At 66.9% G+C, this 57,671-nt stretch carries 49 protein-coding genes and 3 tRNA genes (2 of these 52 running past the window's edge); 45 read left to right on the top strand and 7 right to left on the bottom strand.

Features of this window, described 5'->3' with window-relative positions:
* A protein-coding gene (locus ACUVWL_RS02650; RefSeq protein ID WP_046431840.1) for a helicase HerA-like domain-containing protein crosses the window boundary here: on the bottom strand, window positions 1-546 show its 5' end (the start). It extends 960 nt beyond the left edge of the window; only the first 546 of its 1,506 coding nucleotides appear in the window; its start codon is at window positions 544-546; the stop codon falls past the left edge of the window.
* 122 nt (window positions 547-668) lie between these two features.
* Here ACUVWL_RS02650 and ACUVWL_RS02655 point away from each other — a divergent pair, with 122 nt between their 5' ends.
* Together ACUVWL_RS02655 and ACUVWL_RS02660 are read left to right on the top strand one after the other, a co-directional pair.
* Window positions 669-2,279, top strand: coding sequence for a transglycosylase SLT domain-containing protein (locus tag ACUVWL_RS02655; RefSeq protein WP_014647898.1), 1,611 nt, complete (start codon window positions 669-671; stop codon window positions 2,277-2,279).
* 23 nt (window positions 2,280-2,302) lie between these two features.
* Window positions 2,303-2,650, top strand: a complete 348-nt coding sequence (locus tag ACUVWL_RS02660; protein WP_046431838.1) for a ribonuclease E inhibitor RraB — start codon at window positions 2,303-2,305, stop codon at window positions 2,648-2,650.
* Window positions 2,651-2,761: 111 nt separating this feature from the next.
* Here ACUVWL_RS02660 and asd read toward each other — a convergent pair whose 3' ends face one another.
* Together asd and ACUVWL_RS02670 are read right to left on the bottom strand one after the other, a co-directional pair.
* Window positions 2,762-3,604 carry an archaetidylserine decarboxylase gene (asd, locus tag ACUVWL_RS02665; protein WP_126411216.1) on the bottom strand — a complete coding sequence of 281 codons (843 nt, stop codon included), beginning with the start codon at window positions 3,602-3,604 and terminating at the stop codon, window positions 2,762-2,764.
* Window positions 3,601-4,251, bottom strand: a complete 651-nt coding sequence (locus ACUVWL_RS02670; protein WP_014647895.1) for an SCO family protein — start codon at window positions 4,249-4,251, stop codon at window positions 3,601-3,603. Before ACUVWL_RS02670 ends, asd begins: the two co-directional genes overlap by 4 nt.
* Before the next feature lie 123 nt (window positions 4,252-4,374).
* On the opposite strand from ACUVWL_RS02670, the gene prmB reads away from it, so the two are divergent.
* The 13 genes from prmB (at window position 4,375) to ACUVWL_RS02735 (ending at window position 22,745) form a co-directional block, all read left to right on the top strand.
* Window positions 4,375-5,304, top strand: coding sequence for a 50S ribosomal protein L3 N(5)-glutamine methyltransferase (gene prmB, locus ACUVWL_RS02675; RefSeq protein WP_014647894.1), 930 nt, complete (start codon window positions 4,375-4,377; stop codon window positions 5,302-5,304).
* Complete coding sequence (gene aroC, locus ACUVWL_RS02680) at window positions 5,301-6,404, top strand: chorismate synthase (RefSeq protein WP_014647893.1); 1,104 nt, start codon at window positions 5,301-5,303, stop codon at window positions 6,402-6,404. Before prmB ends, aroC begins: the two co-directional genes overlap by 4 nt.
* Window positions 6,397-7,434, top strand: coding sequence for a 2-hydroxyacid dehydrogenase (locus ACUVWL_RS02685; RefSeq protein WP_445978793.1), 1,038 nt, complete (start codon window positions 6,397-6,399; stop codon window positions 7,432-7,434). Before aroC ends, ACUVWL_RS02685 begins: the two co-directional genes overlap by 8 nt.
* Window positions 7,435-7,524: 90 nt before the next feature.
* Window positions 7,525-8,553: an aspartate-semialdehyde dehydrogenase gene (locus tag ACUVWL_RS02690; protein WP_014647891.1), complete on the top strand. Its 1,029-nt coding sequence runs from the start codon at window positions 7,525-7,527 to the stop codon at window positions 8,551-8,553.
* Window positions 8,554-8,698: 145 nt separating this feature from the next.
* Entirely contained in the window at window positions 8,699-10,711 is a 2,013-nt protein-coding gene (locus ACUVWL_RS02695) for a FimV/HubP family polar landmark protein (RefSeq protein ID WP_445978794.1), read from the top strand.
* A gap of 26 nt (window positions 10,712-10,737) precedes the next feature.
* On the top strand, window positions 10,738-11,100 hold the full coding sequence (locus tag ACUVWL_RS02700) for a VOC family protein (RefSeq protein ID WP_014647889.1): 363 nt from the start codon (window positions 10,738-10,740) through the stop codon (window positions 11,098-11,100).
* 32 nt (window positions 11,101-11,132) lie between these two features.
* A complete protein-coding gene (truA, locus tag ACUVWL_RS02705; protein ID WP_014647888.1) occupies window positions 11,133-11,903 on the top strand; it encodes a tRNA pseudouridine(38-40) synthase TruA in 771 nt (256 codons plus the stop codon).
* Window positions 11,900-12,556, top strand: a complete 657-nt coding sequence (locus ACUVWL_RS02710; protein ID WP_014647887.1) for a phosphoribosylanthranilate isomerase — start codon at window positions 11,900-11,902, stop codon at window positions 12,554-12,556. The genes truA and ACUVWL_RS02710 overlap by 4 nt, the downstream gene beginning before the upstream one ends.
* A 168-nt stretch (window positions 12,557-12,724) precedes the next feature.
* On the top strand, window positions 12,725-13,399 hold the full coding sequence (locus ACUVWL_RS02715; protein WP_014647886.1) for a hypothetical protein: 675 nt from the start codon (window positions 12,725-12,727) through the stop codon (window positions 13,397-13,399).
* On the top strand, window positions 13,396-15,414 hold the full coding sequence (locus tag ACUVWL_RS02720) for a hypothetical protein (protein WP_014647885.1): 2,019 nt from the start codon (window positions 13,396-13,398) through the stop codon (window positions 15,412-15,414). The genes ACUVWL_RS02715 and ACUVWL_RS02720 overlap by 4 nt, the downstream gene beginning before the upstream one ends.
* An 85-nt stretch (window positions 15,415-15,499) precedes the next feature.
* Window positions 15,500-20,887, top strand: a complete 5,388-nt coding sequence (locus ACUVWL_RS02725; RefSeq protein ID WP_445978795.1) for a DNA repair ATPase — start codon at window positions 15,500-15,502, stop codon at window positions 20,885-20,887.
* 2 nt (window positions 20,888-20,889) lie between these two features.
* Window positions 20,890-21,591 carry a hypothetical protein gene (locus tag ACUVWL_RS02730; RefSeq protein ID WP_232017584.1) on the top strand — a complete coding sequence of 234 codons (702 nt, stop codon included), beginning with the start codon at window positions 20,890-20,892 and terminating at the stop codon, window positions 21,589-21,591.
* Window positions 21,592-21,635: 44 nt separating this feature from the next.
* Window positions 21,636-22,745: a toxic anion resistance protein gene (locus ACUVWL_RS02735; protein WP_014647882.1), complete on the top strand. Its 1,110-nt coding sequence runs from the start codon at window positions 21,636-21,638 to the stop codon at window positions 22,743-22,745.
* A gap of 71 nt (window positions 22,746-22,816) precedes the next feature.
* Here ACUVWL_RS02735 and ACUVWL_RS02740 read toward each other — a convergent pair whose 3' ends face one another.
* Entirely contained in the window at window positions 22,817-23,704 is an 888-nt protein-coding gene (locus ACUVWL_RS02740; protein ID WP_241887542.1) for a LysR substrate-binding domain-containing protein, read from the bottom strand.
* A 97-nt stretch (window positions 23,705-23,801) separates the two neighbouring features.
* Between ACUVWL_RS02740 and trpB the strand changes: the two genes are divergently transcribed.
* From trpB to glmM, 5 genes are all read left to right on the top strand, one after another.
* Window positions 23,802-25,019: a tryptophan synthase subunit beta gene (gene trpB / locus ACUVWL_RS02745; protein ID WP_032957499.1), complete on the top strand. Its 1,218-nt coding sequence runs from the start codon at window positions 23,802-23,804 to the stop codon at window positions 25,017-25,019.
* Window positions 25,016-25,696 carry a hypothetical protein gene (locus ACUVWL_RS02750; RefSeq protein ID WP_049407824.1) on the top strand — a complete coding sequence of 227 codons (681 nt, stop codon included), beginning with the start codon at window positions 25,016-25,018 and terminating at the stop codon, window positions 25,694-25,696. The genes trpB and ACUVWL_RS02750 overlap by 4 nt, the downstream gene beginning before the upstream one ends.
* 1 nt (window position 25,697) lies before the next feature.
* Window positions 25,698-26,507, top strand: a complete 810-nt coding sequence (gene trpA / locus ACUVWL_RS02755) for a tryptophan synthase subunit alpha (protein ID WP_445978796.1) — start codon at window positions 25,698-25,700, stop codon at window positions 26,505-26,507.
* Between the two features lie 261 nt (window positions 26,508-26,768).
* Window positions 26,769-27,644: an acetyl-CoA carboxylase, carboxyltransferase subunit beta gene (gene accD, locus ACUVWL_RS02760; RefSeq protein WP_005410473.1), complete on the top strand. Its 876-nt coding sequence runs from the start codon at window positions 26,769-26,771 to the stop codon at window positions 27,642-27,644.
* Window positions 27,644-29,005 (top strand): phosphoglucosamine mutase, encoded by a 1,362-nt coding sequence (glmM, locus tag ACUVWL_RS02765; protein ID WP_046431825.1) that lies wholly within the window; start codon window positions 27,644-27,646, stop codon window positions 29,003-29,005. Before accD ends, glmM begins: the two co-directional genes overlap by 1 nt.
* Before the next feature lie 78 nt (window positions 29,006-29,083).
* Here glmM and ACUVWL_RS02770 read toward each other — a convergent pair whose 3' ends face one another.
* The 3 genes from ACUVWL_RS02770 to ACUVWL_RS02780 are packed head-to-tail and all read right to left on the bottom strand — an operon-like array spanning window position 29,084 to window position 32,980.
* Window positions 29,084-29,944 (bottom strand): polysaccharide deacetylase family protein, encoded by an 861-nt coding sequence (locus ACUVWL_RS02770; RefSeq protein WP_445978797.1) that lies wholly within the window; start codon window positions 29,942-29,944, stop codon window positions 29,084-29,086.
* A complete protein-coding gene (locus ACUVWL_RS02775; RefSeq protein ID WP_014647875.1) occupies window positions 29,937-31,082 on the bottom strand; it encodes a glycosyltransferase family 4 protein in 1,146 nt (381 codons plus the stop codon). Before ACUVWL_RS02775 ends, ACUVWL_RS02770 begins: the two co-directional genes overlap by 8 nt.
* Window positions 31,083-31,102: 20 nt before the next feature.
* A complete protein-coding gene (locus ACUVWL_RS02780; RefSeq protein WP_445978798.1) occupies window positions 31,103-32,980 on the bottom strand; it encodes a sulfatase-like hydrolase/transferase in 1,878 nt (625 codons plus the stop codon).
* A gap of 194 nt (window positions 32,981-33,174) precedes the next feature.
* Here ACUVWL_RS02780 and ACUVWL_RS02785 point away from each other — a divergent pair, with 194 nt between their 5' ends.
* The 25 genes from ACUVWL_RS02785 to truB form a co-directional block, all read left to right on the top strand.
* Window positions 33,175-34,110 (top strand): isopenicillin N synthase family dioxygenase, encoded by a 936-nt coding sequence (locus tag ACUVWL_RS02785; RefSeq protein WP_032956201.1) that lies wholly within the window; start codon window positions 33,175-33,177, stop codon window positions 34,108-34,110.
* A 668-nt stretch (window positions 34,111-34,778) separates the two neighbouring features.
* The gene (gene tpiA / locus ACUVWL_RS02790) at window positions 34,779-35,534 is read left to right on the top strand and encodes a triose-phosphate isomerase (protein ID WP_014647872.1); all 756 of its coding nucleotides are present in this window, start codon (window positions 34,779-34,781) and stop codon (window positions 35,532-35,534) included.
* A 31-nt stretch (window positions 35,535-35,565) separates the two neighbouring features.
* Window positions 35,566-36,003: a preprotein translocase subunit SecG gene (secG, locus tag ACUVWL_RS02795; protein ID WP_014647871.1), complete on the top strand. Its 438-nt coding sequence runs from the start codon at window positions 35,566-35,568 to the stop codon at window positions 36,001-36,003.
* 51 nt (window positions 36,004-36,054) lie between these two features.
* Window positions 36,055-36,139 (top strand) — tRNA-Leu (locus ACUVWL_RS02800).
* 111 nt (window positions 36,140-36,250) lie between these two features.
* Window positions 36,251-36,607, top strand: a complete 357-nt coding sequence (locus tag ACUVWL_RS02805; RefSeq protein WP_008265012.1) for an NADH-quinone oxidoreductase subunit A — start codon at window positions 36,251-36,253, stop codon at window positions 36,605-36,607.
* On the top strand, window positions 36,598-37,152 hold the full coding sequence (locus ACUVWL_RS02810; RefSeq protein WP_005417936.1) for a NuoB/complex I 20 kDa subunit family protein: 555 nt from the start codon (window positions 36,598-36,600) through the stop codon (window positions 37,150-37,152). The genes ACUVWL_RS02805 and ACUVWL_RS02810 overlap by 10 nt, the downstream gene beginning before the upstream one ends.
* 33 nt (window positions 37,153-37,185) lie before the next feature.
* Window positions 37,186-37,935 (top strand): NADH-quinone oxidoreductase subunit C, encoded by a 750-nt coding sequence (locus ACUVWL_RS02815; RefSeq protein WP_014647869.1) that lies wholly within the window; start codon window positions 37,186-37,188, stop codon window positions 37,933-37,935.
* Window positions 37,932-39,239, top strand: a complete 1,308-nt coding sequence (locus ACUVWL_RS02820; protein WP_445978799.1) for an NADH-quinone oxidoreductase subunit D — start codon at window positions 37,932-37,934, stop codon at window positions 39,237-39,239. Before ACUVWL_RS02815 ends, ACUVWL_RS02820 begins: the two co-directional genes overlap by 4 nt.
* Window positions 39,240-39,336: 97 nt before the next feature.
* Window positions 39,337-39,864: an NADH-quinone oxidoreductase subunit NuoE gene (gene nuoE / locus ACUVWL_RS02825; protein ID WP_014647867.1), complete on the top strand. Its 528-nt coding sequence runs from the start codon at window positions 39,337-39,339 to the stop codon at window positions 39,862-39,864.
* A 4-nt stretch (window positions 39,865-39,868) separates the two neighbouring features.
* Window positions 39,869-41,209 (top strand): NADH-quinone oxidoreductase subunit NuoF, encoded by a 1,341-nt coding sequence (nuoF, locus tag ACUVWL_RS02830; RefSeq protein ID WP_014647866.1) that lies wholly within the window; start codon window positions 39,869-39,871, stop codon window positions 41,207-41,209.
* Window positions 41,206-43,440 carry an NADH-quinone oxidoreductase subunit NuoG gene (nuoG, locus tag ACUVWL_RS02835; protein WP_445978800.1) on the top strand — a complete coding sequence of 745 codons (2,235 nt, stop codon included), beginning with the start codon at window positions 41,206-41,208 and terminating at the stop codon, window positions 43,438-43,440. Before nuoF ends, nuoG begins: the two co-directional genes overlap by 4 nt.
* Window positions 43,437-44,531 carry an NADH-quinone oxidoreductase subunit NuoH gene (nuoH, locus tag ACUVWL_RS02840; protein ID WP_014037948.1) on the top strand — a complete coding sequence of 365 codons (1,095 nt, stop codon included), beginning with the start codon at window positions 43,437-43,439 and terminating at the stop codon, window positions 44,529-44,531. Before nuoG ends, nuoH begins: the two co-directional genes overlap by 4 nt.
* A gap of 4 nt (window positions 44,532-44,535) precedes the next feature.
* Window positions 44,536-45,024 (top strand): NADH-quinone oxidoreductase subunit NuoI, encoded by a 489-nt coding sequence (gene nuoI, locus ACUVWL_RS02845; protein WP_005410456.1) that lies wholly within the window; start codon window positions 44,536-44,538, stop codon window positions 45,022-45,024.
* Between the two features lie 9 nt (window positions 45,025-45,033).
* Window positions 45,034-45,690 carry an NADH-quinone oxidoreductase subunit J gene (locus ACUVWL_RS02850; RefSeq protein ID WP_014647864.1) on the top strand — a complete coding sequence of 219 codons (657 nt, stop codon included), beginning with the start codon at window positions 45,034-45,036 and terminating at the stop codon, window positions 45,688-45,690.
* Window positions 45,687-45,992: an NADH-quinone oxidoreductase subunit NuoK gene (gene nuoK, locus ACUVWL_RS02855; protein ID WP_005417921.1), complete on the top strand. Its 306-nt coding sequence runs from the start codon at window positions 45,687-45,689 to the stop codon at window positions 45,990-45,992. Before ACUVWL_RS02850 ends, nuoK begins: the two co-directional genes overlap by 4 nt.
* A gap of 7 nt (window positions 45,993-45,999) precedes the next feature.
* Window positions 46,000-48,174, top strand: a complete 2,175-nt coding sequence (gene nuoL / locus ACUVWL_RS02860) for an NADH-quinone oxidoreductase subunit L (protein ID WP_046431809.1) — start codon at window positions 46,000-46,002, stop codon at window positions 48,172-48,174.
* A gap of 23 nt (window positions 48,175-48,197) precedes the next feature.
* Window positions 48,198-49,706 (top strand): NADH-quinone oxidoreductase subunit M, encoded by a 1,509-nt coding sequence (locus ACUVWL_RS02865; RefSeq protein WP_019660580.1) that lies wholly within the window; start codon window positions 48,198-48,200, stop codon window positions 49,704-49,706.
* Between the two features lie 15 nt (window positions 49,707-49,721).
* Window positions 49,722-51,182 (top strand): NADH-quinone oxidoreductase subunit NuoN, encoded by a 1,461-nt coding sequence (gene nuoN / locus ACUVWL_RS02870; RefSeq protein WP_032957446.1) that lies wholly within the window; start codon window positions 49,722-49,724, stop codon window positions 51,180-51,182.
* Between the two features lie 127 nt (window positions 51,183-51,309).
* Window positions 51,310-51,386 (top strand) — tRNA-Met (locus ACUVWL_RS02875).
* Window positions 51,387-51,468: 82 nt separating this feature from the next.
* Window positions 51,469-51,545: transfer RNA gene (locus tag ACUVWL_RS02880), tRNA-Met, on the top strand.
* 366 nt (window positions 51,546-51,911) lie between these two features.
* Complete coding sequence (gene rimP, locus ACUVWL_RS02885; protein ID WP_014647860.1) at window positions 51,912-52,502, top strand: ribosome maturation factor RimP; 591 nt, start codon at window positions 51,912-51,914, stop codon at window positions 52,500-52,502.
* A 4-nt stretch (window positions 52,503-52,506) separates the two neighbouring features.
* Complete coding sequence (nusA, locus tag ACUVWL_RS02890; protein WP_014647859.1) at window positions 52,507-54,018, top strand: transcription termination factor NusA; 1,512 nt, start codon at window positions 52,507-52,509, stop codon at window positions 54,016-54,018.
* Between the two features lie 92 nt (window positions 54,019-54,110).
* On the top strand, window positions 54,111-56,756 hold the full coding sequence (infB, locus tag ACUVWL_RS02895; protein WP_014647858.1) for a translation initiation factor IF-2: 2,646 nt from the start codon (window positions 54,111-54,113) through the stop codon (window positions 56,754-56,756).
* Between the two features lie 132 nt (window positions 56,757-56,888).
* On the top strand, window positions 56,889-57,272 hold the full coding sequence (gene rbfA, locus ACUVWL_RS02900; RefSeq protein WP_005410447.1) for a 30S ribosome-binding factor RbfA: 384 nt from the start codon (window positions 56,889-56,891) through the stop codon (window positions 57,270-57,272).
* 107 nt (window positions 57,273-57,379) lie between these two features.
* A protein-coding gene (truB, locus tag ACUVWL_RS02905) for a tRNA pseudouridine(55) synthase TruB (RefSeq protein WP_445978801.1) crosses the window boundary here: on the top strand, window positions 57,380-57,671 show its 5' end (the start). 617 nt of this gene lie beyond the right edge of the window; the window shows 292 of its 909 coding nt (coding positions 1-292); its start codon is at window positions 57,380-57,382; its stop codon lies off the right edge, out of view.

Genomic DNA, 57,671 nt, shown 5'->3' on the forward strand with positions numbered 1-57,671 from the left:
GGCGATCGACTGCGCGCTGACCAGGCCGTACTCGGTGGAGATGTCCTTGCGCTCCTCGGCGACGAGGCCGAGCAGGGCGCGCAGGTCGTCCATGTCCAGCAGCAGCAGGCCGCGGTCGTCGGCCAGCTTGAACACGATGTCGAGCACGCCGGACTGGGTGTCGTTCAACTCGAGGATGCGCGCCAGCAGGGTCGGGCCCATTTCGCTGACGGTGGTGCGCACCGGGTGGCCCAGCTTGCCGTACAGGTCCCAGAAGAGGGTGGGGCTGGCGGCCGGCGCATAGTCGGCCACGCCGATCTCGGCGGCACGCTGGAGCAGGTTCTCGGCGCCGCTGCCGGGCACGGCCAGGCCGGAGACATCGCCCTTCACATCGGCCAGGAACACCGGCACGCCCAGTCGCGAGAAGCCCTCGGCCAGCGTCATCAGGGTCACGGTCTTGCCGGTACCGGTGGCGCCGGCCACCAGGCCGTGGCGGTTGCCGAGTTTCGGCAGCAGGGTGACGGCAATATCGTCGGTAATGCCTTTGCCGAGCAGAATCGGATCCATGGTCCAGCCCTTGTGATGAATAGCCCAATGTTAACCGCCGGCAGTGACGGTCCGAAGGTCGGCTTGCCCGGACCTTGGCGGCGCCGCTACTCTGCCTGCCTGTTTCGCACACAGTGCCATCAATGCCCGTTCCTGTCCTGATTTCCCGCGGTTGGCCGCTGCTGGCCCTGGCCGGCCTGGTTTCCCTGGCGCCCGACGCCCATGCGCAGCGGGTTTCGGCCCGGGACAAGGTGAAGGTGGATGCGCTGCAGCAGCGCATGACCGTCGCCGAAAAGCGCTACAGCGACGCCCTGCTGCTGGTCGCCAATGCCGACCCCAAGGGCAGCAACGAGGCCGACGCCGCGCTGGAGGACATGGAAGATGTCCTCAACGACTGCGTGAAGCAGAAGGGCTGCCAGATGGGCACCCTGCTGGCCAGCTACAAGCGCCTGCTCAAGCACGACGCCGATGCCGCTGCCAGCGATGACGTGGCCGACGAGGGGGGTGACCGCCTGGAAGCCGACCCGGATCACATCGGCCCGCTGACCGCGGATGTGCCCGAGGCCGCGCGCGCTGCCGCGCTGCTGAACGACAAGCGGCACGCCTTCGACAGCATGGTCGAGTACAACCCGGCGGTGCAGGCCGGCATCCGTCGCTGGCTGACCGACATGCGTCCTGCGCTGCTGACCAGCTACGAGAACTACCAGAACCTGCGCGCGGTGATGTGGCCGGAGTGGGAGAAGCGTGGCCTGCCCGAGGCGCTGCTGTTCGGCATCATGGCCAAGGAATCCAACGGCCGCGTGCACGCCTCCTCGCGTGCCGGCGCCGCCGGCCTGATGCAGTTCATGCCGGCCACTGGCCGTCGCTTCGGCCTCGGCCCGGATGGCACCGGCTTCGACACGCGCTTCGATGCGCGCAGCGCCGCCGAGGCCAGCGCCAGCTACCTCAACGAACGCCTGCGCGAACTGAACAACAACGTGGAAATGTCGGTGGCCGCCTACAACGGTGGCGAAGGCCGTGCCGCACGCGTGTTCAAGCAGAGCGCCGGCCAGAGCTTCTGGACCGACAGTGTCTACAACCAGTTCCCGGGCGAGACCAAGGACTATGTGCCGATGGTGATTGCCGCGGCCTGGATCTTCCTGCACCCGCAGCAGTATGGCGTCGAGTTCCCGAAGATCAGCGCGCAGCCGGCCACGCTGCGCCTGGCCAAGTCCACCACCATCTATGAACTGACCATCTGTCTGGGCAGCCACGGCACCCGTGATGGCTACATGCGCGCGCTGCGCAACCTCAACCCGCGCTATGAAGCCGATGGCTGGATTCCGGCCGGCACCCTGATCAACGCCACCACCCGCATCGCCGGGCTGTACCAGCGCAACTGCGTCAGTGGCCCGCGTGCCGACCTGGCCCGCACCCTGATCACCGCCGATCTGAACGCGGCGATCAAGCGCCCGACCGCGGCCAGCTACACCGGCAGCGTCGCCGTGGGCGGCGTGGTGCCGGTGGCCGACGCTGCGGCCTCTACCAGTGTGCCGACCACGCCGGTGGCGGCGGTGGCGACGCCTCGCCCGGCGCCGGCCGCGCGCCCGAAGCCGGTGCGCAGCCACAAGGTGGGCAAGGGCGAGACCCTGGGCGCCATCGCGGCGAAGTTCCAGTGCGACGTGCCGACCCTGGCCCGCGCCAACGGCCTGAAGGCCCCGGCCTACAGCCTGCGTCACGGCCAGACGCTGAAGCTGCAGGGCTGCGACAAGTAATTCCCCCGACCCCTGGAACCCGCATGGATCTCGAAGACACCCGCAACCTGTTCGCCAACCTCCGCGAAAACACCGACTGGGACATCAACGGCCCGTTGCTGTGGGGGTACTTCTTCGTGCACTCCACTGCTGAGCCGTTGCAGGCACTGGCAGAGCACCTGCAGGCGCAGGGCTACACCTTCGTGGAACTGTTCGAACAAGATCCGGAAGAGGGTGACGCGCCGTTCCACGTGCTGCATGTGGAGCGCGTGGAGATCCACGACGAAGCCTCGCTGGACCGTCGCAACCAGGAATTCGCAGCCCTGGCCGCGGAGAAGGGCGTGGAAGACTACGACGGCATGGACGTCGGCCCGGCCCCGGCCCTGCAGTAACGCGCGTACCGGTAGTGCCGGCCGCTGGCCGGCATCCCGTTGTGGAAAAGGGGACGGAGGGGATTAAGTCGTTTATGCATAAACGACTTAATCCCCTCCGTCCCCTTTTTATCAGCGCAGCTTCGCCAGGGCCTGGCCCAGCTGTACCGGGCTTTCGGCGCCCAGCTGCGGGGCGAATTCGGCCACGCCCGGCGGCAGCAGCACGATCACGGTCGAGCCATAGTTGAAGCGTGCCATCTCGGCAAAACGCTCCAGCCTGATGCCCTGGCCGCGGTAGTCCTTGCGGGTGATGCGGTCGCCGTAGTGCGGAATCTCCTCGCCGCTCCACACGGTTTCCACGCCGGACACCAGCAGTGCACCGACCATCACGCTGACCATCGGGCCGAAGCTGGTATCGAAATGGCAGACCAGGCGTTCGTTGCGTGCGAACAGGCGCGGTACGCCGTTGACGGCCGCCGGGCCGACACTGAACAGGCGCCCTGGCACGTGCACGGTTTCACGCAGGGTGCCGGTCCAGGGCATGTGCACGCGGTGGTAGTCGCGCGGGGACAGGTACACGGTGGCGTACAGGCCGTCGTTGTACGGCTTGGCATCCTCGTCGCCGCCCAGCAGTTCGGCGGCGGTGAACGACTGGCCCTTGGCCTGGAAAATGCGGCCGGCCTCGATCCTGCCGAGCTGGCTGATGCGGCCGTCGGCCGGCATCACCAGGCTGCGCGGATCGGCATCGGCCACGCGTGCGCCCGGCTTCAGCGCACGGGTGAAGAACTGGTTGAAGGTCGCATAGCTGCGCGGGTCCGGGTTGGCCGCTTCGTCCAGGTTGACGTTGAACTTGCGGGTGACCGTGTCGATCAGCCAGCGCGACACGCGCGGATCGTCCGAGTACGCCAGCGAACGCGCCATCGAGGACAGCAGGCGGTGGGGCAGGGCATACGTCAGGGCGGTGGTGAGGCTCATGGGGCGGTTTTCTCGGTCAGCTTCTGCAGGTCGCGGGCGATCGCCGGCGCGTTGAACGGGGGGCGTACCAGGCCGGCGAGGCGGCCCTGCGGGTCGAGCACGGCCAGGCTGGCCGAATGCTCGACGGTGTAATCCTCGGGGTTCTCGTCGAAATGCTTGCCCGGCACCTTCTGGAACACGAAGCCCAACGAGGTGGCGAAGCGCTCCAGCGAGGGAACGTCAGCGGTGGCGGCCAGGGTGTCCTTGTGGAAGCCGTGCACGTACTCGCCCAGCCGGGTGGCGCTGTCGCGGTCGGGGTCGACCGAGATGAACAGCACGCGTGGGCGCAGGCTGTCGGGCAGGGCTTCCCACTGGTTCTGCGCGCCGGCCAGCGCGGCCAGCGTGGTCGGGCAGACGTCCGGGCAGAAGGTGAAGCCCAGGAACACCAGGGTCCAGTGGCCCTTCAGTTCGCCCGGGATCAGGCGGGTGCCGTCGGACTGGGCCAGGTTGAAGTCGGGCAGTTCGCGCGGCTGCGGGTACAGCGTGATCGCTTCGGTGGCCGGGGCATTGGCCGGCGGCTTCGGCGCGAACACCTGCTGGGCGGCCAGCAGGCCGAGACCCGCCGCCAGGGCGATCAGCAGGATGATGCCGGCGTTGCGATTGAACATGGGGGCTCCCGCGCGAAGTGGGCCCCATCATACCGGCTGTGGCCCGAATCGTTTCCGCCGCAACGGATGCCGCCACGGGCGCCAGCCCCTATAATCGGGGGCCACTTTGCCCGCAGTACCGCCATGACCGCTGAAACGGCCGCCGAACTCCACACGATCATCGATCTGATCCGCTACGGCACCAGCCGTTTCAACGAAGCCGGGCTGACCTTCGGGCACAGCTACGACAACGCGCTGGACGAGGCCACCCAGCTGGTGCTGCACAGCCTGCACCTGCCGCACGACCTCGGCCCGGCCTACGGCCAGGCGCGCCTGCTGCAGGCCGAAAAGCTGCGCGTGCTGGAGCTGTTCCAGCGCCGCATCGATGAACGCATCCCGGCCGCCTACCTGACCGGTGAGGCCTGGTTTGCAGGATTGAGCTTCAAGAGCGACAAGCGCGCCCTGGTACCGCGCTCGCCGATCGCCGAACTGATCGAATGCGGCTTCGAGCCGTGGCTGGCCGGCCGCGACGTGTACCGTGCACTGGACCTGTGCACCGGTTCGGGCTGCATCGCCATCGCCATGGGCCACTACTACCCGAACTGGCAGGTGGACGGCGTCGACCTGAGCGACGATGCACTGTCGCTGGCCGAAGAAAACAAGGAGCGCCTGCAGGCGCACAACGTCACCCTGATCAAGTCGGACCTGTTCAACGGCCTGTCCGGCCGCCACTACGACCTGATCGTCACCAATCCGCCATACGTCACCAACGACGAGACCGATGCCCTGCCGCAGGAATACTCCTACGAGCCGGAGATGGGCCTGCGTGCCGGCGACGACGGCCTGGACCTGGTGCTGAAGATCCTGCGCGATGCCCCGCTGCACCTGAGCGAGGACGGCCTGCTGATCTGTGAAGTGGGCGAATCCGAGCAGCATCTGGTCAAGCTGCTGCCGGAAGTCGATTTCGCCTGGATCGAATTCAAGGTCGGCCAGATGGGTATCTTCGCGGTTGAATGCCGCGAGCTGATCGCCCACAGCGCACGCATCACCGAACTGGCGGCGCAGCGCCCGTGAGCTCCAATTCGTTCGGCAAGCTGTTCACCGTCACCACGTTCGGCGAGTCGCACGGGCCGGCCATCGGCTGCGTGATCGATGGCTGCCCGCCGGGGCTGGCGCTGGACGCGGCCGAATTCGCCCACGACCTGCAGCGCCGCGCCACCGGCAAGAGCCGGCATACTTCGGCGCGGCGCGAGGCCGACGAGGTCGAGATCCTGTCCGGCGTGTACGAGGGCCTGACCACCGGCACCCCGATCGCGCTGCTGATCCGCAACACCGACCAGCGCAGCAAGGATTACGCCAACATCGGCCAGCAGTTCCGGCCGGGCCATGCCGACTACAGCTACTGGCACAAGTACGGCATCCGCGACCCGCGCGGTGGCGGCCGTTCCTCGGCACGCGAGACCACCATGCGCGTGGCCGCTGGCGTGGTCGCCAAGAAGTGGCTGGCCGAGCGCTTCGGCGTCACCGTGCGTGGCTACCTGTCGCAGCTGGGCGACATCACCCCGGCCGGTTTCGACTGGTCGGCGGTGGAAGACAACCCGTTCTTCTGGCCGCACGCTGCACAGGTGCCCGAACTGGAGGCGTACATGGACGCGCTGCGCAAGTCCGGAGATTCGGTCGGCGCGCGCGTGGACGTGGTCGCCGACAATGTGCCGCCGGGCTGGGGTGAGCCGATCTACGGCAAACTCGACGGTGAACTGGCTGCCGCGCTGATGAGCATCAACGCGGTGAAGGGCGTGGAGATCGGCGACGGTTTCGCCAGCGCCGCGCAGAAGGGCACCGAACACCGCGACCTGCTGACCCCGCAGGGCTTCGCCAGCAATCATGCGGGTGGCATCCTCGGTGGCATTTCCACCGGCCAGCCGGTGGTCGCCTCGATCGCGTTGAAGCCGACCTCCAGCCTGCGCCTGCCGGGCCCGTCGCTGGATACGTCCGGCAACGTGGTCGAGGTGGTCACCACCGGCCGCCACGACCCCTGCGTCGGCATCCGCGCCACCCCGATCGCCGAGGCGATGGTAGCGATGGTGCTGATGGACCAGGCGCTGCGCCACCGCGCGCAGTGCGGCGATGTCGGCACGATCACCCCGCGCATTCCCGGGCAGATCGATGGCTGACACGCGGCCGACCGTGTGGGTGAGCCAGCCGCTGATCGACGCGGCCATCGCGCCGCTGCGCGATCGCGTGCAGCTGCGCAGCACCGACACCGTCACCGCCTGGGCGCCGGACCAGATCGCCGAACAACTGGCCAGCGCCGACGGCGCGATCATCACGCTCAACGAGCGCATCGGCGCGGCCCAGGTGGCCGGCGCCGCGCAGCTGCGGGTGATCGCCAATGTCGGGGTGGGCTACAACAACCTGGACGTCGACGCGCTCAGCGCGGCCGGCATCCTGGCCAGCAACACACCGGACGTACTGACCGAAACCACCGCCGATCTCGGTTTCGCCCTGCTGATGGCCACCGCGCGCCGCATCACCGAGTCCGAGCGCTGGCTGCGCGAAGGGCAGTGGCAGCAGTGGTCGTTCCAGACCATGCTCGGTGCCGATATCCACGGCAGCACGCTGGGCATCCTTGGCATGGGCCGCATCGGCCAGGGCATCGCCCGTCGCGGCGCGCACGGTTTCGGCATGAAGGTGCTGTACCACAACCGGTCGCAGCTGCCGGCGGCGACCGAGGCGGAAGTGGGCGCGACCTATGTGGACCTGGATACGCTGCTGGCACAGTCCGATCACCTGCTGCTGGTGCTGCCGTACACGCCGGCCTCGCATCATCTGATCGATGCCGCCGCACTGGCGAAGATGAAGCCGTCGGCGACGCTGGTGAATATCGCCCGCGGTGGCCTGGTCGATGAGATCGCGCTGGCCGATGCGCTGGCCAACGGTCGCCTGGCTGCGGCGGGTCTGGATGTGTACGAAGGCGAGCCAACGGTACGCCCGGAACTGCTGGCGCTGCGCAACGTCGTGCTCACTCCGCATATCGGCAGCGCCTCGCTGGCCACGCGCACGGCGATGGTACAGCTGGCCGTGGATAATCTGCTTGCCGGGCTCGGCCTGGACGGCGGCCCGTCGCGGATGCCGAGCGCGATCAACGCTGACGCGGCGATGGCCGCGCGCGTGACGCTGGGCAAAAAAACCGGGAAACGATAGGGAACCTCCGCGCGCCCCGCTTGAGGAGGTTCCCCGAACCCAGCTGTCGTGCGTGTTTTTCCCCATTCCCGTTTTCGTGAGAGTTCCCCCATGAGCAATGCACAGCGCAGTTTCCACGTCGCCGTCGTCGGTGCCACCGGCGCCGTCGGCGAGACCATGTTGTCGATCCTGGCCGAGCGTGATTTCCCGGTCGGTACCCTGAGCGTCCTGGCCTCCGAGCGTTCGGCCGGTGGCGAGATCGAGTTCAACGGCCAGAAGGTCACGGTCCAGGACCTGGCCACCTTCGATCCGGCCGGCGTCGAGATCGCGCTGTTCTCGGCCGGTGGCAGCGTGTCCAAGGAATACGCACCGAAGTTCGCCGCCGCAGGTGCGGTGGTGATCGACAACTCCTCGGCCTTCCGTTACGACGATGACGTGCCGCTGGTGGTGTCCGAAGTCAACCCGGAACAGGTCGCCAACCGTCCGCGCGGCATCATCGCCAATCCGAACTGCTCGACCATGCAGATGCTGGTGGCGCTGGCGCCGCTGCACCGCAAGTACGGCATCGAGCGCATCAACGTCTCCACCTACCAGTCGGTGTCCGGCGGTGGTCGTTCGGCCACCGAGGAGCTGGGCAAGCAGACCGGCCAGCTGCTGAGCTTCCAGGAGATCGATCCGCAGCGCTTCCCGGTGCAGATCGCCTTCAACCTGATCCCGCACATCGACGACTTCCAGGACAACGGCTTCACCAAGGAAGAAATGAAGCTGATCTGGGAGACCCGCAAGATCCTCGGCGACGACAGCATCCTGGTGAACCCGACTGCAGTGCGCGTGCCGGTGTTCTACGGCCATTCCGAGTCGGTGGCGATCGAAACCCGCGACAAGGTCACCGTGGCCGAAGCACGTGCGCTGCTGGAGCAGTCGCCGGGCATCGAAGTGGTGGACCGTCACGAGGCCGGTGGCTACCCGACCCCGGTCACCCACGCCTCGGGCACCGACGCGGTGTACGTCGGCCGCATCCGTGAGGACCTGTCGCACCCGCGCGGCCTGAACCTGTGGATCGTATCGGACAACGTGCGCAAGGGCGCCGCCCTGAATGCCGTGCAGCTGGCCGAGCTGGTCGCCGCCGAGCAGCGCTGATCACAGCGGTTGCCTCACCGGTAGTGCCGGCCGCTGGCCGGCATTGCCGTGATGGCACGTGCGTGTCTGCCGGCCAGCGGCCGGCACTACCGAAGGTCCCCATGGGTGGGTGCGGACCGCGGTCCGCACGCTTTATAGTGTCGCCATGAATAAACGGGCCAGGGGCGCAAAGCGCCCCCTCCTCTATCTTTCCACCGCGCTGCTGGCCCTGGCCAGCAGTTCGGCGCTTGCCCTGGGCTTGGGCGACATCCGTGTCCTGTCCAAGCCGGGCCAGCCCCTGCTGGCCGAAATCCCGGTGGTCTCGGCCGATCCGTCCGAGCTGGAGAACCTGCGTGTCGCGTTGGCCTCACCGGTCACCTTCGAGCGCGTCGGCCTGCAGCGGCCGACCGGGCTGGTCGGCGAACTGCAGTTCGAACTGACCCGCAATGCGCAGGGCAGGGCAGTGGTGCGGGTGACCTCGCAGACGCCGGTCGAGACCCCGTCGCTGAGCTTCCTGATCGAGGCGGACTGGGGCCAGGGCCGCCTGGTGCGCGAGTACTCGGCGCTGGTCGATGCACCGTCCAGCGCACTGGCCGTGGCCGAGCCGGAAATCGTTGCACCCTCAGGTACGCTCTCCAACACCATCGCCCGTGAGGCCGCCCCGGCGCCCGCCGCCGCGGAGAGCGTGAGCGCGCCTGCGCCGTCCACCGCCACCACGCCGGCACCCGCACCGGCTCGCCCGCGTGCAGTGGCTGCACCCGCTGCCGCACCGGCAGCCGATGGCAGCGTTACCGTCCAGCGTGGGCAGACCTTGTCGCAGATCGCCAGCGTGGTGGCCCGCGGCAACCAGGTCAGCCGCGACCGCGCAATGATTGCGCTGCTGCGGGCCAACCCGGAGGCCTTCATCCGTGGCAACGTCAACCTGCTCAGGCAGGGCGCCGTGCTGCGCATGCCCGGCAGCGATGCACTGGCGGCGGTCGATGCCGCCGAGGCCGCCGCGCTGGTGCGCGAGCATGCCGCACAGTGGCGTCAGGCGCGCACCGTGCCGCAACCGGCGGGTACTGTCGCCCCGGTCGCCACGGCGGGAACCACGAAGGCTTCTTCCCCGGCTGCGGCCACTGGGGCACGACTTGAAATCGCTCCGGCGCTGGCCTCCGACGCCGCGCACGCGGGCACAACCACCGGCACTGCAGCCGGCAGCGAGGGTGACATGCTGGGCAACGAACAACTGCGCCAGGCACGCGAGGACATCGCGACCCGCGATGCCGAGATCGGCGAGCTGAAGCAGCGGGTGGCCGACCTGGAAAAACTCAAGGAACAGCAGCAGTCGCTGATCGCGATGAAGGACAACGACCTGGCCGCGGCGCAGCAGCGCCTGGCGCAGGCACCGGCTGCCCGCGATGCGGCAACGCCGTGGTACTGGCTGGGTCTGCCGGTGCTGTTGCTGGCGGCCGGCGCGGCCTGGCTGCTGCGTCGTCGCAAGCCGTCGCCACTGCCGCCGCTGCGCGAGGAAGGCGACGCCGCCGGCCTGGCCGCTGCGGTACCGGCCGGCGCGGCGCTGGATACGCTGGCCGAGCAGTCTTCGTGGTCGACGGCGGTGTCCGACAGTGGCCGCCAGGAACCGGCGATGCCTGCCTGGGCGACCGAAGCCGAGGTGCAGGATGACGTGGCTGCCGAAGCGGTCGCCGACGTCGCCGCCCAGGCTGACTGGCAGGCGCAGACGCTGCGCGATGACGAAGTGGTGGAGCTGCCCGGGGCCGTGACCGACCTGCCGCGCTGGGACGAGCCGGTGGCCATGCAGGACACCCCCGTGCAGGATGAGCCGCCCGCGCAGGCGGTCCCTGACGAGATCGCAGTACCGGACTACGCGCTGCACGCCGAACAGCAGCCGCAGTTCCGCGGCGTGTTCGACCTGCCGGCCGAGCATCATGACGGCGGGGATTCGAGCGCGGCGCCGCACGACGCGCTGGCCGCGGCCGCGCATGAAGACGGTACTGCCGCGCCGGCCAGCGATGCCGGCTGGGCGCCGCGCGCCGGGCAGGAACGCCTGGAACTGGCCATCGCCTACCTCGACCTGGGCGATGCGCAGACCGCACGGACGTTGCTGCTGGAAGTGGCCGAGGGCGGCGACCTGCACTGCCAGGCCCAGGCTCGCGAACTGCTGGCCCGCCTGCCGTGACCGAACCCGCCGACAAGGACCGTGCCATGAGCCGCGAGCGCCGTATCGACTACGTTGAATTCGCCTCCAGTGACCCGGCCGACAGCCGCGCCTTCTTCGAAAAGGTGTTCGGGTGGTCGTTCGTCGACTATGGCAGCGATTACACCGCCTTCGACGATGGCCGCCTGCAGGGTGGCTTCTTCCGCGGCCAGCCGCAACGAGCCAGTGACAGCGGCGCGCCGCTGCTGGTGCTGTATGCCGACCAGCTGGCGCCCATCGAGGCAGCGGTGCGCGACGCTGGCGGTGAGATCGTACGGCCGGTGTTTTCTTTCCCCGGTGGCAGCCGCTTCCAGTTCGTCGAGCCCGGTGGCAACGAACTGGCGGTCTGGTCCGAACGCGATCCGGCCTGAGCGCCGCCCCTCCCGCAACATCGAGGTAGCACATGCGTTACGCGCTTGGCGTCGAGTATGACGGCAGCGATTTCAGGGGCTGGCAGAACCTGGGCGAGGGTGGTCCCAGCGTGCAGGCCAGCCTTGAGCAGGCCCTGTCGTCGGTGGCCGATGCGCCGCTGCAGGTGGTCTGTGCCGGCCGCACCGATGCCGGCGTGCACGGCCAGTGCCAGGTCGTGCATTTCGACACCGACGTGGTGCGCGATCCGCGCGCCTGGATGCTGGGCACCACCACCCGCCTGCCGCGCTCGATCGCGGTGCGCTGGTGCGTGCCCGTGGCCGATGATTTCCACGCCCGCTTCTCGGCGCGGGCACGCCGTTACCGTTATCGCCTGCTCAACCGCGAAGTGCGGCCGGCGCTGCAGCGGCAGACCCTCAGCTGGGAGCGCCGTGCGCTGGACGCGGGCCTGATGCATGCCGCCGGCCAGGCCCTGCTAGGCGAGAACGACTTCAGCGCGTTCCGCTCGGTGCAGTGCCAGGCGCTGCATGCACGGCGTGAACTGCAGTCGCTGCAGGTCAGCCGCCAGGGCGAGGTGATCGAGGTCGCCGTGCAGGGCAATGCATTCCTTCATCACATGGTCCGCAATATCGTCGGATCGCTGATCCTGGTGGGCAGTGGCGAGAAGCCGGTGGAATGGATCGCCGAACTGCTGGCCGGGCGCGATCGCACCGTAGCCGGTCCCACCGCACCGCCGCAGGGCCTGGTGTTCCTCGGGCCCCTGTACCCCGACAACTGGCATCTGCCCGCCGAGGTCACGCTATGAGCCGCTCCTACTACCGCACGCGCATCAAGTTCTGTGGCATGACCCGGGCCGGCGACGTCCGCCTGGCCGGTGAGCTGGGCGTGGACGCGGTGGGTTTCATCTTCGCCCGTGAAAGCAGCCGCCGGGTCGCTCCAGCCGAGGCACGCGCGATGCGCCAGGCGATCGCGCCCATGGTCGACGTGGTGGCGTTGTTCCGCAACAACAGCAAGGAAGAAGTGCGCGAGGTGCTGCGCACGGTACGACCGACCCTGCTGCAGTTCCACGGCGAGGAAGACGAGAGCTTCTGCCGCAGCTTCAACATGCCGTACCTGAAGGCGATCGCCATGGGCGGCCGTGAAGAGATCAACGCCCGCACCCTGCAGCTGCGCTATCCCAGCGCCGCCGGCTTCCTGTTCGACAGCCACGCGCCGGGCGGCGGTGGCGGCACCGGCGTGGCCTTTGACTGGGGCCGGATCCCGACCGGCCTGCATCGCCCGTTCCTGCTGGCCGGCGGCCTGAACCCGGAAAACGTCTACGACGCGGTGCTGGGTACCCTGCCGTGGGGCGTGGATGTCTCCAGTGGCATCGAACTGGAGCCGGGCATCAAGGACGGCTACAAGATGCGCACCTTCGTCGAGGAAGTGCGCCGCGCCGATTGCACGGTTCTCGAGTGATTGGCGTCACTATTTGCCGTGATTTGGACCTGGATTTGAGCCTGCACGCATTCTTCACATAGGATGGTCCCAAGCGCGCCTGCCATGAGGACTGGCGCGGGGATCGACGGGACGCGCGCGGCGCGCCCCGAACGGGTGGCCGCCGCCCACAGCCCAGGAAGGCAAGCGATGCAGGAGTTTCTCACCGTCGTACTCGGTTACCCGACGCTGCCGTACAGCATTCTGCTGTTGGTGTCGGTGATGTATTGGGCGGTTGCGGCGTTCGGCCTGGTCGATGACGGTTTTGGCAATCTCGGCGCCGATGGCGCGCTCGAGGCGGGGACCGACCTCAGTGGCCTGTCAGCCATGCTGGCGCGCTGGGGCCTGGGTGGCGTCCCGATCATGGTGGTGGTCACCCTGCTGAGCCTGTTCGGCTGGCTCATCACCTATTTCATCCATCTGTTCGTACTGCTGCCGCTGCCGGACCTGCTGCGCTGGGGCCTGGGTACGCTCGTGGCGGTGCTGGCACCGCTGCCAGCGGTACCGCTCATCGCGCTGATCCTGCGCCCGGTCCGGCGCTTCCTGCTGCGCCTGCGGCCGGTGCCGCAGGCATCGCTGCTCGGCCGGGCCGGCGTGGTCGCGTCGCCGAAGGTGGACGCACGCAGCGGTCATGCCACGGTCGATGATGGCGGCGCCGGGCTGGTGCTGCAGATCCGCAGCGACATCGAACTGCAGCGTGGCGAGCGCATCGTGCTGGTTGAGCACATGGCCGAACAACACTATTACCGGGTGGTCCGCGCCGATGCGATCGCCCTCGATTTCCAGGACAACCTGCTTCCGGGCAACAAGGAGACTCATCAATGACGTTGGCATCCCTCTTACCGTTCCTGGCCGTCGCCGGCGGCCTGCTTGTCCTGCTGCTGGGCGTGGCCGGGCTGTTCAAGGCCTTCTACCGCAAGGTCGACCAGGGCGTGGCCCTGATCGTCAACGACATGAGCTCCACGCCCAAGGTGCACTTCACCGGTGCGCTGATCATCCCGGTGCTGTACCGCGCCGAGCTGATGCGGATCAGCCTGATTACCCTGCAGATCGACCGCCGTGGCAAGGAAGGCCTGATCTGCCGCGACAACATGCGTGCCGACATCGCCGTGGCCTTCTACCTGCGGGTGAACGAGACCCAGGCCGACGTGCTGCGCGTGGCCAAGGCCATCGGTGCCGACCGTGCGTCGGACAAGCATGCCGTCGATGAGCTGTTCAACGCCAAGTTCTCCGAAGCGTTGAAGACGGTCGGCAAGAAGTTCGACTTCACCGAACTGTTCGAGAAGCGCCAGGAGTTCCGCGACGAGATCATCGCGGTGATCGGCAACGACCTCAACGGCTATGTGCTGGAAGACGTGGCGATCGATTACCTGGAGCAGACCCCGAAGGCGCTGCTGGACCAGTTCAACATCCTTGACGCGCAGGGTATCCGCAAGATCACCGAGCTGACCGCCGCGCAGAACGTGGTGACCAACGAGCTGGAGCAGAACGAGAAGCTCGCCATCACCAAGAAGAACGTGGAAGCGCGTGAAGCGCTGCTGGCGCTGGAACGCCAGCAGGCCGAAGCCGAAGCACGCCAGAAGCGCGAGATCGAGACCATCCGCGCGCGCGAGGAGGCCGAGACCGCCAAGGTGCAGGAAGAGCAGCGCCAGCTGTCCGAGAACGCCCGCATCGAAGCACAGCAGCTGATCGAGATCCGCGACCAGAACCGCCTGCGCGAAGTGGAAGTGGCCGAGCAGAACCGCCAGCGCGCCGTGGCCATCGAGGCCGAGCGCGTCGAGCGCGCACGCCAGCTTGAGCAGGTCACCACCGACCGCGAAGTGCAGCTGCAGGGCGTGGAGCGCGACAAGGTGGTCGAGCAGGGCAAGATGGACGTGGCCAACATCACCCGCGAACGCATCTCCATCGACAAGACCGTGGCGCAGGAGGAAGAGCGCATCAAGGAAGTGCGCGAGGTCTCCGAGGCCGACCGCCAGAAGCAGGTGCTGATCCTGGAAGCCGAGGCCAAGGCACAGGAATCGCTGGTGCGCGAGGTAAAGGAAGCGCAGGCACGCGAGACCGCTTCCAAGCACCGCGCAGTGGAACTGACCACGCTGGCCCAGGCCGAACACGAAGCAGCCGGCAAGCAGGCCGAAGCCAAGCGCCTGCTGGCCGACGCGCTGCGCGCCGAGCAGGCCGCACCGGGCCTGGCCGAAGCGCAGGTGCGTGAAGCTTCGGCACTGGCCATCGAGAAGGTCGGCATCGCCGAGGCCCGCGTGATCGAAGCCAAGGCCGAAGCCAGCCTGAAGCAGGGCAGCAACGAAGCCCGCGTGCTGGCCGAGACCCTGCAGGCGCAGGCGCAGGGTGAGGAGAAGATGGGCCTGGCCCGTGCCACCGCCACCGAATCGCTGGGCAACGCCGAAGCCGGCGTGGTGCAGAAGAAGCTGCTGGCCGAAGCCGAAGGCCTGGTGCGCAAGTTCGAAGCGATCGCTTCGCTGAGCGACCAGGCACGTGGCCACGAAGAGTTCCGCATGATGCTGGACAACAGCCTGAAGCAGGCGCTGGCCTCGATCGAAGCCGGCAAGGAAGTCTCGCGCGAGAACGCCAACGTCATCGCCAGCGCGTTGCGCAACGCCGATATCGACCTGGTCGGTGGCGACGGCGGCATGTTCGAGAACCTGGTCAAGGCGGTGTCGCTGGGCAAGTCGATCGAAGGCTTTGCCGGCAAGAGCCCGATCGTGCAGGAGCTGATGCAGCGCTACCTGGGCGTGGCCGTGGCCGAACCGGCGCCGCGCCAGATCGCCGAGGATGCCGAAGCGGTGCCGACCGTGTCGGCCACCGTGGTCGACAGCGCCCGTTGATGCATCGGGCGATGGCTGCTGCGGCCATCGCCCGCCCGCGCCGGCCGCAACCGCGGCCGTCCGCCCGTGAGCCGGAAGCCTGCTGATGTCTGATACCCATCCGTCCGCCGAATCCACCGCACCGGAGGCCGGCGGCACTACCGTCGACCAGGCCGTTGCCCAGGGCGGTGCCTATGAAGTCCTGCGCCGCCGCCTGGCCGAGCAGGGCCAGCGCCTGCAGGGCCTGGCCGAAACGCTCAACCGCCAGCGCCTGGCCGAGTTCGGCGACAGCCGCCTGGAGGTGGTCGGGCGCTTCCGCATCCGCAGCGAAAACAACTGCGTCGGCCGTGACATCGTGCAGGTCGGGCCGGACCGCCTGCTGTTCGGCTACAACGTGTTCATCGGGCTGAAGACCCAGACCCGCATCGAGGACGTGTTCGGCCTGTACCGGCTGGTGCAGGGCAGCGACGGCTACGACGTGGCGGCGCTGGAGCTGAAGGGCAGCTTCCTCGACCAGCCCGGCTTCGTGCACGACTTCAACGAACTGTACGCCTACTACAAGCACGCGCGCCTGCTGCAGCTGATCGTGGTGGGCGACAAGCTGCTGGCGTCGTTCCAGATCGGTGAGCGCAGCAGCGACGTGCGCGTGTTCCGCTGGGCGCTGTCGCGCGATGGCGAACTGACCTATCTGGATGCGCGCGGTGAGCGCGATATCGCACTGCCGCCGCCGTTCGACTTCGAATGGACCCGGGCGACCCGCGACCTGGCGGTCAATGGCCGCCATTCGCACCTGAACATCCTCGATACCCTGTTCGTGGAGACCACCGGCGGCGACCTCACGATCAAGGTCGAGAACAACACCGAGACAGGGCAGGGCATCTACAGCGAACCGGTGGAGGACAGCACGCAGTCGCTGGACGACGCCCAGTTCGAGTTCGCCCGGGTCGGCTCGCTGGTGCTGCTGAAGGTGCTGCCGTACCGCGAGACGGAGTGGCGCGGGCTGATCTACAACACGCTGACCGGCGGCATCGTGCGCAACGATGCGATCGTGCAGGCCTGCGTGCAGCTGCCCGAAGACCACGGCGTGATCTTCCCGGGTGGCTATTACCTGCAGGGCGGCGAGCACAAGGCGTTCGACGCCTCGATGGCCGGCATGCAGTTCAAGCGCAGCATCCGTTCGCCCAACGGCGAGGACGTGCTGTACATCTTCTACGAGCGCGAAGGCGGGCGCTCGGCGCTGTTCGTCTACAACACCATCCAGCGCGTGCTGCAGAACCCGGTGTTCGGCCATGGCTACGCCTTGATGCAGGACGGGCGCATGGTGCTGTTCCATGCCGAAGGCAGCGAACCGACCCGCATCCATCCGATGCAGGTCTGGCAGACCCCGTTCAGCAGTGACGAGTTTGCTGCAAGCCGGCCACCCGGCAACACCTTCATGGGACGCATCGGCAACGCCGAACTGGTGCGGGGCATCTCCAACCTGTTCAACCTGGCGCGCGAGATCGATGGCCAGGACGTGTCGGTGCAGCGCTACCAGCGCCTGGTGGCCGACACCCGGCGCCTGTTCGATGCCCACCACTGGCTGGGCGACGCGGCCTGCGATGGCGCCGAGGCGCTGCTGCGGCAGATCAGCGCCACCGGCGAATCGGTGCTGGACGAGTACGAGAAGGTGCAGTCGATCCGCCAGCAGTCGGCGCAGGCGATGGTCGAGGCAGAGGCCGCGCACAAGGCGCTGCTGGGCCGGCTGCAGCCGCAGAACTGGAGCGAGGTGCAGGCCTTCGTCGAGGCCCTCAATGCGATCACCGCATTGCGCGGACGGCTGCTGACCATCCGCGAGCTGCGCTACATCGACACCGCGCGCATCGAGACGATGACGGCCGAGCTGGTGGAGGCGCAGGATCATGTCGGCGCCGCCACGGGTGACTTCCTCGCCGGCGATGCCGCGCTGGTGCCGCTGACCACGCGCCTGCAGGCGCTGGATGAGGCTGCGCAGCAGGCGCAGAGTGCCCGCCAGCTGGATGAGCAGCTGGAGGGGCTGCGCGGGATGGCGGCCGATCTGGATATGCTGTCTGAACTGATGGCCGGCCTGAAGGTGGACGATGCCACCGCCCGCACCCGCGTGGTCGAGTCCATTTCGGTGCTGTACGGCCGCCTCAACCAGGCCCGCGCGCGTGCCGATCAGCGCCGCAGGTCGCTCGGCTCAGCCGAGGCCGTGGCGCAGTTCGCCGCGCAGTTCGCGCTGTTCTCGCAGTCGATCACCAGCGCGCTGGCGCTGGCCACGGACCCGGAGCGTGCCGACGAGCAGCTGTCGCGCCTGCTGGTGCAGCTGGAGGAGCTGGAGAGCCAGTTCGGCGAACACGAGCAGTTCCTCGGCGACATCCTGAGCAAGCGCGAAGAGCTGGTTGAAGCCTTCGAAACGCACAAGCAGGCGCTGCTGGATGACCGCCAGCGCAAGGCACGTTCGGTGCTGGATGCGGCCAGCCGCATCCTCGATGGCCTGGCCAAGCGCACCGAGCGCTTCGCCACCGCCGATGAGCTCAATGCGTTCTTTGCCGGCGATCCGCTGATCCTCAAGCTGCGTGAGCTGGCCGAACGCCTGCGCGCGTTGCATGACAACGTCAAGGCCGACGACATCGAAGCGCGCCTGAAGGGCGTGCGTGACCAGGCGGTGCGCCAGCTGCGTGACCGCAGTGATCTGTACGAGGCGGGCGGCAACGTGGTGCGGCTGGGGCCGCGCCATCGCTTCAGCGTCAACACCCAGGCGCTGGACCTGACCCTGCTGCCGCGTGGTGACACGCTGGCGATCCATCTGACCGGCACCGACTTCCTGGAGACGCTGCACGATCCGGAGCTGGATGCGCTGAAGCCGTTCTGGCCGGTCACCCTGGACTCCGAATCACCTGCACTGTATCGCGGCGAGTATCTTGCCGGCAGCCTGTTGATGGCCGCGCAGGAGGGGAGCGACGGGCTTGACCTGGCCACGCTGCAGCACGACGTCGCCACGCCCGAAGCACTGGACCAGCGCGTGCGTGCGTTTGCCGCACCGCGCTACCGCGAAGGCTACGAGCGCGGCATCCATGACCATGATGCCGCGCTGATCCTGCGTGCGTTGCTGCCCTTGCAGCAGGCGGCCGGCAGCCTGCGGCATGCACCGCGGGTGCGTGCGCTGGCGGTGCTGTTCTGGGCTGCCGAGCAGCGGCGCGAAGCGGTGGCGCAATGGCCGGCCCGCCAGATGGGTGCTGAAGCGCTGGCACGCCTGCTGGGGTCCGACGAAGGGCGCCTGGCGTTGCGTGCGGAAATGGCCGAGGCACTGCTGGCGTATGCGCAATCCCACGCGTTGCCGTTCGATGCCGATGCCGCAGAGGCCGCGGCCGCTTATCTGGGCGAGGAACTGGCGGCCGGCGAACCGGTGTTCAGCAGCAGCCGCCATGCGGTAGCGCTGCTGGAGGCACTGGCTCGGCAGCTGGAACAGGCCGGGCAACGCGAGGCGGTCGAACGCGCCCTGCAGCGCAGCCAGGATCCGCTGGCCACGCGCTGGGCGCTGGCCGGTCAGTGGCTGCGGGCGCTGGCGCGGATGCCGGCGCATGCCCCGCATGCCGGCTACGTCGACGAGGCTGCAGCACTGCTGCTGGTGCAGCGCCAGCTGCGTACCCGTGCCAGCGACGCCGCGCTGCAGGCGGAGGTCAGTGGCCTGCTGGGTGAACACGCACGCATCAGCAACGGCACGCTGGTGGTATCGCTGGATGATTTCCTGGCGCGCCTGAAGCAGCACCTGCGTCATTTCGTGCCAGCGTTCCATGCCTACCAGGCGCTGCGCCAGGGCATCATCGGCCGCGAGCGCGAGACCCTGCGGCTTTCCGAGTTCAAGGCGCGGCCGCTGTCCTCGTTCGTACGCAACAAGCTGATCAATGATGTCTACCTGGGCGTGATCGGTGACAACCTGGCCAAGCAGATGGGCACGGTCGGCGAGAACAAGCGCAGCGACCTGATGGGCCTGCTGATGATGATTTCGCCGCCCGGCTACGGCAAGACCACGCTGATGGAATACGTGGCGCACCGCCTGGGCCTGGTCTTCATGAAGATCAACGGCCCGGCGCTGGGTCACGAGGTGCGGTCGCTGGACCCGGCCCAGGCACCGGACGCGACCTCGCGGCAGGAGCTGGAGAAGCTCAACCTGGCGCTGGAAATGGGCAACAACACCATGCTGTATGTGGACGACATCCAGCACACCCATCCGGAGTTCCTGCAGAAGTTCATCTCGCTGTGCGATGGCACCCGCCGTATCGAGGGTGTGTGGCGCGGTCGCACCCGCACCTACGACATGCGCGGCAAGAAATTCTGCGTGGTGATGGCCGGCAATCCGTACACCGAGTCTGGCGAGGTGTTCAAGATTCCGGACATGCTGGCCAACCGTGCCGACATCTACAACCTGGGTGATGTGCTCGGTGGCATGGAGGCGGCCTTTACCCTCAGCTACATCGAGAACAGCCTGACTTCCAACCCGGTGCTGGCGCCGCTGGCTACGCGCGACATGGCTGACCTGTACACGCTGGTCGACCGGGCGATGGGCAAGGAGGTCTCGACCAACGGCCTGAGCCACGCCTACAGCAGCGCGGAGATCAACGAAATCACCGCCACCCTGCAGCGCATGCTGCGCGTGCGCGACGTGGCCTACCGCGTCAACCAGCAGTACATCGCCAGTGCCGCGCAGGACGATCGCTACCGCACCGAGCCGCCGTTCCGGCTGCAGGGTAGCTACCGCAACATGAACAAGCTGGCCGAGAAAATCTCGCCGGTGATGAACGAGGACGAGCTGCAGCAGTTGATCTCCGACCACTACCTGGGCGAGGCACAGCTGCTGACCACCGGCGCCGAAGAAAACCTGTTGAAGCTGGCCGAGCTGCGCGGCGTGCTGGACGACACGCAGGCGCAACGCTGGACGCAGATCAAGCGCGACTTCCTGCGCAACAAGGCCATGGGGGCCGACGACAGCGATGTCGGCGGGCGCGTGGTCGCGCAGCTGGCCGACATCGCCACCGCCCTGCAGCTTCCACCGCCGGCGCCGGAAGCGATTGCCGTTGCCGACCCGGCACCGTGGCCGGCGTTGCTGGAGGCCCTGCATCGTCTTTCTGAAACACGTCCGCCCGCCGCGCCGGTGCCGGTCGCGGCAGCCGCCAGTGTGCCGACGACGGTCCTGGCCGACGACCTGCAGGCTGGCCTGGCACCGTTGGTGGAACTGTTGGCGGCATCGCAGGCGCAGCAGGCACAGGTGTCCCAGACCCTGGCCGCGTTCGCCGGCTGGGCGCGGCAGCAGGTCGAGCGTGGGGTGCCGAACAGTGCGGTGGCGCAGCGTGCGCGTGTGCGCCGTGCCACGACGCCGGAGGAGCGCGCGCTGGATGAGGCGCTGATGCGTCACTTCTACGGCGAGTCGTTGCCGCCGGACGACGGTGAGGAGATTCCAGCGACGACACCGAAGCCGCCGCCGCTGCCGTGACCATGCAGGCGCCACTGCCGCCACCGAGCTTGCCGGACACGGCCGATGTCGCCGCGCTGGCCGACTATGGTGCGCCGTTGCTGCAGGCGCTGGCGCGGCGCGAAACACCGTTGCCGCCGGGCGCGGGCGCAGGGCTGGTGGCCGCACTGGCACGCATCGCGCTGGCCCTGCAGGCCGATAACCCGGCGCAGATCCGGCAGCAGGCGGGCTGGTGGGGCCGCCTGCTGGGGCGCGATGTCGATCGCGAGGCGGAAGGACGTGCGCTGCAGTCGCAGCTGGGCGTGCTGGCCCTGCAGGCGCGCGAGCAGGCCCAGCAGCTGCAGCAGCAGCTGCAGCTGCGGGCCATGGCCATCGCCGGACATTCAGCGGCGGCCGCAGCGCTGGACGCCTGGGTCGAGCTGGCAGCGGTGCGGCTGGCGTCGCTGGATACCGCCGGCCAGGCCGCGCTGTCGCAACGGCTCTATCACCTGCGCCGGCTGGCCACGCTGCGCCGTCTCGAGGCCGGCCAGTGGCAGCTCCTGCAGGACCAGGACAACGTGCTGCTGCAACGCTTCGCGCGCATCCATGACGTCCTGTTGCCAGCCTGGCGGCAGGCCGCCGCGGCGGGCCAGGCCGCGGCCGGCGCCACATTGGCGGCGAAGGCCGCCACGCTGCACGCACAGATCGATGACGAGGTCGCGGCGGCTCAGGCTAGACTGCCTTGAGCCGGCCGCCGCTGCCGCTTACCCAACTGCAAGGAGACTGCCCGATGACCCAGGACAGCCAGACCCCCGGTGCCCTCGTGCCCGGCACGACTACCGCCGTTCCGCTCGATGAAGGCGCATTGCAGGCGCTTGGCCTGGTCCGCGAGGATCTGCCGCGCATCGCCGAGATCCGTCTGGAGCTGGATGACCTGCGCCCGGGCAACCTGCAGGTCTTCGGTCGCGAAGCGGCCACGCGCACCGCGGCGTTTTCCAGCCAGTTGCTGGACCAGGTGCGCAATCGTGACCTCGATGCCAGCGGCGAGAAACTGGGCGAAGTGGTGCGCATCGCACGCAGCCTGAAGCTGGACGGCTTCGCGCAGCGGTCGAAGGTGCCGGTGATCGGTGGCCTGATCGACCGCCTGCGCGTATCCAAGGGCGAGCTGGTGCAGAAGTTCAGCGACACCAATGCGCAGATCGAGCAGCTGCTGGGTGATGTCGGTGTGCAGCAGGCGTTGATGGGCAAGCGCGTGGGCGAGTTCGACCGCATGCATGACATCGTCCGCGAAGAACGCCATGCGCTGGGCCTGTATGCTGCGGCCGGCAAGCAGCGCCTGGCCGAACTGCAGGCCGAGCAGCAGGCCGGGCAGGGCAGTGAGGATCCGCAGCAGCGCATCCGCCAGAGCGAAGTCGACAACGCGATCCGCCTCCTCGAAAAGCGCGTGTCCGACCTGCAGCTGATGCAGCATGCGGCCGACCAGTCGCTGCCGATGATCCGCCTGATCCAGGCCAACGCGCTGCAGCTGATCGAGAAGTTCAACACGGTGCGCGAGATCACCATCCCGTCGTGGAAGCGCCAGTTCGCCATCCAGCTTTCGCTGGGTGAGCAGAAGGCCGCGGTCGAGCTGTCCACCGCCATCGACGATGCCACCAACGAGCTGATGCGCCGCAACGCCGACCTGCTGCGCCAGGCCTCGGTGGATACCGCGCGCAGCAACCAGCGCGGCGTGATCGACGTGGCCACGCTGCGCCACGTGCACGACCAGTTGATCGCCACGGTCGAGGAAGTGCGCAGCATCCATCGCGAAGGAATGCAGCAGCGGCAGCAGGCCGAAGTCGAGCTGTCGCGCCTGCGCGAAGACCTGCAGCAGCGACTGGCCACCCCGACTGCCAGCTGAAAAAAGGGGACGGAGGGGATTAAGTCGTTTGTGCCACTTGCGACTTAATCCCCTCCGTCCCCTTTTTGTTGTCAGCGCAGTTGCTGGCCCAGCCAGTCGGCCAGCGCATCCACGCGCCCATCTGCCGGTCCATCCGGTCGCGCCAGCACCCAGAAGCCACCGGTGGCGGCAAATCCCCACGGCGCGACCAGTCGCCCGGCGGCCAGGTCCTCGGCCACCAGGGGCTCGGGTGCGATCGCCGGGCCCAGCCCGGCCACCGCTGCCTCCAGCAGGTAGTACAGGTGTTCGAAGGCAGTACCCAGCTGCAGCTTCGAGGTGTCCAGATCGTGCGCTTGCGCCCACGCCGGCCATGCCTGCGGCCGTGAGCTGGTGTGCAGCAGCGTCTCCTGCAGCAGCGCCGAAGGCGGCACATGCCGCAGTCGCTGCGCGGCCGGATGCGAGGGGGCCACCACCACGCCGACCCGTTCCGGCGCCAGCTCACGCACCTGCCAGCCCCGGGGCCACGGCCCCTGCGCCAGCAGCAGCACCGCGTCCAGTGCGGCCTGCGCCTCGGTGAAGCTGCCATCCAGCGCCGACCACTGCAGGCGTACGCCGGGCAGGGCGGCCTGAAGTGCGGGCAGGCGCGGAATCATCCAGCGCGCCAGCACGCTGCCGCTGCAGCCCAGCACCAGCGCCGGGGCCGCGGTCGGCCGGCGCAGTTCGCGCACGCAGTCTTCGATGCCGCTGAAGGCCTCGCTGCACGCTGCCTGCAGGCGCGTGCCCGCATCGGTCAGGCGCAGGCCGCGACCGGCCCGCTGGAACAGCGCCAGGCCGAGGTGGTCTTCCAGCAGCTTCAGCTGGCGGCTGACCGCGCCGTGGGTCACGTGCAGGTCCTGCGCGGCGCGGCCAACCCCGCCCAGGCGGGCGGTGGCCTCGAACGCGCGCAGCGCATTGAGCGGTGGCAACAGCGAACGGCTCATGTGAGATTTCCTGACGGTATATGCCAGATAATATCCATTTTCCGGTCACGACCCGTGCGCTAGAGTATCCACCTGTCTCGAACCAGCGGTCGCTTCCATGTCTGCCTCCCCCATTGCCGACTACCACGCCTTCCCGGATGCCCAGGGCCATTTCGGCCGCTACGGTGGCAGCTTCGTTGCCGAAACCCTGGTCGGCCCGCTGCAGGAACTCGCCCAGGCCTATGACCAGGCCCGCCAGGATCCGGCCTTCCAGGCCGCCTACGACCGCGACCTGGCCCACTACGTGGGCCGGCCGAGCCCGATCTACCACGCCCAGCGGCTGAGCGACCATGTCGGCGGCGCGCAGATCCTGCTCAAGCGCGAAGACCTGAACCACACCGGCGCGCACAAGATCAACAACACCATCGGCCAGGCGCTGCTGGCGGCGCGGATGGGCAAGAAGCGCATCATCGCCGAGACCGGTGCCGGCCAGCACGGCGTGGCCAGCGCCACGGTTGCCGCGCGGCTGGGCCTGGAATGCGTGGTGTACATGGGCGCCACCGACATCGAGCGGCAGAAGATCAACGTCTACCGCATGAAGCTGCTCGGCGCGACGGTGGTGCCGGTCACCTCCGGTTCGGCCACTTTGAAGGACGCGCTCAACGAAGCGATGCGCGACTGGGTGACCAATGTGCAGGACACCTTCTACATCATCGGTACGGTCGCCGGTCCGGATCCCTACCCGCGCATGGTGCGCGACTTCAACGCCATCGTCGGCCGCGAGGCACGCGAGCAGATGCTGGCCGAGTACGGCCGCCTGCCCGATGCGATCACTGCCTGCGTCGGCGGCGGCAGCAATGCCATCGGCCTGTTCCATGCCTTCCTCAACGACCGCCAGGTCGAGATCGTCGGCGCCGAGGCCGCAGGTGATGGCATCAGCACCGGTCGCCATGCTGCATCGATCGCCGCCGGTCGCCCGGGCGTGCTGCATGGCAACCGCACCTATGTACTGTGCGACGACGACGGCCAGATCATCGAGACCCATTCGGTGTCGGCCGGCCTGGACTATCCGGGCGTCGGCCCCGAACACGCATTCCTGGCCGATACCGGCCGCGCGCGCTACCTCGGCATCACCGATGACGAAGCACTGCAGGCCTTCCACCTGCTGGCGCATACCGAGGGCATCCTGCCGGCGCTGGAGTCCAGCCATGCGCTGGCGCAGGCGATCAAGCTGGCGCGTGAGCGTCCGCGTGACCAGATCGTGCTGTGCAATCTGTCCGGCCGTGGCGACAAGGATGTGCATACCATCGCCGCGCGCGAAGGGCTGGTGCTGTGAGCGCGCTGCTGCGCAACAGTGGCGTGCTGCTGCTGGCGCTGGGATTGGCCGCGTGCCAGCCGCCGGAGCCGCCGCTGCTGGCACCGGCCGCCAAGGCCACCACGCAGCCGGCACAGCAGGCGGCCGCGAATGATGACCTCGACCCGATGGCACGTGCGCCGATCGTCGATCCGCCGTCCACGGAAGATATGGACAGCGATGGCGCGCCTGCGGTGGTCTCGGTGGCGCTGGACCATGCCGGCGAGGTGCTGATCGGCCAGCACATGGGCGATCTGAAGGCACTCGGGCCGTGGACCGCGCAAGGGGCGGTCGAAGCCATCGGCGGCAGTTGCGAGTACTACGACGGCAAGGGGCTGCCGCCCGGCGTGTCGATGATGACCGATGAAGATCGCGTCGTCCGTTTCGATCTCGGCCTGGATCCGGACAGCGGGGCGCCGACCCAGCAGCCCGGTCCGTTCGGCCTGCGTGTCGGCATGACCCGCGCCCAGGCCATGGCCCAGTTCCCGAAGCCGCCGGTATCCAGCCCGCATGCCTACGACGGTGACCAGGGCGAGTACCTCACCTGGCAGGACCCGGGTTCGGACCTGGGTATCCGCGTGGAACTGTTTGAAGGGCGGGTCACCCAGATGTACTGGGGAACCAGCGATGCGATTGAACTGATTGAAGGATGTGCCTGAAATGTCCGTATCCCGACTCGATGCCTGTTTCCAGCGTCTGCGCGAACAGCAGCGCAAGGCGCTGATCCCCTTCGTCACGGCCGGTGATCCCTCGCTGGAGGCCACCGTGCCGGTCATGCACGCACTGGTCGACGCCGGCGCCAACGTGATTGAACTGGGCGTGCCGTTCTCCGACCCGATGGCCGATGGCCCGACCATCCAGCGCAGCTCCGAGCGCGCGCTGGCGCGCGGCGCCGGCAGCCGCTACGTCCTGCAGGCCGTGGCGCAGTTCCGCGAGCGCGATGCGCAGACCCCCGTGGTGCTGATGGGCTACCTGAACCCGGTGGAGATCCACGGTTACGCGGCCTTCGCCAAGGCCGCCGTCGACGCCGGCGTAGACGGCGTGCTGCTGGTCGACCTGCCGCCGGAAGAAGCGGGCGACGCCCAGCAGGCGTTCGACGCAGCCGGCCTTGCGCTGGTCCTGCTGGCGTCGCCGACCACCAGCGAGGCGCGAGCCGACAAGCTGCTGGCGCTGGCCCGTGGCTATCTCTACTACGTCAGCTTTGCCGGTGTCACCGGCGCGTCCGAGCGCCTGGACAGCGATGCCGCCAGTGCCCGCCTGCAGGCGTTGCGCGCGCGTGCGTCGGTGCCGGTGGTGGCGGGCTTCGGCATCAAGGATGCCGCCAGTGCCGCGGCCATGGCCCGGCAGGCCGACGGCGTGGTGGTGGGCAGCGCGCTGGTGGCGGCGCTGGCCGAAGCGGGCTCGGCGGAAGAGGCCGCGCAGCACGCCCGGGCCTTCCTCGCCCCGCTGCGGCAGGCGCTGGACGCGTAACGGTAGTGCCGGCCGCTGGCCGGCATCCTCCTGAGGGCTCGCGTGCAAGGGCTGCCGGCCAGCGGCCGGCACTACCCATCGGTCTGCACGCAAGGGCTGCCGGCCAGCGGCGGGCACCGCCCCAGCACCTAAACGTACGTCCCAGCATGGTTTTTTCCGGCTGCCCCGTGGCTGGCAAGGGGGTGCACGGGCGGGGAAAGCGGAGCTAGACTGTCCGCCTTTGCGGCCCCCGGGCCGCCCTGAACGGAAGTGTCCTCCCGCATGAGTTGGCTCAGCAAGTTGATGCCGTCCGGCATCCGCACCGACAACACCCCCAGCAAGAAGCGCAGTGTCCCCGAGGGCCTGTGGGAAAAGTGCAGCAACTGCGGCAGCGCGTTGTACCGTCCGGAACTGGAAGAGAACCTGGAAGTCTGCCCGAAGTGCGGCCATCACATGGCGATCCGTGCGCGTGCGCGCCTGGCTGCCCTGTTCGATGCCGACAGCACCACCGAGATCGGTGCGCGCCTGGGGCCGACCGACCTGCTCAAGTTCAAGGACCAGAAGAAGTACAGCGAGCGCATCAAGATCGCGCAGAAGAACACCGGCGAGTACGACGCGCTGATCGCCATGCGCGGCCTGCTCAAGGGCCGTGCGCTGGTGGCATCGTCGTTCGACTTCGCCTTCATGGGCGGCTCGATGGGCTCGGTGGTCGGCGAGCGTTTCGCACTGGCCGCGGAAACCGCGGTCGAGATCGGTGCGCCCTACGTGTGCTTCTCGCAGAGCGGTGGCGCCCGCATGCAGGAAGGCCTGTTCTCGCTGATGCAGATGGCCAAGACCTCGGCCGCGCTGGGCAAGCTGCGTGAAGCCGGCCTGCCGTACATCTCGGTGCTGACCCATCCGACCACCGGCGGCGTGTCGGCTTCCTTCGCGATGCTGGGTGACATCAACATCGCCGAGCCGCAGGCGCTGATCGGCTTCGCCGGCCCGCGCGTGATCGAGCAGACCGTGCGCGAGAAGCTGCCGGAAGGCTTCCAGCGTTCGGAATTCCTGCTGGAGCACGGCGCCATCGACCAGATCTGCGACCGTCGCGAAATGCGCGACCGCCTGTCCGATCTGCTGGCAATGCTGGGCCGTCAGCCGGCGCCGGAGGTGGCTTGATGGGAGGCCGCAAGTACTTCGGTACTGATGGCATCCGTGGACGGGTCGGCCAGGGCGTGATCTCGGCCGACTTCGTGCTGCGCCTGGGCAACGCCCTGGGCCGTGTCCTGGTCGACCAGCGCGGCCAGGATGGGCGCCGGCCGATCGTGGTGATCGGCAAGGACACTCGCATCTCCGGTTACATGTTCGAAGCGGCACTGGAAGCCGGCCTGGTCGCCGCCGGTGCGGACGTGCAGCTGCTGGGGCCGATGCCGACCCCGGCGGTGGCGTTCCTGACCCGTACGCTTGGCGTGGACGCTGGCATCGTCATCAGCGCCTCGCACAACCCGCACTACGACAACGGCATCAAGTTCTTCTCCGCCCAGGGCGAGAAGCTCGACGATGCGACCGAGCTGGCCCTGGAAGCGGCGCTGGACATCCCGTTCACCACCGCCGAATCGGAAAAGCTGGGCAAGGCGTCGCGTGCGCGCGAAGCGGTCGGCCGCTACATCGAGTTCTGCAAGGCCAGCGTGCCGCGCGCGTTCGACCTGCGTGGCGTGCGCCTGGTGCTGGACTGCGCGCACGGCGCCACCTACCAGATCGCGCCGCTGCTGTTCCGTGAACTGGGCGCCGAGGTGATCGGCATTGGTGCCGAGCCCAACGGCGTCAACATCAACGCCGGCGTGGGTTCCACCCACATCGACAACCTGGCGGCCAAGGTCCGCGAAACCCGCGCCGATCTCGGCATCGCCTTCGATGGGGATGGCGACCGCGTGCTGATGGCCGACGACCAGGGCAACCCGGTCGACGGCGATGACCTGCTGTATATCCTGGCCCGTGCATGGAAAGCCGAAGGCCGCCTGCGCGGCCCGGTGGTCGGTACGCTGATGAGCAACTACGGCATCGAGAAGGCATTTGCCGACCTGCAGATTCCGTTCGTGCGCAGCAATGTCGGCGATCGCTACGTGCACCAGGCGCTGATGGAAGGCGGCGGCGTGCTCGGCGGTGAAGCCTCCGGCCACCTGCTGTGCCTGGATCGGGCCACCACCGGCGACGGCATCGTCAGCGCGCTGCAGGTGCTGGTGGCATTGCGCAACAGCGGGCAGACCCTGCGCCAGGCGCTGGAAGGACTGGTGCGGGTGCCGCAGAAGACGGTCAACGTGCGGCTGGGCAATGTCTCGGCCAAGGCCACGGTGCAGGCCGGCAGCGTGCAGGCCGCGCTGGCTGTCGCGCAGCAGTCGGTGGCCGGCCGTGGCCGTGCGTTCCTGCGCCCGTCCGGTACCGAGCCGGTGGTGCGGGTCACGGTCGAGGCCGATGATGCGACGCTGATGCAGGACACGCTGGATCGACTGTCCGCGGCGGTACGTGAAGCCGCCGCCTGAGGCCGCTGCACATCCGCCCAACGAAAACGCCCCGGAATGCCGGGGCGTTTTCGTTGAAGGGGCAGGGCGGTGGGTTGCCTACGGCCCCGGCACCATCTTCTTCTGGCGTGCCTTGAAGCCATTGAACAGCGGTGCGATCAGCGGGTTGTAGCTCTGTGCGATGCGTTTTCGCAGCCAGCTGGCCGGGCGGTTGCGGATCGCGAAACGATAGATGCGCTCCGGGTCGCCGCCCACCACATTGCGTCCGAACGGGTGGGTGGTATGCAGGTAGCGGAAGCCGTGCTCGCGCGCCACCTCGATGTGGTCCTGGTCGAAATCGCCGTAGGGCCAGCACAGCGTATCGGACACCTCGCCAAGCTTGTCCTGCAGGACGTCGCGCGAGACTGCCAGGTCGTGGCTCAGGCCGGCACGGCGCTGTGCGCGGTCCAGGTCGTCGCGGCGCAGCCAGCGGGTGTGGGTATGGGTGTGGCAATGCACTTCGAAGGTGCCGGCGGCGATGGCCGCGCGCGCTTCGCTCCAGCGCATCATCACGTCGTCGCTGCGGTTCTGCTCGTAGATCGCCGCTTCGCAGCCGCGATGGTCCGGCGTGGCAGGCAACGTTGCCCCGGCAAGCCCGGCGTGGGGCCGCTCCGGGCCTTCGCCCATCCAGCCGGTGACCACGAACACCACCGCGTGCATGCCGTACTTCTGCAGGATCGGGTGCGCATACACCCAGTTGTCCAGGTAGCCATCGTCGAAGGTGATCACGATCGACTTGCGCGGCACCGGCTTGCCGGCCAGGAAGCCGGCGTACTGGTCCAGTGTCAGCGACGTCCAGCCGTTGCCGGCCAGCCACGCGATCTGGCTTTCGAAATTCTCCGGTGACACGGTGATCATGCCCGGCGACGGAGTGACGTGGTGGTGCATCAGCACCGGTACGGTTCGGGCATCATCAGCCATGTCCCAGCTCCTTCAGCCACTGGTGGTAATAGTGTTCGGTGGTCTCACCGTGGCCGTCGGGAGTGAACCGGTGCGCGCTGCGCATCCAGTCCCACCCGGCGCGGCCCATCTGCCGCCGCCGTTCCGGATCGTCCACCAGCAGGCGCAGGGCGCCTGTCAGGGCTGCATTGTCGCCCAGCCGGGTGAGGATCGCATTGCTGCCATCCACCACCATCTCCGGCACGCCACCCACCCGCGTGGCCACGATCGGCACCCCGACATAGGCGGCCTCCAGGAAGACGGTACCGGCCGCTTCCTTGTGCGATGCCAGCGCGAAGATGTCGAAGCCAGCCATCAGCCGGCATGCGCCATCGCGATAGCCGAGCAGATGGACCTGCTGCTGCAGCCCGTGCTCGTCGCGCAGCGCCTGCAGCCGGTCCATGACCGGCTGGCCATCGCCGACCACCACCAGGTGCAGGTTCGGGTGCGTCTTGCACAGCGGCACCATCGCCTGCAGCAGGTCGGCATGACCCTTGGGTTCGCGCAGCACCGCCACGCAACCGACCACGATGTCCTGTTCGCCGAAGCCGAGTTCGGCGCGCACGTCCGCGCGTACCTCCTGCAGGCATTGCCAGGGGTCGTCCTTGCGGATTTCGCTCCAGCGCGGCGGGACCGCGATGGGCGGCACGATACCGATGTGTTCGGCCGGAATGCCGCGCGCGGCCAGCAACTGCTTGACGAAGCTGCTGACGGTCAGCACCCGGTGCGGCAGGCCGGTATAGGTCAGCAGCGAGTTGACCGGGCTCATCAGGTGGCGCGAGCGCACCACCAGCGGCGTGCCGCCCAGGCGTGCACCGGCGGCGGCGATCAGTGCGTCACGGCGGCTGGTGGTGTTGACCACGTCATAGCGTTCGCGGCGCACCAGGCGCGAGACCGACCAGATGCCGCGCAGCAGGCGCAGCAGGCCACCCATGCGCAGGGTATGCACGGTGAAACCATCATCGCGTGCCAGCTGGGCCAGTCGCGCTTCGGGCTGGCACAGCAGCGCCACCTCGTGGCCACGCGCGCGCATCACCTGCATGTGGCGGAAGATGTAGATCTCCTGCCCGCCCATTCCCTTGGCGGCTTCAGTGTGCAGGATGCGCAGCGGACGGTTCATGCAGGATCGATCCTTGAGGGTCAGCGGTTGCGGAAGCGGGTCAGCGCTTCCCATGCAGTGCGTACGGCGGCCGCATCGGGCGCCTGCTGTGGCAGCGGCCGGTAGCGCAGGTCCAGGGCGGTGGCGTTGCCGAACTTGTCGAACACATAGATGGCATCGCCATGGCGCACCGCGCGCTGCGACCAGCTTTCGACCACCAGCGCACGCGTGCCCTGCGGCCCGGCCAGCAGGTCCTGGCCGGTGCTGTAATCGGCCAGTGCGTTCTCGCAACCCAGTGCGTGGCGCATCAGTGTCGGCACCCAGTCTTCGTGCGAGCTGGTGCGTGCGTCGTGGCCAGCGGCCTTGCCCGGCCAATGCAGCACGAACGGGACCTGCAGCTGATAGTCGGAGAAGTTGCCGTTGTGGCCCCAGTAGTTCAGCTTGAGGTCGTTGAACTCTTCGGCATGGTCACCGGTGACCAGCACGATGGTGTCCTCGGCCAGGCCCTGTGCGCGCAGGTCGTCCAGCAGCGAGCCGATCAGGCTGTCGGCATAGTGCACGGCGGTGCGGTAGCGGTTGAGTTCCGGCGTCGGGTCATGCTCCGGGCCGAATTTGAGGAAATCGATATCGGCGGCCATCGGTGTGGCCACCGCCGGATAGCCCTCGGGCATGTGGTAGGGCGCATGGGTGGAGTCGAGGAACACGAAGCCGAACCACGGGCGCTGCGCGGCCTGGCTGGCGCGGATGTCCTGCTGCAGCGCACTGATGATCGCGCGGTCGCGGCCGTCTGACTTCAGCGCTGCCGGCCCCTGGTGCAGCTGGTCGCGGACATCGGCGAACACCGTGCGATCGAACTCCGGGCTGTACAACGGCGCACTGCCGTACAGGTGCAGGTCGTAGCCCTGCTGGCCCAGCACCTGGAACAGCTGCGAGCCACGCTGCTCGTCAAGCATGCTCGGCCAATAGCCGCCGGGCAGGCCGTAGAACAGTCCGAACAGGCCGTAGCGGGTGGCATTGCCGGTGCTGAAATGGTGGTCGAAGACGCGCGCATCCTGCGCCAGCGTCGACGTGTTGGGCATCAGCTGCGGTGTCAGCACATCGTGGCGCAGCGACTCCAGTACCACCATCAGTACGTTGGGACGATGTGGGCTCTGGCAGCGCAGCGGATGCAGCGGGTACAGCAGCTGCGCATGGCGCGGGTCGGGCAGGCCGGCGTGCTGTTGGCTGACCACGCCCAGGCGCCGCATGAAGCTCTTGGCCGTGATCGGCTGCGCCCACGGCAGGTAGTTCCACTGCGCGATCACATCACGGTCGCCGCGGGCGTCGTAGTAGGCCGTGGCGACCTGGCCGCCGGCCATCAGCAGCGCGACCACCGCCCAGGCCTGCAGCACCCGTCGACGGCGCGGCGCGGCCGGCAGCAGTTTCCAGCACGCCCAGGCCAGCAGGCCCTCGGCGGTGAAGACCGCGGCAACCAGCAGGCCGACCTGCAGCCAGGTCTTCCAGGACAGGGCAACCTGGTCCTGCAGGGCGCCGCCGAACACCATGTTCACGACCATGGCATTGAGGTGGAAGCGGTACAGGGTGAAGACCTTGGCGTCGACCAGCAGCAGGCACAGCCACAGGCCCTGCAGCACGGCCGCGCTGATGCTCAGCGTACGCGCGCTGCGTGGCCACAGGCCCAGCAGCAGCGGCAGCAGGCCGGCCAGCACACCGAACGCGAGCAGGTGGCCGGGCAGGGCGACCGCCAGATAGGCCAGGCCGGCGCCGCCGCCCGGATTGTCACGCAGCGGTACATTGCCCAGCGCAATCGCCGCGGCCAGTACCGCATTGCCGGCGATGAACAGCGACCACCAGGCCAGCCGCCGCCAGCGCCGGGCGGAACCTTCAATGGCAGGGGCGGCAGGGGCAGCTGCGGGCATGGTGGGGCAGGTTCAGGGGGTGCAGGAGAGGGGCGGGGCCAACGTGACGGAAGCGTTGCTCCGCGCGCGGGTCGCGCATTGTATCGGTTTGTTTCCGTGTATCGAGTGGCGTCCCCCGGGCGATCTGTCACAATGTTCAGGCGGGCCATGAATGCGTTGGCCCCCTCAGACCCAACGACAAGCCAGGAACCGCTGTGAGCCAGATCCCCACCCTCGACATCACCCGTTTCGACAGCGACCGCGAGGCCTTCGTGGCCGAGCTGGGCGCGGCCTACCGCCAATGGGGATTCGCGGGCATCCGTAACCACGGCATCCCGCAGGCCGACATCGACGCGGCCTACGATGCCTTCAAGGCTTTCTTCGCCCTGCCGGAAGAGGTCAAGCGCAAGTACCACGTGGCCGGCAGCGGCGGCGCCCGCGGCTACACCCCGTTCGGCGTGGAAACCGCCAAGGGCTCCAAGCATTTCGACCTGAAGGAGTTCTGGCACATCGGCCGCGAGATCGCCGACGATTCCAAGTACCGGGACGTGATGGCGCCGAACCTGTGGCCGGCCGAGGTCGAAGGTTTCCGTGAGCGCGGTTACGGCCTGTATCAGGCGCTGGACAACCTGGGGTCGCGCGTGTTGTCCGCGTTGGCCCTGCACATTGGCCTGCCGGAAGACTTCTTCGCCGACAAGACCAACTTCGGCAACTCGATCCTGCGCCCGATCCACTACCCGCCCATCACCACTGACGACATCCCGAACGTGCGTGCCGGTGCCCATGGCGACATCAACTTCATCACCCTGCTGGTCGGCGCCAGTGCCGCAGGCCTGGAAGTGCAGTCGCATGACGGCGAGTGGGTGCCATTTACGTCAGATGCGGACACGATCGTGGTCAACATCGGCGACATGCTGCAGCGCCTGACCAACCACGTGTATCCGTCGACCATCCACCGCGTGGTCAACCCCCCGGGTGACCTGGCGCGCCAGCCGCGCTACTCGGTGCCGTTCTTCCTGCACCCGAACCCGGACTTCCTGATCGACGTGCTGCCCTCGTGCATCACCCCGGAGAACCCGAGCCGGTATCCGGAGGCGATCACCGCCCACGGCTTCCTCGAGGAACGCCTGCGCGAGATCAAGCTGAAGTAAGGAAAAGTGAGGCCGCCGAAAGGCGGCCTTTTTCTTTGCAGGGTTGCACCCTGCACCCGCGGTAGTGCCGGCCGCTGGCCGGCAAGTCCAAAGCCAAAGCGGCTCTGGGGTGTTCCGTGGGGAGGCGGGGAGGTGTCGGATGGCGGGGACGCCGTAAACCCATCCCTGGGGGCTTGGCCGCGGCATCCATGCCGCGGACACCCCGCCATCCGACACCTCCCCGCCTTCGACAGTTTCCCGGTGACGGTTGGTGGGTGTCGACCTTGCTCGACACGGTAGATCCACGCCATGCGTGGATGAGATCTGTTAGATCGAAGTGGGGCAGGGCACGTGGTATGCCGCTTTTGCTCTTGCTCTTCTTTTTTCTTTCCGTGGCGGGCGGAACCGCCGGAATGTGTCGGAGGCCGGGCGGGTGGGGATGACGGGGGTGTCCGCGGCATGGATGCCGCGGCCAAGCCCCCACGGACGGGTTTACGGCGTCCCCCGCCATCCCCACCCGCCCGGCCAAGCCCACCAATCCAACCGGGCTTTCCGCGACCAACCCAAACAAACTCCCGCCACGAGGGGCTGCGCCGTTGGCTGAAAATCCATGTAACCGCTTACAATGAAACGGATTTTGCCGCAACGAGTATCATGACCGGCTGACTTCACACAGGAGCCACCCGCTCATGCGCCGCAAGATCGTCGCCGGAAACTGGAAGCTGCATGGCAGCCGTCAATTCGCCAATGAACTGCTGGGGCAGGTGGCCGCCGGGCTGCCGCTGGAGGGGGTGGACGTGGTGATCCTGCCGCCGCTGCCGTACCTGGGCGAGCTGGTCGAGGACTTCGGCGAGACCAGCCTGGCCTTCGGCGCGCAGGACGTGAGCAGTAACGAGAAGGGCGCCTATACCGGCGAGGTCTGCGCGGCCATGCTGGTCGAGGTCGGGGCCCGCTATGGCCTGGTCGGCCATTCCGAGCGCCGCCAGTATCACCATGAAAGCAGCGAGCTGGTCGCGCGCAAGTTCGCCGCCGCCCAGCATGCCGGCCTGGTGCCGGTGCTGTGCGTGGGCGAGACCCTGGAGCAGCGCGAGGCCGGGCAGACCGAAGCGGTCATCGCCAGCCAGCTGGCGCCGGTGCTGGAGCTGGTCGGTGCGGCCGGCTTTGCCAAGGCCGTGGTCGCCTACGAGCCGGTCTGGGCCATCGGTACCGGCCGTACCGCTACAAAGGAGCAGGCACAGCAGGTGCACGCGTTCATCCGTGGCGAAGTTGCGCGCTTCGATGCTAGAATTGCTGATTCACTGCCCATTGTTTACGGCGGTAGCGTGAAGCCCGACAATGCCGGGGAACTGTTCGCGCAGCCGGATGTCGATGGTGGGCTGGTCGGCGGCGCCTCCCTGGTGGCCGCGGACTTCCTGGCCATCGCACGGGCGGCGGCCGCGAACTAATCCTAGAAGTATTGTCCGAGGGCGGTTTCCAATGCTGATGTTGATCCTCAATGTCGTCTACGTGCTGGTCGCTGTGGCCATGATCGCGCTGATCCTGATGCAGCGTGGCTCGGGTGCGGCGGCGGGTTCGGGCTTTGGCGCCGGCGCCTCGGGTACGGTGTTCGGTGCGCGTGGCGCCTCGAACTTCCTGTCCAAGTCGACCAAGTGGCTGGCCGTCGTGTTCTTCGGCATCAGTCTCTTCATGGCCTGGTATGCCGGTCACGGCACCCGTCCGGCGGCCGACCAGGACCTGGGCCTGATGTCCGCCCCGGCGGCCAGCGCGCCGGCGGCTCCGGCGGGCGAACTGCCGGCCGTTCCGAAGGCCGATCCGGTCCCGGCCGCCCCGGTTCCGGCGGCGAATGTGCCGGCTCAGGCGGAATCTTCGGTTTCTGGTGAAGAAAAGCCTTCGGAAGGCTCCCAGAAACACTGAAGCCGGTTACAATACGCGGCGCATCGGGAAGATAGTCTGATGTGATCGTTTGCCCAGGTGGCGGAATTGGTAGACGCACTACCTTGAGGTGGTAGCGACGCAAGTCGTAGGGGTTCGAGTCCCCTCTTGGGCACCATTTGTAAGTAAAGCGGGTTCGCCTGGCGCGCAATGCGCCAGGCAGGTTCCCGTCCACTCCCCCATGCCAAAGCGCCTGCAGGCGCGGCGGCAGAGGCAAGAGAGAATCGCTGTGCTGGCCGAATATTTGCCTTCTCTGCTGTTTCTGATCGTTGCCACCGGTATCGGCATTACGCTGATGCTGGTTGGTCGATTCCTCGGTCCCCGCCGCCCCGATCTGGAAAAGCTGTCGCCGTACGAGTGCGGCTTCGAGGCCTTCGAAGACGCGCGCATGAAGTTCGACGTGCGCTACTACCTGATCGCGATCCAGTTCATCGTCTTCGACCTGGAAATCATCTTCATCGTGCCGTGGACCCAGGTCTTCATGGAGCTGGGCGCCCGTTCGCTCATCACCATGGGCCTATTCGTCGGCATGCTGTTCCTCGGTTTCATTTACGTCTGGAAGAAGGGAGCGCTGGAATGGGAGTGATTCAGACTCTCGATGGCCTCATGAACAACCCGTCGCCGGAAGGCCGGGTTGATGACATCCTGCGGCCGGAGGGCGACAACCCGCTGCTGGAAAAGGGCTTCGTCACCACCAGCGTCGACGCACTGCTGAACTGGGCGCGCACCGGCTCGATGTGGCCGATGACCTTCGGCCTGGCCTGCTGCGCGGTCGAGATGATGCACGCCGGCGCCGCGCGCCTGGACCTTGACCGTTACGGCGTGGTGTTCCGCCCGTCGCCGCGTCAGTCCGACGTGATGATCGTGGCCGGTACCCTGGTCAACAAGATGGCCCCGGCGCTGCGCAAGGTCTACGACCAGATGCCGGACCCGAAGTGGGTCATCTCGATGGGTAGCTGCGCCAACGGCGGTGGCTATTACCACTACTCCTATTCTGTCGTGCGCGGCTGTGATCGCGTGGTGCCGGTGGACGTCTACGTCCCGGGCTGCCCGCCGACCGCCGAGGCGCTGGTGTACGGGATCCTGCAGCTGCAGAAGAAGATCTGGCGTACACAGACCATCGCCCGCTGACCCCTTCACCTGACAAGAGCGCGCCAAGCCCCCATGGCAGAGCAAGCATCCTTCATCGACCGACTCTCCGCACGTTTCGCTGGTGCGAAGGTCATCGTGGTCGAACCCCGCGGCGAAGTGACGCTGGAAGTGCCTGCCGCCGAGTGGCACGCCACCGCCCTGGCGCTGCGTGACGAGTTTGGTTTCGAGCAGGCCGTGGATCTGTGCGGCGTCGACTACCTCGGTTATGGCTCCGACGAATGGGACACCGCCGACGTGTCCTCGCAGGGCTTCAGCCGTGGCGTCGAAGGCAAGGCCCAGGGCCGCTTCGCGTGGGGCGAGTTCCCCACCGAGGAAAACGGTGCCGACGGTGCCCGCCCGCAGCACATGCCGACCCAGCGTTTCGCCGTGGTCGCCCAGCTGCGCTCGTACCAGCACAACCTGATGATGCACCTGCGCTGCTTCGCCCCTGACGAAGCGCTGCCGGTGGTGTCCTCGCTGACCAGCGTGTGGCCGGGCCTGAACTGGTTCGAGCGCGAAGCGTTCGACCTGTACGGCGTGATCTTCGAAGGCCACCCGGACCTGCGCCGGATCCTGACCGACTACGGTTTCGTCGGCCATCCGTTCCGCAAGGACTTCCCGCTGATCGGCAATGTCGAAGTCCGCTACGACGAAGAAAAGAAGCGCGTGATCTACGAACCGGTCACCTCGGTGGAGCCGCGTGTCGGCGTGCCGCGCGTGATCCGTGACGACGCCCGTCTGCAGACCGCAGCCGGTGAGCGCGCGCAGGAGGCAGTGAAGTGAGCCAAGTACACCAGGCCGGCGAAGCGTTCGCCAGCAACGCCGCCGAAAGCCGGCAGGAAATCCGCAACTACACCATGAACTTCGGCCCGCAGCATCCGGCCGCTCACGGTGTGCTGCGCCTGATCCTGGAAATGGACGGCGAAACCATCATGCGTGCCGACCCGCACGTGGGTCTGCTGCACCGTGGCACCGAGAAGCTGGCCGAGTCCAAGCCGTTCAACCAGTCGATCGGCTACATGGATCGCCTCGACTACGTGTCGATGATGTGCAACGAGCACGCCTACGTGCGCGCGATCGAGACCCTGATGGGCATCGAGGCGCCGGAGCGTGCGCAGTACATCCGCACCATGTACGACGAGATCACCCGCATCCTCAACCACCTGATGTGGCTGGGCTCCAACGCGCTCGACCTGGGTGCGATGGCCGTGATGCTGTATGCCTTCCGTGAGCGCGAAGAGCTGATGGACTGCTATGAAGCGGTCTCCGGCGCGCGCATGCACGCGGCGTACTACCGCCCGGGCGGTGTCTACCGCGACCTGCCGGACCACATGCCGAAGTACAAGGAATCGCGCTGGCACAAGGGCAAGGCGCTGAAGCAGCTCAATGCTTCGCGCGAAGGCTCGCTGCTGGACTTCCTGGAGAACTTCACCGTCGAGTTCCCCAAGCGCGTCGACGAATACGAAACCCTGCTGACCGACAACCGCATCTGGAAGCAGCGTACCGTCGGCATCGGCGTGGTCACTCCGGAACTGGCGCACCAGTGGGGCATGACCGGCGTGATGCTGCGTGGCTCGGGCGTGGCCTGGGACCTGCGCAAGAAGCGCCCGTACGCCAAGTACGATGCTGTCGATTTCGACATCCCGCTGGGCAAGGAAGGCGACTGCTACGACCGCTACCTGGTCCGCGTCGCCGAAATGCGCGAATCCAACCGCATCATCAAGCAGTGCGTGGCGTGGCTGAAGGCCAACCCCGGCCCGGTCATGGTCAAGAACTTCAAGGTCGCTCCGCCCAAGCGCGAGGACATGAAGGACGACATGGAAGCGCTGATCCACCACTTCAAGCTGTTCAGCGAAGGCTATTGCGTACCGGCGGGTGAAACCTATGCGGCCGTGGAAGCGCCCAAGGGCGAATTCGGCTGCTACCTGGTCTCCGATGGCGCCAACAAGCCCTTCCGCGTGCACCTGCGCGCACCGGGCTTCGCCCACCTGTCCTCGATCGATTCGATCGTGCGCGGCCACATGCTGGCCGACGTGGTGGCGATGATCGGTACCTATGACCTGGTGTTCGGCGAGGTTGACCGGTAATGCCGTCCGCCACGCCAACGCCCGCTGCAGGCAGCCGGCGCAAGCCGGCGCCGCAGTTTCTGGAATTTCACGTTATGCATTTCGCTGAGGTCGGCCGATGAAGGCGACAGGTAATTTCGAGGCGGCGCGCGACGTCGACCCGATGGTGGTGCTGAGCGACAAGACCCGCGCTCACATCGATCACTGGCTGTCCAAGTTCCCGCCGGACCGCAAGCGCTCTGCCGTGCTGCAGGGCCTGCATGCGGCCCAGGAGCAGAACCAGGGCTGGCTGACCGACGAGCTGATCGCCGCCGTCGCCAAGTACCTCGACCTGCCGCCGGTGTGGGCCTACGAGGTCGCCAGCTTCTACTCGATGTTCGAGACCGAGAAGGTGGGCCGCAACAACGTGGCCATCTGCACCAACATCAGCTGCTGGCTCAATGGCGCCGAGGACATCGTCCGCCATTGCGAGAAGAAGCTGGGCATCAAGCACGGTGAATCGACCCCGGATGGCCGCGTCTACCTCAAGCGCGAGGAAGAGTGCCTGGCCGGTTGTGGCGGCGCGCCGATGATGGTCATCAACGGTCACTACCATGAGCGTCTGACCCTGGAAAAGGTCGACGAGCTGCTGGACGGGCTGGAGTAAGGGCATGGCACATCACCACGAATCCAAGGGTCCGGTCGGCCCCGCGCCGCTGCCGCACCAGGTGGTCTACACCACCCTGCATTACGACACCCCGTGGTCGTACGAAAGCTACCTGAAGACCGGTGGCTACGCCGCCCTGCGCAAGATCCTCGAAGAGAAGATCCCGCCGGAGCAGGTCATCGAGATGGTCAAGGCCTCGGGCCTGCGCGGCCGCGGTGGCGCAGGCTTCCCGACCGGCCTGAAGTGGTCCTTCATGCCCAAGGGCAACATGCAGAAGTACATCCTCTGCAACTCGGACGAATCCGAGCCGGGCACCTGCAAGGACCGCGACATCCTGCGTTACAACCCGCATTCGGTGGTGGAAGGCATGGCGATTGCCTGCTACGCCACCGGTTCGACCGTGGGTTACAACTACCTGCGCGGTGAGTTCCACCACGAGCCGTTCGAGCACTTCGAGCAGGCCCTGGCCGACGCCTATGCGAACGGCTGGCTGGGCAAGAACATCCTCGGCAGCGGCGTGGACATCGACATCTACGGTGCGCTGGGCGCCGGCGCCTACATCTGCGGCGAAGAAACCGCGCTGATGGAATCGCTGGAAGGCAAGAAGGGCCAGCCGCGCTACAAGCCGCCGTTCCCGGCCAATTTCGGCCTGTATGGCAAGCCGTCGACGATCAACAACACCGAAACCTACGGTTCGGTGCCGGCGATCATCCGCAACGGTCCGGAGTGGTTCAAGGGCCTGAGCCTGACCGCCAACGGCGGTCCGAAGTGCTTCTCGGTGTCCGGCTGCGTGCAGAACGGCGGCAACTTCGAAGTGCCGCTCGGCACCAAATTCCACGACCTGCTGGAAATGGCCGGTGGCCTGCGTCCGGGCCGCACGCTGAAGGGCGCGATCCCGGGCGGCGTGTCGATGCCGGTGCTGACCGCGGCCGAGCTGGAGGACCTGCCGATGGACTACGACACCATCCGTGCACTGGGCTCCGGCCTGGGTTCGGGCGCGATCGTGGTGCTCGACGACAGCGTCTGCTGCGTCAAGTTCGCCTGCCGCATCAGCCAGTTCTTCCACAAGGAATCCTGCGGCCAGTGCACCCCGTGCCGTGAAGGTACCGGCTGGATGCACCGCGTGCTGGAGCGCATCGTCGCCGGCAAGGCCACGATGGAAGACCTGCACCAGCTGAAGGCGGTGGCGGGGCAGATCGAAGGCCACACCATCTGTGCGTTCGGTGAAGCGGCTGCATGGCCCATCCAGGGCTTCCTGCGCCAGTTCTGGGACGAATTCGAGTACTACATCGTCAACGGTCATTCGATGGTTGACGGCAAGAAGGTGGAGGCAGCCGCCGCATGAGCGCGCAACCCGTAAACCCGAACGTGCCACCGGATCACGTGACCATCGAGATCGATGGCAAGTCGCTGGTCGTGCCCAAGGGTTCGATGATCATCCAGGCGGCCGACAAGGCCGGTATTCCGATTCCGCGCTTCTGCTACCACGAGAAGCTGCCGATCGCCGCCAACTGCCGCATGTGCCTGGTGGACGTGGAGAAGTCGCCGAAGCCGGCGCCGGCCTGCGCCACCCCGGTGATGGACGGCATGAAGGTCGCCACCCGCAGCGAGAAGGCACTGAAGTTCCAGCGCTCGGTGATGGAGTTCCTGCTCATCAACCACCCGCTGGACTGCCCGATCTGCGATCAGGGCGGCGAGTGCGAGCTGCAGGACGTGTCGTTGGGCTATGGCCGTTCGGTCAGCCGCTTCAACGAGCGCAAGCGCGTGGTGCCGGACGAGGACATGGGCCCGCTGGTCGCCACCGAGATGACCCGCTGCATCCAGTGCACCCGCTGCGTCCGCTTCACCGCCGACGTTGCCGGTACCTACGAACTGGGTGGCATGTACCGCGGTGAGAACCTGCAGATCGGTACCTTTGACGGCAAGCCGCTGACCACCGAGCTGTCCGGCAACGTCGTCGACGTCTGCCCGGTCGGCGCGCTGACCAACAAGGTGTTCCAGTTCCGCGCCCGTCCGTGGGAACTGACCGCGCGCGAATCGCTGGGCTACCACGACGCGATGGGTTCGAACCTGTTCCTGCACGTGCGTCGCGGTGAAGTGCTGCGCACCGTGCCGCGCGACAACGAAGCCGTGAACGAGTGCTGGCTGTCCGACCGTGACCGCTACTCGCACCAGGGCCTGTACAGCGAAGACCGTGCGGTCAAGCCGCTGCGCAAGGTCAATGGCGAGTGGAAGGAAGTGAGCTGGGCCGAAGGCCTGGCCGCGGCCGCCGAGATCCTCAAGGCGAACCAGGGCGACAACCTGGGCGTGCTGGTGCACCCGTCCACCTCCAACGAGGAAGGCGCGTTGCTGGCCCGCCTGGCCAAGGGCCTGGGCACGGGCAACATCGACTACCGCATCAACAACCGCGATTTCTCCGACGCCGCAACCGCCGAAGTGTTCGGCCTGCCACTGGCCGAAATCGAAGGCGCTGACCGCATCGTCGTTCTGGGCAGCAACATCCGCCACGAACTGCCGCTGCTGCACGCCCGCCTGCGCAAGGCGCAGACCACCAAGGGCGCGAAGATCCATGTCGTCAACCCGGTGGACTTCGACTTCGCCTTCAGCATCGCCGGCAAGCAGATCGTCGCACCGTCCAAGTTCGTCGACGCGCTGGCCAACGCCGAGCTGCGTTCGGCAGTGCAGGGCGGCAACAACACCGTGCTGATCGTCGGTGGCATCGCCGAAAACCACCCGCAGGCTGCCGCGATCCGCGCTGCTGCGCGTGAGTTCGCCGCCGCCACCGGTGCCAAGCTGTGCCGCATCCCGCAGGGCGCCAACGCCGTTGGCCTGACCCGCGCCGGTGTGCTGCCGGCTGGCAAGGACGTCGCCGCGATGCTGGCGCAGCCGCGCCAGGCCTATGTGGTGTACGGCCTTGAGCCGGGCCTGGACTTCGCCGATGCACCTGCCGCGCGCAAGGCGCTGGCCGGTGCCCAGGTGGTGGCTTTCAGCCAGTTCGCCTGTGCCTCGACCCGCGACGTCGCCGACGTGATCCTGCCGATCGGTGCGCTGCCGGAAATCGACGCCACCCTGACCAACCTTGATGGTCGCGAGCAGTCGGCCCGTGCCGGCGGCAAGCTGCCGGGCGAGGCCCGTGAAGGCTGGCGCGTGCTGCGCGCCCTGGGCGGCGAGCTGGCCGTGGCCGGTTTCGACTTCACCGACCTGGCCGGCCTGCGCGCCAGCCTGGCCCCGGTACCGGTCACCGTTGCCGCTTCGGCGCAGCCGGTGGTTGCCGGCGAAGGCCTGGAAGTGGCTTCGACCGCCGCGATCTACCGCACCGATGCGGTGGTCCGTCGCGCCCCGGCGCTGCAGTCGCATCCGCTCAACAACGCCCCGCGCATCGTGCTGAACGCTGAAGATGCCGCTCGCCTGCAGCTGCAGGAAGGGCAGATGGCCAAGGTCGGCACCGATGCCGGCAAGGCCACCCTGCCGGTGGTGGTCGACGCCCGCGTCGCTGCGGGTTCGGTCTGGATTGAATCGGGCCACGGCGCGACCGCGCCGCTGGGTGCCGCTCGCGTATCGGTGGTGGCTGCATGAACGAATTGCTGTTGAACGCGGTCGACCCGCTGCACCAGTGGCTGCTGGGCCTCGGTGACATCGGCGCGCTGATCTGGATCATCCTGAAGATCCTGGTGATCGCCGTTCCGGTGATCATCTCGGTGGCCTTCTACGTGGTCTGGGAACGCAAGCTGATCGGCTGGATGCACGTCCGCCACGGCCCGATGTACGTGGGCATGGGCATCTTCCAGGCCTTCGCCGACGTCTTCAAGCTGCTGTTCAAGGAAGTGGTCCAGCCGAGCAGCGCCAACAAGGCGATCTATCTGCTGGCCCCGCTGATCACCCTGGCCCCGGCCTTCGCGGCCTGGTCGGTGGTGCCCTTCGATTCGCAGATCGTGCTGTCCAACGCCAACGCCGGCCTGCTGTACCTGCTGGCGATGACCTCGCTGGGCATCTACGGCATCATCCTGGCCGGTTGGGCGTCCAACTCGAAGTATGCGTTCCTGGGGGCGATGCGCGCCTCGGCGCAGATGATCAGCTACGAAATCGCCATGGGCTTCGCCCTGGTCGGCGTGATGATCGCCTCGGGCAGCCTGAACCTGAGCAACATCGTGATGGCGCAGGCCGGCAGTTCCGGCTTCTTCGACTGGTTCCTGCTGCCGCTGTTCCCGCTGTTCGTCATCTACTGGGTCTCGGGCGTGGCTGAAACCAACCGCGCGCCGTTCGACGTGGTGGAAGGCGAATCGGAAATCGTCGCCGGCCACATGGTCGAATACTCCGGCGGTGCCTTCGCCCTGTTCTTCCTGGCCGAATACGCGAACATGATCCTGATCAGCTTCCTGATCTCGATCTTCTTCCTCGGCGGCTGGCTGAGCCCGGTCCAGGGCTGGGTCAACTTCGGCGATGTCTCGCCGCTGGTCGACTGGATCTGGAAGGGGGGCGCGCCGTGGCTGTTCGTCAAGGTGTTCTTCTTCGCCAGTGCCTACATCTGGTTCCGTGCCAGCTTCCCGCGCTTCCGCTACGACCAGATCATGCGCCTGGGCTGGAAGGTCTTCATCCCGCTGGCCATTCTGTGGATCGCGGTTACCGCCGTCATGGTGTTCTTCGGCGTGATTCAAAAGGGCGTCTAAAGTGATGAACAGGATTACCCATTACTTCAAGAGCCTGCTGCTGCTCGAACTGCTGGCGGGCCTCTGGCTGACGCTGAAGTACAGCTTCAAGCCGAAGTACACGATGATGTACCCGATGGAGAAGTTCCCGCAGTCGCCGCGCTTCCGTGGCCTGCATGCGCTGCGCCGTTATCCCAACGGCGAAGAGCGCTGCATCGCCTGCAAGCTGTGCGAAGCGGTGTGCCCGGCGCTGGCCATCACCATCGACTCGGCCAAGCGCGAGGACGGCACCCGCCGCACCACGCGTTATGACATCGACCTGTTCAAGTGCATCTTCTGTGGCTTCTGTGAGGAAAGCTGCCCGGTGGACTCGATCGTCGAAACCCACATACTCGAGTACCACTTCGAGAATCGTGGCGAAAACATCGTTACCAAGCCGCAGCTGCTGGCCCTGGGCGACCGTCTCGAAAACGAGATCGCCGAGCGTCGCGCCGCCGATGCCGCTTACCGCTGAGGTCGAGAGATGGATTGGGTAAATATCGCTTTCTGGGTGTTCGCCATCGCGGCAACGGTTTCGGCCGGTGCGGTGATCAGCGTGCGCAACCCGGTTCACGCCGTGCTCTGCCTGGTGCTGACCTTCTTCTCCATCGCCTGCGTGTGGCTGCTGGTGGGCGCCGAGTTCCTCGGTGTGGCGCTGGTGCTGGTCTACGTCGGTGCGGTGATGGTGCTGTTCCTGTTCGTGGTGATGATGCTGGACATCGACCCCACCAAGCTGCGTGAGGGCTGGGTGCGCTACCTGCCGGTCGGCCTGATTGTCGCGGTCGCGATGCTGGCGCAGATGCTGATCCTGATCGGGGTCAAGGCGCGTTCGGTCACGCCGTTCCCGGCCGACAACGCCGCTGCGGTCGCCGCCGACAGCTCCAACATCACCTGGCTGGCACGCACGCTGTTCACCGAGTACCTGCTGCCGTTCGAGTTCGCCGCCGTCATCCTGACCGTGGCCGTGGTTGCCGCCGTGATGCTGACCCTGCGTCGCCGTACCGGCGTGAAGAGCCAGAACCCGGGCCAGCAGACCATGGTCAAGGCCGGCCAGCGCCTGCGCATGGTCAAGATGGGTGCCGAAGCACCGGTCGTGCACAGCAACAGCAAGCCGGTCGCCGGCGAGGAGACCCAGCCGTGATCACCCTTGGCCATATCCTCGCGCTGGGCGCGGTGCTGTTCGCCATCAGCCTGGCCGGTATCTTCCTCAACCGGAAGAACGTCATCGTCCTGCTGATGTCGATCGAGCTGATGCTGCTGTCGGTGAACATCAATTTCGTCGGCTTCTCGCGTCAGCTGGGCGATCCGTCCGGCCAGCTGTTCGTGTTCTTCATCCTGACCGTCGCCGCCGCGGAAGCCGCCATCGGCCTGGCGATCCTGGTGACCCTGTTCCGTACACGCCGCACGATCAATGTCGGCGAAGTCGATTCGTTGAAGGGCTGATCCACAGATGGAAATCACTCTCTCCAAGAGTCTGTTGATCGCAGTGGTGCTCGCACCGCTGTTCGGCAGCATCATCGCCGGCCTGTTCGGTCGCCAGGTCAAGCGCTTCGGCGCGCAGACCATCACCATCCTCGGCGTCGCGGTGGCCTGCGGCCTGTCGATGTATACGCTCTACCAGCTGCTGTGGGGTGGGGCGCAGCCGTTCAACCAGAACATCTACACGTTCTTCGAAGTCGGCCAGTACTCGGCCCACGTCGGCTTCATGGTCGACAAGCTGACCGCGATGATGATGGTGGTGGTGACCTTTGTGTCGCTGCTGGTCCACATCTACACGATCGGCTACATGCAGGACGATCCGGGCTACCAGCGGTTCTTCAGCTACATCTCGCTGTTCACCTTCTCGATGCTCACCCTGGTGATGAGCAACAACTTCCTGCAGCTGTTCTTCGGCTGGGAAGCGGTGGGCCTGGTGTCGTACCTGCTGATCGGCTTCTGGTTCAAGCGCCCGACCGCGATCTTCGCCAACATGAAGGCGTTCCTGGTCAACCGCGTCGGTGACTTCGGCTTCCTGCTGGGCATCGCCGGCGTGCTGTGGGTGTTCGGCACCCTGGACTACTCGCAGGTGTTCTCGCAGGCCGGCATGCTGGCCGACCCGCGCGCCCAGCTGCAGATCTGGGACGGCACGCTGCTGGGCATGCAGCTGCTGAACGAGCCGGTGATCTGGTCGATCGCCACCGTCATCTGCATCTGCCTGTTCATCGGTGCCATGGGCAAGTCGGCCCAGGTCCCGCTGCACGTGTGGCTGCCGGACTCGATGGAAGGCCCGACCCCGATCTCGGCACTGATCCACGCCGCGACGATGGTGACCGCTGGTATCTTCATGGTCACCCGCATGTCGCCGCTGTTCGAGCTGTCGCAGACCGCGCTGAACTTCGTGCTGTTCATCGGCGCCACCACCGCGTTCTTCACTGGCCTGATCGGCATCGTGCAGAACGACATCAAGCGCGTGGTCGCGTACTCGACCCTGTCGCAGCTGGGCTACATGACGGTTGCACTGGGCGTGTCGGCCTATTCGGCTGCCGTGTTCCACCTGATGACCCACGCCTTCTTCAAGGCCCTGCTGTTCCTGGGCGCCGGCTCGGTCATCATCGCGATGCACCACGAGCAGGACATGCGCAAGATGGGCGGCCTGCGCAAGTACATGCCGATCACCTTCATCACCATGTGGATCGGTACCCTGGCGCTGGTCGGCACGCCGTTCTTCTCCGGCTTCTACTCGAAGGACACCATCATCGAGGCGGCCGAGCTGCACGCGCACCTGTCCAACAGCTGGGTGGCCACCTATGGCTACTGGGCGGTGCTGGGTGGCGTGATCGTCACCAGCTTCTACAGCTTCCGCCTGCTGTTCCTGACCTTCCACGGCAAGGAGCGTTTCCGCGACGCGCATGACGATCACGGCCATGGCCATGACGATCACCACGCCGCCGACGCCCACCACGGCGATGCACACCATGGTGATGGCCACGACGACCACGGCCATGGCCACGGTCCGCACGAGCCGCACGAAACCCCGTGGGTGGTGACCCTGCCGCTGATCCTGCTGGCCATCCCGTCGATCGCCATCGGTTTCTTCAGCATCGGCCCGATGCTGTACGGCACCGACTGGGCCGGCAACCACGCGCACGATGCCATCAAGGGCCAGGCGCACACGTTCTTCACCGGCATCGTCGACTTCTACGATCCGGCCAAGAACACCATCGGCTTCCTGGGTGAGGAGTTCCATGGCCCGGTCGCCTTCGCGCTGCATGGCATGATGGCTCCGGCGTTCATGCTGACCGTTGCGGGCTTCCTGCTGGCCGCACTGTTCTACCTGTGGAAGCCGGACCTGTCGGGCAAGGCCCGCAAGACCTTTGCTCCGCTGGTGTCGGTGCTTGAAAACAAGTACGGCTTCGACAAGCTGTGGATCGATGGCTTTGCCGGTGGCAGCGTCAAGCTGGGCAAGGTCTCGCGCTGGATCGACAGCAACATCGTCGACGGCGTGGTCAATCTCTCGGCACGTGTTGTGGACGTCGCAGCCGGCGTGCTGCGTCGTACCCAATCCGGTTTCCTCTATCACTACGCCTTCGCGATGATCATCGGCCTGATTGCCCTGCTGGGCGTGCTGATGCATTACCTGCGTTGATGACCTGTACGGAATAAGAAGACGTGTCGAACTGGCCTCTACTCAGTGTCCTCATCTGGCTGCCGATCATCGGTGGTGCCCTGATCCTTGCGATCCGTGATGCGCAGACCGCCCGCTGGGCGTCGCTGGGCGTAGCGGTGCTGACCTTCGTGGCGAGCCTCTCGCTGCTGAGCGGCTACAACGCAGGCGTCGATGGTCTGCAGTTCGTCGAGACCCATGCCTGGATCCCGGCGTACAAGATCGGCTACAACCTGGGCGTGGACGGCATTGCCGTGGCGCTGATCCTGCTGACCACCCTGGTCAGCGTGCTTGCCCTGATCGGCGCCTGGAGCGCCATCGACAAGCGCGTGAACCAGTACGTGGCGGCCTTCCTGATCCTGGAAGGTGTCACCGTCGGCATCTTCGCCGCGACGGACGCAATGCTGTTCTACGTGTTCTTCGAAGCGATGCTGATCCCGATGTTCCTGATCATCGGTGTCTGGGGCGGTCCGCGCCGCATCTACGCCGCGCTGAAGTTCTTCCTGTACACCTTCCTCGGCTCGGTGCTGATGCTGGTGGCGCTGATCTACCTGTACATGAAGGGCGGCAGCTTCCAGCTGGCCGACCTGTACGCGCTGCCGCTGTCGGCCAAGGAGCAGACCTGGATCTTCTTCGCCTTCCTGATCGCCTTCGCGGTCAAGGTGCCGATGTTCCCGGTCCACACCTGGCTGCCGGACGCCCACGTGGAAGCGCCGACCGCCGGTTCGGTGATCCTGGCCGCGATCGCCCTGAAGATCGGTGGCTACGGCTTCCTGCGCTTCAACCTGCCGATCGTCCCGGACGCGTCGCAGGAATGGGCCTGGCTGGTGATCGCGCTGTCGCTGATCGCGGTGATCTACGTCGGCCTGGTCGCCCTGGTGCAGGACGACATGAAGAAGCTGATCGCCTATTCGTCGATCGCGCACATGGGCTTTGTCACCCTGGGCACCTTCATCGCCCTGTGGCTGGTGCGCGAAGCCGGCAACGCCGACGCCGCGCGCCTGGGCCTGCAGGGCGCCATGGTGCAGATGATCTCGCACGGCTTCGTGTCCGGCGCGATGTTCTCCTGCGTCGGCGTGCTGTACGACCGCATGCACAGCCGCCGCATCGCCGATTACGGCGGCGTGGTCAACGTGATGCCGTGGTTCGCCACCTTCGCGATGCTGTTCTTCATGGCCAACGCGGGCCTGCCGGGTACCAGCGGTTTCGTTGGCGAGTTCATGGTCATCCTCTCGGCCTTCCAGCGTAATCCGTGGATCGCCCTGGGCGCGGCCACCACCCTGATCATCGGCGCCGCCTACACCCTGTGGCTGTACAAGCGCATCTTCTTCGGTGAAGTGGCCAACAGCCATGTTGCCGAACTGAAGGACATCAACGGCCGCGAATGGCTGGTGCTGGGCGTGTTCGCCATCGGCGTGCTGGCCCTGGGCATCTACCCCAAGCCGCTGACCGACCTGATGGAGCCCTCGATCGCGAAGCTGGCGATGCAGATCGCATCCAGCAAGCTGCTGTAATTCCAGGATTTGATGATGACCACCTCGCCGCTGCTGCCATTGACCGCCGCTGACCTGCCACCGCTCGCTCCCGAGCTGGTGCTGATCGGCAGCGCCTTCGCCCTGATGATCCTCGACCTGTTCGTCAGCAACCGGAACAAGATCGTCACCCACCTGTTCTCGCTCGCTGCGCTGGCCGTGGTGCTGTTCATGCTGGCCACCGGCGTGGGCGGGCAGGGCGAGGTCTTCCATGGCATGTTCGTGCGCGATACCGCCGCGGACGTGATGAAGACCGGGATCGTGCTGCTCAGCGGCCTGACCCTGGTCTACGGCTGGCGCTACCTGCGTGATCGCGACCTGTTCCAGGGCGAGATCCCGGTGCTGATCCTGTTCGGCACCGCCGGCATGATGATCCTGGTCTCGGCCGGCAGCCTGCTGATGGTCTACCTGGGCCTGGAACTGCTGGCGCTGTGCTCCTACGCCCTGGTCGCCAGCAACCGCGAAAGCGGCCTGGCGTCGGAGGCGGCGATGAAGTACATCGTGCTGGGTTCGCTGGCCTCGGGCCTGCTGCTCTACGGCATGTCGCTGATCTACGGCGCCACCGGCAGCCTGCACCTGGATGTGATCCGCGAGGCCATCCCGCACTCGGAAGAGCGCGTGCTGCTGATCACCGGTGCGGTGTTCATGATCGCCGGCGTCGCCTTCAAGCTGGGTGCCGCGCCGTTCCACATGTGGCTGCCGGACGTGTACCAGGGTGCCCCGGCACCGATCGCACTGTTCATCAGCTCGGCGCCGAAGCTGGCCGCGTTCGGCATGGCCTACCGCCTGCTGGAAATGGGCGTGGGTCCGCTGTCGACCGAACTGCAGCTGCTGATCGCCGGCCTGGCCGCGGTATCGCTGGTCATCGGCAACCTGATGGCCATCGCGCAGAGCAACCTCAAGCGCATGCTGGCGTTCTCCACCGTCTCGCACATCGGCTTCCTGCTGATGGGCATCGCCGGTGGCGGTTCGCAGGGCTACGCCGCCGCGCTGTTCTACGCACTGGCCTACGCGATCATGTCCACCGCCGCCTTCGGCGCGATCATCGCGCTGTCGCGTGCCGGCTTTGAAGCCGAGAACATCGAGGACTTCAAGGGCCTGAACGCCCGCAACCCGTGGATGGCCGGCCTGGTGCTGTGCATCATGGCGTCGCTGGCCGGCATCCCGCCGTTCCTGGGCTTCTGGACCAAGCTGGCGGTGCTGGGCGCGGCCGTCAACGGCGGCCTGCTGTGGCTGGCCATCCTCGGCGTGCTGTGCGCCGTGGTCGGCTGCTTCTACTACCTGCGCGTCATCAAGGTCATGTACTTCGATGAGCCGGTGGGCGAGGCCATGCCGCGCAGCAACGACCGCGTGCTGGGCGTGGTGCTGGGCGTGAATGCCCTGGCGCTGCTCGCGCTGGGCCTGGCCTGGAACCCGATCATGGTCTGGTGCCAGCAGGCATTTGCGCATCTTGCATGAAAGTTGACACAAAGCTGCGCGATTCGTGTAATATGCGCAGCCTGAGTTGTCACTGCAGCGGTTCAGCCAGAACATCGTTGCGGTAGTCCTCCTCGAAAGAGCAGGGCAGCAGTTCAAACACTTCCGGTGCGGGGTGGAGCAGTCTGGCAGCTCGTCGGGCTCATAACCCGAAGGTCGCAGGTTCAAATCCTGCCCCCGCTACCAACGTCGGATCGGCGCCAACCGGTTCGATGAATGAGGGAAAGCTTGCATTTTTCGCAGCAATGCCTCATGATTCCGCTTCTGATGCGGGGTGGAGCAGTCTGGCAGCTCGTCGGGCTCATAACCCGAAGGTCGCAGGTTCAAATCCTGCCCCCGCTACCAAGTAAAGAGATCGCCTTCGAAGTCCTGCTTCGAGGGCGTTTTTCTTTGGGGTCTGCGTTGTTTCTGCGTGATCGGGGTCAGATCCCTTATCCACGGGAAAAGGGATCTGACCCGGGTCCGCACCTTGCACCAGCGCGGTGCAGTCGCTATCATCAGCGGCCTAGCAGTACCCCTGAAGGCGGCCTCCCAGCGGGAGTCCGGACCCGGAAGGAGGGCCGCAACCGGCAGGCAATGCAGGTTGCAACCGGAATCCAGTCACCGGAGTCTTTCCGGAAAAGGGGCCCAACGGGCCCTTTGTCGTTTCCGGGGCGTCACGTTTCCACGCCGGCCAAGGCCGGCACCCAACCATAGAGATCAAGGCAGGCTGTGAGCGACAAGGCAACCGACATCGCGAATCTGCTCGCCCCGACCGTTGTGTCGCTGGGCCTGGAGCTGCTGGGCGTTGAGTATCTGCCGGCCCCCGGCGGTGCGACCCTGCGCCTTTACATCGACGTGCCGCTGGCTGAACAGCCCGAGCGCATCATCAATGTCGACGACTGCGAGCGGGTCAGCCGCGAAGTGTCGGCGCAGCTGGACGTCGAGGACCCGATCAGCGGCAATTACACGCTGGAAGTGTCCTCGCCGGGCGTCGACCGTCCGCTGTTCAGCCTGGAGCAGTTCGGCCGTCACCTCGGCGAATCGGCCAAGGTCACGCTGAAGCTGCCGCAGGACAACCGTCGTCGCCTGCAGGGTCGTATCGAGGCGACCGACGAGGCGGCGGGGACCATCACTTTCATCGTCGACAAGGCCGAAGTGGTCGTGTCGGCCGACAACATCGACAAGGCACGGATCATGCCCGACTGGGTGGCGCTGGGGCTGGCCCCGAGCAAGCCGACCGGTCCGGCACCGAAGCGTCCGAAGCCGAACACGAATTCTTCTTCCAACGAGCCGGCGGCAAAGAAGCCGCGCGCGGAGTGAGCCAATGAGCAAGGAACTGTTGCTGGTAGTCGACGCAGTCGCCAACGAGAAGGGCGTGCCGCGTGAAGTGATCTTCGATGCCATCGAGGCCGCCCTGGCCTCGGCAGCGAAGAAGCGCTATCCCGACGAGGAAGTACTGACCCGCGTGGTCATCGACCACAAGGACGGCAGCTACGAAACCTTCCGCCGCTGGGAAGTGGTGGCCGATGACGTGGTCATGGAATCGCCGGACCGCCAGATCCGCCTGATGGATGCCGTCGATGAAGCCGAAGGCGTCGAGGTCGGCGACTACATCGAAGAGCAGATCGAGAACCCGGATTTCGGCCGCATCGCTGCCCAGGCCGCCAAGCAGGTCATCGTCCAGCGCGTGCGCGAAGCCGAGCGCCAGCAGGTCGTGGATGCGTGGAAGGATCGCGTGGGTGAGCTGATCACCGGCGTGGTCAAGCGCGCCGAGCGCGGCAACATCTATGTCGACCTCGGCGGCAACGCCGAAGGCTTCATCCCGAAGGACAAGGGCATCCCGCGCGACGTGCTGCGCGCCGGTGACCGCGTGCGCGGCTACCTGGCCGAAGTGCGCTCGGAGCCGCGTGGCCCGCAGCTGTTCATCAGCCGTGCCGCCCCGGAATTCATGATCGAGCTGTTCAAGCTGGAAGTGCCGGAAGTCGGCCAGGGCCTGGTGGAAATCAAGGCCTGTGCACGTGACCCGGGCGACCGCGCCAAGATCGCCGTGCTGGCCCACGACCAGCGCACCGATCCGATCGGCGCCTGCATCGGCATGCGCGGTTCGCGCGTGCAGGCCGTGTCCAACGAGCTCAATGGCGAGCGCGTGGACATCGTGCTGTGGAACGACAACCCGGCCAACTTCGTCATCAACGCGATGGCGCCGGCCGAAGTGCAGTCGATCATCGTCGACGAAGACAAGCACTCGATGGACCTGGCCGTTGCCGAAGACCGCCTGGCCCAGGCGATCGGCAAGGGCGGCCAGAACGTGCGCCTGGCCAGCCGCCTGACCGGCTGGCAGCTCAACGTGATGACCCAGGACCAGGTCACCGCCAAGTCGGAAGCCGAGCAGGCTGCGGCCCGCCAGCTGTTCATGGACAAGCTGGAAGTGGACGAGGAAATCGCCGGCATCCTGGTCAGCGAAGGCTTCGGCACCGTCGAGGAAATCGCATATGTCCCGGTCGGCGAACTGCTGGCCGTGGAAGGTTTCGACGAGGACATCGTCGAAGAGCTGCGCGCTCGTGCCCGCGATGCGCTGCTCAATGAGGCCCTGGCAGTCGAGGAAGGCCTTGAAGACGGCCAGCCGGCGCAGGACCTGCTGTCCCTGAAGGGCATGGACGAAGCCACCGCATACGCGCTGGCCGGCCACGGCGTGCGTACCAGCGAGGATCTGTCCGACCTGGCCGCCGACGAGGTCATGGACTTCGGCATCGAAGGACTGGATCAGGCGCGCGCCGCCGCGCTGATCCTGGCCGCCCGAGCCGAGGAGATCGCCCGACTGGAACGCGGCGAATGAGCCGGCAATGAACAGGGCCCTGAGCCGCTCAGGGCGTAGAATCCGCGCCACCTCCACATGCGGGGGGGCGCCCACAAGATCATAGGATCCGAATGTCGCAGCAAACCACCATCCGCAAGCTTGCCGAACTGGTCAACACGCCGGTCGAAAAACTGCTGGAACAGCTGGCCGGTGCCGGCATGAAGTTCAGCGGTCCCGACCAGGTCGTGACCAGCTCCGAGAAGGTGAAGCTCCTGGGCTTCCTTCGTCGTTCGCACGGCAAGCCCGAGCAGGCCCCGGAAGAGACCGATCAGTCTGCGAAGAAGATCACGCTCAACCGCCGGAAGCAGCAGGAAGTGACGGTCAATTCCGGTCGCAGCAAGACGACCGTGAATGTCGAGGTGCGCCAGAAGCGTACCTACGTCAAGGATGGTGCTCGCGCCATGACCCCGGACGAAGAGCGCGCCGACATCCTGCGCAAGCTGGAAGAGTCGCGCGCCCGCAACCTTGCCGAACAGCAGGCCCTGGCCGAGAAGGATCGTCTGCGCGACGAAGCCATCGTCCGTGCCCGTGAGGAAGAGGCCGCCGCCAAGGAACGCGCCGAGGCCGAGAAGAAGGCTGCCGAGGAAGCTGCGGCTGCCGCCAAGGCGGCCGAGACGCTGGCTGCCAGCAAGCCCAAGCGTGCTCCGATCGACGAAACCGCGCCGCGCCCGCCGCGCACCCCGGCCGCAGCCCCGGCTGCGCCGCGTGGTGCACCGCCGCCGCCGCGCAACGACGATCGCAACAACCGCAGCGCGCCGCGCAACGAGCGTGGCCCGGGTGACCGTTTCGCCGGCCAGATGCACCTGTCGGCCGCCGACCGTGCGCGTCGTGGCAACAGCAACAACAGCAACACCCGGGGTCGTCCGGGCGGGCGCAACCAGGCCGGTGGCCGTCGCGACATGTCGCGCGGTGGCAACAATGCCGGCCCGCACGCCTTCGAGCGTCCGACCGCACCGGTGGTGCGTGAAGTGGCGATCGGCGACACCATCACCGTGGCCGACCTGGCGCAGAAGCTGGCGCTGAAGGGCGGCGAGGTGGTCAAGGCGCTGTTCAAGATGGGCGTGATGGCGACCATCACCCAGTCCATCGACCACGACACCGCCGCACTGGTGACCGAAGAACTCGGCCACAAGGCGATCCGTGCCAACGACAACGACGCCGAAGACGCACTGCTGGCCTCGACCGGTGAAAACCAGGGCGAAGCCACCCAGCGTCCGCCGGTGGTCACCATCATGGGCCACGTCGACCACGGCAAGACCTCGCTGCTGGATTACATCCGCCGCACCAAGGTCGCCACCGGCGAAGCGGGTGGCATCACCCAGCACATCGGCGCTTACCACGTCGATACGCCGAAGGGCGTGATCAGCTTCCTGGACACCCCGGGCCACGCCGCCTTCACCTCGATGCGTGCGCGCGGCGCCAAGCTGACCGACATCGTGGTGCTGGTCGTGGCCGCCGACGACGGCGTCATGCCGCAGACCAAGGAAGCGATCCAGCACGCCCGTTCGGCGGGTGTGCCGCTGATCGTGGCGATCAACAAGATCGACAAGTCCGACGCGGATCCGATGCGGGTCAAGAACGAACTGCTGTCCGAGCAGGTCGTGGCCGAAGACTTCGGTGGTGACACCCAGATGGTGGAGATCTCGGCCAAGACCGGCCTGGGCATCGACGACCTGCTGGACGCCATCTCGATCCAGGCCGAACTGCTGGAACTGAAGGCGGTCGATGAAGGCCGCGCCTCGGGCGTGGTGATCGAATCGTCGCTGGACAAGGGCCGCGGCCCGGTCGCGACGGTGCTGGTGCAGCAGGGCCGCCTGAAGAAGGGCGACTACCTGGTGTGCGGCATCCAGTACGGCCGCGTGCGTGCGCTGTTCGACGAAACCGGCAAGCAGCCGGAGTTCGCCGGCCCGTCCATCCCGGTGCAGGTCCTGGGCCTGTCCGGCGTGCCGGAAGCTGGTGACGACTTCGTGGTCGTCGAGGACGAGCGCCTGGCCAAGGACGTTGCCCAGCAGCGCGAGACCAAGCGCCGTGAATCGCGCCTGGTGGCCACCGCTGGCAGCCGCATGGAAGACATCATGGCGACCCTGGGCAAGGGCGAGGGCCAGCAGGTCCTCAACCTGGTCATCAAGGCCGACGTGCAGGGTTCGGTGCAGGCGCTGAGCCAGGCACTGGTCGCGCTGTCCAACGAAGACATCCGCATCAACGTGATCCACTCCGGCGTGGGTGGCATCACCGAGTCGGACGCCAACTCGGCCGCCGCTTCGAAGGCCACCGTCATCGGCTTCAACGTGCGTGCGGACGCTTCGGCCCGTCGCATCATCGAATCCAATGGTGTCGACCTGCGTTACTTCTCGATCATCTATGACGTGATCGACCAGGTGAAGCAGGTGGCCTCCGGTCTGCTGGGCGTGGAGATCCGCGAAGAGATCATCGGTATCGCCGAGGTCCGCGACGTCTTCCGCAGCTCGAAGCTGGGTGCCGTCGCCGGCTGCATGGTCATCGAGGGTGTGGTCAAGCGCAACAAGCCGATCCGCGTGCTGCGCGACAGCGTGGTGATCTTCGAGGGCGAGCTGGAATCGCTGCGTCGCTTCAAGGAGAACGTCGAGGAAGTCCGCAACGGTACCGAATGCGGTATCGCGGTGAAGGCCTACAACGACGTCAAGCCGGGTGACCAGATCGAGTGCTTCGAACGTATCGAAGTGCCGCGCACCCTGTAATGCTGCAAGGTGGCCCGGCCAACGGTCGGGCCCCACCATGTACCTGTAGCGCCCGACCGTTGGTCGGGCGACAATCGAATCAAAGGTAGTGCCCGACCGTTGGTCGGGCGACAACTGAACCAAGAGCTCCTCGTGCCCAAGACTTTCCATCGAACCGACCGTGTCTCCGCCCAGCTGCGCCGTGAACTCGGCACCCTGGTGCACAACGCCGTGCGCGAGCACGGGTTGCCCTCGGTGAGCGTGTCCGACGTGGAAATCACCCGCGACATGGCCCATGCCAAGGTGTTCGTCACCGCGCTGATGCCGGAACGTTCGGCTGAAGCCGTGGCCGGCCTGAAGGAACTGGGCTACCGCCTGCGCATGGACCTGGCCCGCGCGATGAAGCTGCGTCACGTGCCGGAGCTGCATTTCCACTACGATGACTCGGTCGACCGTGGTGAGCACATCGACAACATCCTGCGCGACCTGCCCGATACGCTGGCCGCCGAGAAGCGTCGCGAGAGCGACGAAGAATAACCGCGCGACGCCGGGCATGCCCGGCGTTGCTGCATTCCGGCTGCGCGATGTCTGATGCAGGCCGCGCTGCGGCAGCCGAGCATGGCCCGTCTCAACACTTTCCTGTCATGACCCGAATTCAGTTCCGTCGCCTGGATGGCATCCTGCTGCTCGACAAGTCGACCGGCATGAGCTCCAACGCCGCCCTGCAGGTGGCGCGCCGCCTGTTCCGCGCCGAGAAGGGCGGCCATACCGGCAGCCTCGACCCGCTGGCCACCGGCCTGCTGCCGCTGTGTTTCGGCGAGGCGACCAAGATCGCCGGCCTGCTGCTGGGTTCGGCCAAGGCGTACGACGCCGAGATCGTGCTCGGCCAGACCACCGATACCGACGATGCCGAAGGCCAGGTACTGCTGCAGCGCC

It is taken from the genome of Stenotrophomonas muris (assembly GCF_052751275.1).

Coding starts and splice junctions, on each gene's coding strand:
- nuoL (WP_046431809.1), top strand. CDS start 46,000: ATGGAAATCACTCTCTCCAAGAGTCTGTTGATCGCAGTGGTGCTCGCA.
- ACUVWL_RS02670 (WP_014647895.1), bottom strand. CDS start 4,251: ATGTTCAATCGCAACGCCGGCATCATCCTGCTGATCGCCCTGGCGGCG.
- ACUVWL_RS02660 (WP_046431838.1), top strand. CDS start 2,303: ATGGATCTCGAAGACACCCGCAACCTGTTCGCCAACCTCCGCGAAAAC.
- ACUVWL_RS02735 (WP_014647882.1), top strand. CDS start 21,636: ATGACCCAGGACAGCCAGACCCCCGGTGCCCTCGTGCCCGGCACGACT.
- infB (WP_014647858.1), top strand. CDS start 54,111: ATGTCGCAGCAAACCACCATCCGCAAGCTTGCCGAACTGGTCAACACG.
- glmM (WP_046431825.1), top strand. CDS start 27,644: ATGGGAGGCCGCAAGTACTTCGGTACTGATGGCATCCGTGGACGGGTC.
- nuoF (WP_014647866.1), top strand. CDS start 39,869: ATGGCACATCACCACGAATCCAAGGGTCCGGTCGGCCCCGCGCCGCTG.
- ACUVWL_RS02695 (WP_445978794.1), top strand. CDS start 8,699: ATGAATAAACGGGCCAGGGGCGCAAAGCGCCCCCTCCTCTATCTTTCC.
- prmB (WP_014647894.1), top strand. CDS start 4,375: ATGACCGCTGAAACGGCCGCCGAACTCCACACGATCATCGATCTGATC.
- accD (WP_005410473.1), top strand. CDS start 26,769: ATGAGTTGGCTCAGCAAGTTGATGCCGTCCGGCATCCGCACCGACAAC.
- ACUVWL_RS02715 (WP_014647886.1), top strand. CDS start 12,725: ATGCAGGAGTTTCTCACCGTCGTACTCGGTTACCCGACGCTGCCGTAC.
- ACUVWL_RS02780 (WP_445978798.1), bottom strand. CDS start 32,980: ATGCCCGCAGCTGCCCCTGCCGCCCCTGCCATTGAAGGTTCCGCCCGG.
- ACUVWL_RS02720 (WP_014647885.1), top strand. CDS start 13,396: ATGACGTTGGCATCCCTCTTACCGTTCCTGGCCGTCGCCGGCGGCCTG.
- ACUVWL_RS02710 (WP_014647887.1), top strand. CDS start 11,900: ATGAGCCGCTCCTACTACCGCACGCGCATCAAGTTCTGTGGCATGACC.
- ACUVWL_RS02815 (WP_014647869.1), top strand. CDS start 37,186: ATGGCAGAGCAAGCATCCTTCATCGACCGACTCTCCGCACGTTTCGCT.
- nuoG (WP_445978800.1), top strand. CDS start 41,206: ATGAGCGCGCAACCCGTAAACCCGAACGTGCCACCGGATCACGTGACC.
- trpB (WP_032957499.1), top strand. CDS start 23,802: ATGTCTGCCTCCCCCATTGCCGACTACCACGCCTTCCCGGATGCCCAG.
- nuoN (WP_032957446.1), top strand. CDS start 49,722: ATGACCACCTCGCCGCTGCTGCCATTGACCGCCGCTGACCTGCCACCG.
- ACUVWL_RS02850 (WP_014647864.1), top strand. CDS start 45,034: ATGGATTGGGTAAATATCGCTTTCTGGGTGTTCGCCATCGCGGCAACG.
- nuoH (WP_014037948.1), top strand. CDS start 43,437: ATGAACGAATTGCTGTTGAACGCGGTCGACCCGCTGCACCAGTGGCTG.
- ACUVWL_RS02690 (WP_014647891.1), top strand. CDS start 7,525: ATGAGCAATGCACAGCGCAGTTTCCACGTCGCCGTCGTCGGTGCCACC.
- ACUVWL_RS02700 (WP_014647889.1), top strand. CDS start 10,738: ATGAGCCGCGAGCGCCGTATCGACTACGTTGAATTCGCCTCCAGTGAC.
- trpA (WP_445978796.1), top strand. CDS start 25,698: ATGTCCGTATCCCGACTCGATGCCTGTTTCCAGCGTCTGCGCGAACAG.
- asd (WP_126411216.1), bottom strand. CDS start 3,604: ATGAGCCTCACCACCGCCCTGACGTATGCCCTGCCCCACCGCCTGCTG.
- nusA (WP_014647859.1), top strand. CDS start 52,507: ATGAGCAAGGAACTGTTGCTGGTAGTCGACGCAGTCGCCAACGAGAAG.
- tpiA (WP_014647872.1), top strand. CDS start 34,779: ATGCGCCGCAAGATCGTCGCCGGAAACTGGAAGCTGCATGGCAGCCGT.
- ACUVWL_RS02740 (WP_241887542.1), bottom strand. CDS start 23,704: ATGAGCCGTTCGCTGTTGCCACCGCTCAATGCGCTGCGCGCGTTCGAG.
- nuoI (WP_005410456.1), top strand. CDS start 44,536: ATGAACAGGATTACCCATTACTTCAAGAGCCTGCTGCTGCTCGAACTG.
- truA (WP_014647888.1), top strand. CDS start 11,133: ATGCGTTACGCGCTTGGCGTCGAGTATGACGGCAGCGATTTCAGGGGC.
- nuoE (WP_014647867.1), top strand. CDS start 39,337: ATGAAGGCGACAGGTAATTTCGAGGCGGCGCGCGACGTCGACCCGATG.
- ACUVWL_RS02775 (WP_014647875.1), bottom strand. CDS start 31,082: ATGAACCGTCCGCTGCGCATCCTGCACACTGAAGCCGCCAAGGGAATG.
- ACUVWL_RS02655 (WP_014647898.1), top strand. CDS start 669: ATGCCCGTTCCTGTCCTGATTTCCCGCGGTTGGCCGCTGCTGGCCCTG.
- ACUVWL_RS02810 (WP_005417936.1), top strand. CDS start 36,598: ATGGGAGTGATTCAGACTCTCGATGGCCTCATGAACAACCCGTCGCCG.
- ACUVWL_RS02770 (WP_445978797.1), bottom strand. CDS start 29,944: ATGGCTGATGATGCCCGAACCGTACCGGTGCTGATGCACCACCACGTC.
- ACUVWL_RS02725 (WP_445978795.1), top strand. CDS start 15,500: ATGTCTGATACCCATCCGTCCGCCGAATCCACCGCACCGGAGGCCGGC.
- ACUVWL_RS02730 (WP_232017584.1), top strand. CDS start 20,890: ATGCAGGCGCCACTGCCGCCACCGAGCTTGCCGGACACGGCCGATGTC.
- secG (WP_014647871.1), top strand. CDS start 35,566: ATGCTGATGTTGATCCTCAATGTCGTCTACGTGCTGGTCGCTGTGGCC.
- ACUVWL_RS02685 (WP_445978793.1), top strand. CDS start 6,397: ATGGCTGACACGCGGCCGACCGTGTGGGTGAGCCAGCCGCTGATCGAC.